Here is a 56732-nt window from a genome sequence, read left to right on the forward strand (position 1 = left end):
ATTTTCAGTTGGTTCTCATGCGCAACATCATTCTCGCTTCCGCTCTGACCCTGCTCGCCGCGCCTGCGGTCGGGCAGACTTATGTGGTCCATTCCTTTGATTCGCGTTTCGGTGTCGGCTATTCAAGTGACCCGAATTCCAGCCAATCGTCGCTGCAGCCGCTCTATCAGGGGCGCTACAATGCCAGCTTCCGCCATACGTCGGATACCGGCGTGATGTTCCGCTTCGATCTGGGCGTGACGGTGGGCAATCTGCCCGACCGGCCGCTCAATGACCGCGACAATCACGGCGAAGCGCTGCCCGTTTCCCAGAACTGACCGTTCCAGACCCGTTCATCTGAGACGCGACGGGACGCAGAGCGATTTACATCCCCGGCCCGCTGTGGCTTCCTCGCGGCACGCCGCAGATGGATGCTCCGGAGGTCCCATGTCGCTGAAAGATATCAATGATCGTCTGAAAGCCGCCGAGGCCCGCGCGGGCCGCGCGCCGGGATCGGTCACGCTGATCGCCGTGTCGAAGGTGCAGCCGGTCGAGCGCGTGCGGGACGTTCTGGCGCAGGGACAGCGCATCTTCGGCGAGAACCGCGTGCAAGAGGCACAGGGCCGCTGGCCGTCGCTGATGCAGACGCATGACGATATCTCGCTGCACCTGATCGGTCCCCTGCAAAGCAACAAGACCCGTGCGGCGATGGAAATGTTCGATGCGATCCATTCGGTCGACCGGCTGAAGCTGGCCGAGACGATTGCGCGGATCGCCGACGAGATCGGCAGTTGCCCGGACCTGTTCGTGCAGGTCAATACCGGCGCCGAGTCGCAGAAGGCTGGTGTGCTGCCCGACGATACCGATACGCTGGTTACGCAGATCCGCGATCTGTCGCTGCCGCTGGAAGGGCTGATGTGCATCCCGCCCGTCGATCAGGACCCGGCCGCGCATTTCGAGCTGTTGCAGGCGCTGGCGGCGCGCAATGGCCTTGAGGGGCTGTCGATGGGCATGTCGGACGATTTCGAAACCGCGATCGCGCATGGCGCCACGCATGTGCGCGTGGGTTCGGCGATTTTCGGCGAGCGGGTTTACCAGGGCTGAGGCACGTTCGCCGGGGAAGGGGGGCTGTCTGCCCCCCTCGGCCTGCGGCCTCACCCCCCCGAGGATATTTATGGATCAAAGATGCCGGATGCGGGCGGGACAACGATTTCCGTGCCGATCTTCACGCGCGCGGCGATCCACAAAAGGTCTTCGCGCGCGAAAGCGAGGCAGCCGGCGGTCGGATAACCGGGGCGGCGCCATGTATGGACGAAGATCGCCGAGCCCTTGCCGGGACGGGCCTTGGGGTAGTTCCAGTCGGTGACGAGGATCAGGTCATACATCGGGTCAGCGCGGCGCAGGCGTTCATGGCTGGCCTTGAGCGGCGCGCGCACCGGGTGGTTATAGGCCGGATGCGCGGGGTCGTCGCACCACAGATCGCGCGGGCCGATGGGGTCGGCCCAGCGGGGCAGGGCGCGGGCTGGCAGCCGGTCGGGGCGGTAGAGCAGGCCGAGGATCCGGTGGCGGCCTGACGGTGTGGCCCCGTCGCCTTCGCGCTTGGCGTCGCGGATCCCGCCGCGACCGATCACACAGGGAAAGCGGCGTCCGGCGAACAGAACCCCCGTGGGCGTGAGGTGAAGGGCGTCGTATCTGACGCCCTTCACAGCAGGTGGCCCGATTTCGCCGCCTTGGTTGCGAGATAGGCGGCGTTTTCGTCCGTCAGACCCACTTTCAGGGGCACGCGCTCGACCACGTCGATCCCGCCGGTTTCCAGCATCGACACCTTGCGCGGATTGTTGGTCAGCAGCCGGACCTGCGAAAAGCCCAGCTTGCGCAGAAGTTCGGCGCCGAGGCGGAAATCGCGCTCGTCATCTTCGAATCCCAGCCGGTGATTGGCCTCGACCGTGTCGAAGCCCTGATCTTGCAGCGAATAGGCGCGCATCTTGTTGGCAAGCCCGATGCCGCGCCCCTCCTGATTGAGATACAGCAGCACGCCCGCTCCCTGCGCCTGCATCGCGGCCAGCGCGGCGTGCAGCTGCGGGCCGCAATCGCATTTGAGCGAGCCCAGTACGTCGCCCGTAAAGCAGGCGGAATGCAGCCGCGCAAGGACCGGCGCGTCGCGCAGGGGTTTGCCGACCTCGACTGCGTAATGCTCGGTCCCGCCGTCCTGTGGTCGGAAGACATGGAGCCGCCCCACGCCCGCGAGCCGCATCGGCAGCCGCGCGGCGATGACCGGGTCGAGCCGGGTTTCGGGCGCCTGCGTTTCGGCGATGGTCAGCTGCGTCAGGCCTTCGGGTGGTTCTGCGCCGGTCACGATCAGCGCGGCGGGCAGAAGCTGGGCGGATTTGACCAGCCGGATCGCCGCGCGGTGCAGATCGGCGGTGCCGTCGCGCTGGGATTGCATCGGCCCCTTCATCGGGTGGGTCAGGTCGTCGGCAGGATCGGCAAGGGCCTCGACCCAGCGGGCATCGACATCGGCGGGGACGATGATGCGGGCCAGATCGCCGTCATAGGCGCGGGCCTTCAGCGTGGCGGCGCGATGCTCGGTCAGGGCGACCACCGGCTGGCCGAGCCTGCGCAGCGCGTCGAGCCGGGCATCGTCAAGCGTTTCGGCGGCGACGATCAGCGCGGTCTGCGGGCCGTCCGACAGCATCACGGGCAAACCCACGCGCAGGTCGGCGCGCGCGCGGTTGAGGCGTTCGAGAGGGCCGGGTGACAGCGACATGATCCGCCTTCGACTGAAACAATTCACCCGTGGATGTAAGACACCGGCGGGGAAATTGAAACATAAGCCGGGCATCCGACACGAGCGCGTGAGAAATACCGCCGTCGCTTGAACGAACCGCGCCGCTACAACACCTTATGGGTAACAGACCGCGAGCCCGAGGACGGACCCATGGCCAAACTGAACAAGATTCTGCTTGTCGACGATGACGAAGACCTGCGCGAGGCGCTTGCCGAACAACTGGTCGATACCGAGGAATTCGATACCTTCGAAGCCGGTGACGGCGCTTCGGGGATGGAGCGCGTGCGCGACGAGCAGTTCGATCTGGTGATCCTTGATGTAGGGCTGCCCGACACCGATGGCCGCGAGCTGTGCAAGCGGATGCGCAAGGCTGGGGTGAAATGCCCGGTAATCATGCTCACGGGGCAGGATTCGGATGCCGACATGATCCTTGGGCTCGATTCGGGCGCGAATGATTATGTCACCAAGCCGTTCAAGTTTCCCGTGCTTCTGGCCCGGATCCGCGCGCAGCTGCGCCAGCATGAGCAATCCGAGAATGCGGTGTTCCAGCTGGGTGACTACCAGTTCAAACCCGCGCAGAAGATGCTGGTCGATGAAAAGGACCGCAAGATCCGCCTGACCGAGAAGGAAACCAATATCCTCAAGTTCCTGTACCGCGCGCCCGACGGGCTTGCCCCGCGCGAGGTGCTGCTGCACGAGGTCTGGGGATACAATGCGGGCGTTACGACCCACACGCTTGAGACGCATATCTACCGGCTGCGTCAAAAGATTGAATCCGACCCGTCGAATGCGCGGCTTCTGGTGACCGAGCCGGGCGGATATCGGCTGGTTCCCTGAGGCCCGATTCAGGCGGGCAGCGGTTTACCCTAAGGTAACGTCCCGCTGTCATTGTGGCTTCATGGGTTTTCTCATCCCCTGCGTGTCGGGGTCATGACACGCTCCTCCCTGTTGGACTGGTCCGGGCTTCGGCCCGGACCTTTTTTTCTTGGCGCGGGCACGCGTCCGCACGGGGCGACGGCGGGCCGGTTGACCGGCCTTCCCCGGAAAAATGACCTCAAAGGGTTGACCCGGCAATTTCCGTGACTTGATCTATCTTAATGTGGCGCGTTCGCCGCAGAGGTAACGAGTCAATTCTCCCTGTTGGACTCGGGCCCCGCCGCAGCTGCGCGGGGCCTTTTTTTCACCCCGTTCGTGGCCTGTCGCCCGGCGGGCGAACCCGTAGGATTCGGGTTTTGCCCCGGCGGGCGAGCGTGTAGACCCACAGGGTGCAAAGAAACGGGCGCGAGGCGCCCGCGCGACAGTTCGGGCGCGAAAGGAAATCCCATGCCGTTCACCCTTGCCACCTGGAACATCAATTCCGTCCGCCTGCGCAGCCCGCTGGTGCAGAAATTCCTGACCGAGGAAGCGCCCGACGTGCTGTGCCTGCAGGAATGCAAAAGCCCGGTCGACAAGATCCCGCTCGCCGATTTCGAGGCTCTGGGCTACGGCCACATGGTTGCGCGTGGGCAAAAAGGGTACAACGGCGTGGCCATCCTGTCGCGTCTGCCGCTCGAAGATGCGGGGCATATCGACTGGTGCCAGAAGGGCGATGCGCGCCATGTCGCGGCCCGGCTGGAAAACGGCGTGACGATCCACAATTGTTATGTTCCCGCCGGTGGCGACGTTCCCGACCGCAGCGTCAACGACAAGTTCGGTCACAAGCTGGATTTCGTGGCCGAGATGCGCGACGTGTTCCGTGATTCGCTGCCCGAGAAGTCGATCCTCGTGGGGGATCTGAACATCGCCCCGCGCGAGGATGACGTGTGGAGCCACAAGCAGCTTCTGAAGGTGGTCAGCCACACGCCCGTCGAGATCGAAGCGTTTGAAGAGGCCCGCGCGGCGGGCAAATGGGTCGATATCACCCGGCAGGACATCCCCGAGGGGCAGGTCTATTCGTGGTGGTCCTATCGCTCGCCCGACTGGGACGCGGCGGATAAGGGGCGCAGGCTGGATCATATCTGGGCCAGCGGCGATATCGGCGCGGCGGGCCATTCCTCGCGCATTCTGCGCCATGTGCGGGGCTGGGAAAAACCGTCGGACCACGCGCCGGTGCTGGCCACGTTCGACATCTGATTGTCGGGGCCGCCCCTGCCGGGCGGCCCCGCTTCGTCAGTGCTTGATCAGCATCTTGCGCGGCAGGTCGCAGAAGACCTCGGGCGCGGCATCGGTGATGGCGATGGATTCGGTGGTCTCGTAACCCCAGGTATCCATCCACAGGCCGGTCATGAAGTGAAAAGTCATGCCCGGCTCCAGCTCGGTCATGTCGCCGCGGCGCAGCGACATCGTGCGCTCGCCCCAGTCGGGCGGATAGCTCAGCCCGATGGAATAGCCGCAGCGATTGTCCTTGATGATGTCGCGCTTTTCCAGCGACTTGAAGAACGCGTCGGCGATGTGGTGGCAGGTATTGCCCGCCCGCGCGGCGTCCAGTCCGGCCTCCATCCCCTCGATCACCGCTTTTTCGGCTTCCAGAATCTCCTGCGGCGGCTTGCCCAGAAAGATCGTCCGCGACAGTGGGACGTGATAGCGCTGATAGCACCCGGCGATTTCGAAGAACGTGCCTTCGTTCTCTTTCATCGGCAGGTCGTCCCATGTCAGGTGCGGCGCGGCGGCATCGGGGCCTGACGGCAGCAGCGGCACGATGGCGGGGTAATCGCCGCCATGCCCGTACCATTCGTCATAGCGCAGCCCCGCATCGTAGATTTCGGCCACCAGATCGCATTTGCGGATCCCGACCTCGATCTTGTCGGCGATGCGGTGGTGCATCCGCTCGACGATCCGCGCGGCCTGCCGCATGTATTCCAGCTCTTTCTCGGACTTCACCGCGCGTTCCCAGTTGATGAAGCCGGTCGCGTCCTTGAACTTCGCGTTGGGCAGGCCGTTCTGCAGCCGCTCATAGGCGCGGGCCGAGAACCAGTAATTGTCCATCTCGACGCCGATCGTGCCCTTGTCCCAGCTCTTTTCGATCAGCTGTTCGCACAGATATTCCATCGGGTGGCATTCGGTCGACTGCACGTAATGGTCGGGATAGCCGATGACGTTGTCGCGCTGGATCCAGACGGTGCGGTAGGCGCCCTGCGCGTCCTGCTGGCGGCCGAACCAGATCGGCTCGCCCACCGGGCCGACGATGACGCATTGATGGACATAGAAGGACCAGCCCCCATAGCCTGACACCCAGGACATGTTCGATGGATCGCTCAGGATCAGCATGTCGAAGCCCTGGGCTTCCATCTTCAGGCGCAGCTTCGACAGCCGCTGATTGTACTCTTCGGTGGTATAGCGCTCGGGCGTGCGTTGCAGCTTGTTCATAGGGGGCTTTCGCTGGACAGGCGTTGAAGGGCCGTCGGACTTGCCGATACCGCCACCCTGTCGCTCAGAACCTGACCTAGCAAGCCTTGGATCGGAAAAAACTGTCATGAACGCGCTCGCGCCCGTTCCGGTCGTCTATTGGACACGCGATTGACAATCGCGCCCCGGCCCGGATCATGGCGGGATGGATACGCGCCTCGACGACAGGGACATCGCCATACTGGCCATTCTCAGCCGCGAAGGCCGAATCGCCAAGACCGAGCTTGCGGCGCGGGTGAACTTGTCGCCGACGCCGGCCTGGGACCGGATGAAGCGGCTGGAGCAGGCCGGGCTTATCCGGGGCTACCGGGCGGATGTCGATCTCGAACGGCTGGGACCGCATGTGCAGGTATTCGTCACGCTCGAGCTCGACAGCCACAAGGCCGAGAATTTCCAGCATTTCGAGCGTGTCGTCGCCCGGATCGAGGCGATCACCGGCTGCTGGGCGATAGGCGGTGGCTATGATTACCTGATGCAGGTGGTCACGACCGACGTGGCCGCGTTTCAGGACCTGATGGACGGGCTGCTGGAAAGCCGCGCGGGCGTGCGGCGGTATTACAGCTACATCGTCACCAAGCCGGTCAAGAATGTCCCGCCCGCGCTGGCCTTGCTGGGTGGTTGACGCGCAGGTCAGGTGATCTTTCGGGGTCCCGCGCCGGGAACAGAGGAATCCTCTGCCCGGGCCGCGCGGAACAGGCAGAGTCTCTGGCGCCCGCGCGCGACGATGGCCCCGACAAAGGAGCCCCCATGACCCAGATGCGCCCCACCCCGACCCCCTGGATTTCCGACACTGCCCTGCTGTGTACCGAAGGCGACTTCCCCGGACAGGGGCGGCTGGCCGTGCGCGACCCCGCGACCGGCGATCTGGTCGCGCAGGTCGCGATGTCCGACGCCACTGGCGCGCGCGCGGCGGTCGATGCCGCCGATGCCGCCTTCCCGCTCTGGGCCGGGATGCTGCCGCAGGACCGCGCGCGGCTATTGCATGGGTGGCACGACCGGATCATCGCCGCGAAAGAGGATCTCGCGCGGATCATGGTGGCCGAGCAGGGCAAGCCGATCTCCGAGGCGCGCGGCGAAATCGATTACGCCGCCAGCTTCGTGCAGTTCTATGCCGAGGAAGCGCTGCGCCCGAATATCGAGGGCGTCACCAGCCATCTGCCCGATGCCGAGATGGAGCTGTGGCGCGAACCCGTGGGCGTGGCCGCGCTGATCACGCCGTGGAACTTCCCCTCGGCGATGATCACCCGAAAGGCCGCCGCCGCTCTGGCTGCGGGCTGCACCGTGGTCATCCATCCGTCGGCCGAGACGCCGCTGTCGGCGCTGGCGCTGGCGGAACTGGCGCGCCAGGCGGGCCTGCCCGATGGCGTCATGAGCACCGTGGTGGGCGACGCGCCCGCGATCGTCGGGGAATGGACGGCGGATCAGCGGGTGCGCGCGCTGTCCTTCACCGGCTCGACCGAGGTCGGGCGCCTGCTGTATCGCCAATCCGCCGATACCGTGAAGCGGCTGGTGCTGGAACTGGGCGGGCACGCGCCGTTCATCGTCTTTCCCAGCGCCGATCTCGACCGGGCTGTGGCCGAGGCGGTGAAGGCCAAGTTCGCCACCTCGGGGCAGGATTGCCTTGGCGCGAACCGTTTCTACGTCCACCGCGATGTCTATGACGCCTTCTGCACCCGCTTCACCGCCGCGGTTGAGGCGCTGAGCATGGGGCGGGGCATGGACGACCCCGATATCGGCCCGCTCATCAACGAGAAAGCCATCGCCAAGCAGATCGAGCAGGTCGAAGACGCGCTGTCGAAGGGCGCGCGGCTGCTGACCGGCGGCAAGGTGGCTGCGGACAAGGGGCCGCTGTTTTTCGCGCCCACCGTTCTGGCCGATGTCCCCGACAGCGCCCTTATCATGAGCCAGGAGAATTTCGGCCCCGTCGCCCCTGTCACCCCTTTCGATACCGAGGAAGAGGTCACTGCGCGCGCCAATGACACCGAATACGGGCTGGTCGCCTATGTTCACAGTCAGGACCCGCGCCGGATCTACCGCATGACCCGCGCGCTGCAATTCGGCATGGTGGCGGTCAACCGCACCAAGGTCACCGGCGCGCCCATTCCCTTCGGCGGCGTCAAGCAGTCCGGGCTGGGGCGCGAAGGCGCGCGGCAGGGGCTCGAAGCCTTCACAGATATCAAATATGTCTGCCGCGACTGGGGCTGAAACCGGGGCTGACGATTTTCTGCGGGCCGGCGCTCTTGCAGGCCGGGCCGCAGACCCCACATGAAGACGATGCGCCAACAGTTTGACCCCGTCCTGACCCTGCTGCGCCTGCTGCTTGTGGTCAGCGGGGTTGTGGCCTTGGGGCCTGCGACGGGCGTGATGCAGCCGCCTCAGGTGCAGGCGGGCGAAGCCTCGGCGCAGGCGCAGACACGAGGCGCGACGGGCCTCGCTGTCGCCCGGGCTTATGCGCCCGAAGCCGCCGATCCCGCGACCGATCTGGCCGGGCTGCTGCCCGATCCGCTGAGTATCGCGCGCCCGCAAAGCCATGCACGCCTTGTCCTTCCCCCGCAGGGCGCCGTGTCGCGTCCGGTCGCGTGGCTGCGTCCGCAGGCCCGCGCGCCGCCCCTCGCGTGATCCGTCACCGCCGCGCAACGCTGCACGGCATGAACCGATCACCAGCGCCGTGTTCGCTGCCCGAGGGCCGCATGGCGTCTGACACGCGAGTGACTGCAATGACCTCTCCCCTGATGAAGAAGATCGTTTTCGCCCTGATGATGGCCACCATGGCCGCAGGGACGCTGGCGCAGGCCTTTACCGGCTGATACCGGCGCGCTGACGAAAAAACGGGCAGAAAGGGCGCGGCTCTTTCTGCCCTTTTCCGTTCTGGCCTCGTGCTGACCCTATCCGGGGCTCGCCGTGGTTGGCAGCCGTCACGAATCCGTGTATGCCGCAGGGCAGCGAACACGGATCCGGGTGCAAGCCCCGGATGGCTATTCCGGCCGCCGATCCGCCGGACAACCTGACCGACTAAGACCAGGAAAACGGCGGGGACCGCCCCGCCGGGACGGGAAACGACTGACATGATGACCCTCGACCAGTATCGCAGGGAGTGGTTCGGCAATATGCGTGCCGATCTTCTCTCGGGCCTTGTGGTGGCGCTTGCGCTGATCCCCGAAGCCATCGCCTTTTCACTCATCGCCGGTGTCGACCCCAAGGTCGGCCTTTACGCCAGCTTCTCGATTGCCGTTCTGGTGGCGATCACCGGCGGGCGGCCCGGCATGATCTCGGCCGCGACCGCCGCGACCGCCGTTCTGATGGTCACGCTGGTGCGCGATCACGGGCTGGAATACCTGCTGGCCGCGACCGTGCTGGCGGGGGTGATCCAGATCGCCATGGGCCTGTTGAAACTGGGCTTCGTGATGCGCTGGGTGTCGAAATCGGTGATGACCGGCTTCGTCAACGCGCTGGCGATCCTGATTTTCATGGCGCAATTGCCCGAGCTCGACCCGCGCGACGTCACATGGGTGACCTATGTGCTGGTCGCGGCCTCGCTGGCGATCATCTATCTGTTCCCGCGCATCACCAAGGCGATCCCCTCGCCGCTGGTCACCATCATCGTGCTGACCGCGCTGACGATGGCATTCGGCTGGGACGTGCGGACCGTGGCCGATATGGGCGAGCTGCCCGATGCGCTGCCCATCTTCCTGCTGCCCGATGTGCCGCTCAATCTCGAGACGCTGATGATCATCCTGCCCTATTCGCTGGCTGTCGCCGTGGTGGGGATTCTGGAAAGCCTGATGACGCAGCAGCTGGTCGATGACCTGACCGACACCAAGACCGACCGCAATCAGGAATGCATCGGTCAGGGCGTCGCGAATTTCTGCACCGGCTTCATCGGCGGCATGGCGGGCTGCGCGATGATCGGCCAGTCGATGATCAACGTGAAATCCGGTGGGCGCGGGCGGCTGTCGTGTTTCACGGCGGGCGTCGTGCTGCTGATCCTTGTCGTGTTCCTTGGCGAATGGGTGGGGCAGATCCCGATGCCAGCCTTGGTGGCGATCATGATCATGGTGTCGATCGGCACCTTTTCGTGGTCCTCGATCGGGACGCTCAGAACGCATCCGCGCTCGTCGTCGGTGGTGATGCTGGCGACGGTCGTTGCCGTGGTCTGGACCCATAACCTTGCCATTGGCGTGCTGGTGGGTGTGCTTCTGTCGGGCATCTTCTTTGCCGCGAAGATCGCGCAGCTGTTCCGCGTCACCTCGACCATCTCGCCCGACGGGCGCGAGCGGACCTATCGGGTCGAGGGCCAGATGTTCTATGGTTCGGTCGAAGATTTCATGGCCGCTTTCGACTTCAAGGAAGCGCTGGAGCGTGTCGTGATCGACGTGTCGGCGGCGCATATCTGGGATATTTCCAGCGTTCAGGCGCTCGACATGGCGGTGCTCAAATTCCGCCGTGACGGGGCCGAGGTCGAGATCGTTGGCATGAACGAAGCGTCCGAGACTATGGTCGACAAACTGGCGATTCATGACAAACCCGGCGCGATGGACACTCTGAGCGCGCATTGAGAGAGGGAAAGACCATGGAAAAGATTATCGCCCTCGTCGATGGCTCGATCTATTCGGCCAGCGTCTGCGAACATGCCGCATGGATCGCGCAGCGCACCGGCGCGCCGGTTGAGCTGGTTCATGTGCTGGGGCGCCGCGAGGCCGCCGACAAGCACGATCTGTCCGGCGCCATCGCGCTGGGCGCTCGCACGCAGCTTATGCAAGAGCTGGCCGAGCTTGACGCGCAGCGCGCCAAGCTGGTGGGCCACCGGGGCCGCGCGATTCTCGACGATGCGCGCGCGCTGGTGGAAAAGGCGGGCGCGACCGATGTCACCACCCGCCTGCGTCACGGGGATCTGGTCGATGCCGTGGCCGAGACCGAGGCCGAAGCCCGCGTGATCCTGATTGGCAAGCGCGGCGAGGCTGCGGATTTCGCGAAGGGGCATCTGGGGTCCAATCTGGAACGGATCGTGCGCGCCTCGCATAAACCCGTTTTCGTGGCCTCGCGCGCGTTCAGGCCGATCGAGAAGGTTCTGGTGGCCTATGACGGCGGCTCATCGGCGATGAAGGCGGTGGACCATATCGCCCGCTCGTCGCTGTTCCCGCGGCTGCAGGTTCATCTGGTGACCGTGGGTTCGCACAGCGCCGAACTGGCGGGCGGGCTTGAGGATGCGAAGGCGATGCTGCGCAGCGCCGGGATCGAAGCCACGACCGCAATCGTTCCCGGTCAGCCCGAAAAGGCGCTGGGCGAGATGGTCGAGCGGGACGGGTTCGACATGCTGGTCATGGGCGCTTACGGCCATTCGCGCATCCGCAGCCTGATCATCGGCTCGACCACCACCGAAATGGTGCGGTCGTGCAAGGTGCCGGTCGTCTTGATGCGTTAATCGGGCGTGCTCTCGGATGCGCCGTTCACCGGCGCATCCCCGCTCAGCTCGGACGCTTCGAAATCTGTGCAGACCACCAGAATCCGCACATCCTCGGCGCCGGCCGAGGCATAAAGATGCCCGCGCGAGCTGTCGAAATACGCGCTGTCGCCCTGACGCAGGACGACGGGCGCCTTGCCCTCGGCATAGACCGTGACGGCACCATCCAGCACCATCAGGAATTCCTGCCCCGGATGGCGGACGAAATCGTCGAAATCCATCAGGTCATGGGCTTTCAGCGTGCCCAGCATCGGCATCATCGCCTTGTTGCGCAATTCGGGAAACAGCATCTCGTAGACGTAGTTGCGCGTTTCCTGCCGCTTGAACGTCCCTTTCGGTGCCACCGCGAAGCTGCCCGGCTGAAACGCCGCGCCCTCGGCGCTGAGCAATTCGGCCATGTCGATGCCCAGACCCTTAGCCAATTGCCGCATCCGGTCATAGGTCAGCGAGATCAGCCCGCGCTCGGCTTTCGAGATCGTGCTCACCGCCAGCCCCGAACGTTCGGCCAGATCGCTTAAGGTCCAGCCGCGATCCCGGCGCAGGTCAAGCAGCCTGCGCCCGAACTCGGCGCGCTGGGCGTCGGGCATGTCGGCGGCGGTTTTCCGGGGCGCGGCATCGTTGGGGCTCATGCCCTGACCATACGCGGATCGGGGGAGCGAGCAAACGAATTTTCGTATTGGAAAAAATGTCTTTCGTATTGGAAAAACCGTGTTAGCGTGACGGAAACGTGATCAAGGGCGAAGATGAGACCGATGGAAAAACGCGGGATCGTTGTGATCGGCGCCGGGATTGCCGGGGCTTCCGTTGCGGCAGAACTGGCAGGGTCCGGGCAGGACGTGCTGCTGCTCGAGCGGGAGATGGCGCCGGGTTATCACACCACCGGGCGGTCGGCGGCTCTCTATGCGCCCAGCTATGGCCCCAAGGTCATCCGTGCGCTGACGCGGGCGTCGCGCGCGGCATTTCAGGCGCCGCCCACCGCCGAGCGTCCGCATCCGTTGCTGAAGCCGCGCGGCGTGTTGTTCCTTGCCCGCCCCGATCAGGCCGACAGCTTCGATGCGATGGCTGCGGAAATGGACCTTACCCGCCTGACGCCTGCTCAAGCGCTCAAGCGTCTCCCGCTTCTGCGCTCCGAGGCGCTGCACGGCGCGCTTGAGGACGAGCAGGCCGCCGATATCGATGTCGATGCGCTGCACCGCCAGTATCTGCGCCAGCTTACCGCGATGGGGGGCGAGATGCGCCTGCGGGCCGAGGTGACGGGCCTGTCGCGCGACGGCGCGGGCTGGCGCATCGAAACGCCCCTGGGGGCGATCGCAGCGGATATCGTGGTCAATGCCTCGGGCGCCTGGGCCGATGACCTGGCGCGCGCGGCGGGCGTCGCGCCCGTGGGGCTGGTGCCCAAGCGGCGCACGGCGATCCTTGTCAGCCCGCCTGTGGGGGCCGAGGTCGATGGCTGGCCGATGGCGGTCGATATCGACGAGCAGTTCTACCTGCGCCCGGATGCCGGGAAGCTGCTGCTCTCGCCCGCCGACGAAACCCCGTCCGCCCCCTGCGACGCACAGCCCGATGAATGGGATGTCGCCGTCTGCGTCGATCGCATCCAGACCGCGTTCGACCTCCCGGTGCGGCGGATCGAGCACAAATGGGCGGGGCTGCGCAGCTTCGTCGCCGACAAGGCGCCGGTCGTGGGCTATGCCGCCGATGCGCCCGGTTTCTTCTGGCTGGCAGGGCAGGGGGGCTATGGCATCCAGTCGGCGCCCGCGCTGGCCCGCGCCGCCGCCGCGTTGGTTCTGGGGCAGCCTATCCCGCCCGATATCGCCGCCGAGGGTGTCACCGCAGACGCGCTCGCCCCCCGTCGCGAGGCTTTGGTCGCATGATCTGGGCTGCTCCCGTTCTCGGTGCCGTGCTGCTTGCCTCGGGGCTGGCGATTGCCTATGTCATCGGCGCCTCGGCGGTGGTGGCCTTCTTCGCCACCGGGCAAGAGCGCTATCTCGCCATCCTGCCGCAGCAGATATTCTCGAAAATCGACGTCTTCGCGCTGATGGCGATGCCGCTGTTCATTCTGGCGGGCGAGATCATGAACCGGGGCGGCGTCACGCGGGTTCTGATCCGGCTGGCCATGGCGCTGGTGGGGCGTCTGCCGGGCGGGCTGGGCCATGTGAACGTGATGACCTCGGTGTTCTTCGCGGGCATTTCGGGCTCGGCCGTGGCCGACAGCGCGGCGGTGTCGAACACGCTGGTTCCGGCCATGCGCGAGCAGGGCTACACGCTGACCTATGCAGGCGCGATCACGGCGGCTTCGTCGATCATCGGCCCGATCGTGCCGCCGTCGATCGTGATGATCTTCTACGGCGCGCTGATGAATACCTCGGTCACCGCGCTGTTTATCGCGGGGATCGTGCCGGGGTTGTTGCTGGCCGTCGCGCTGATGCTCACCAACAGCTATTTCGCGTGGCGCGATGGCCATCCGCGCGCGGCCAAGGGCGAGTTGCCGGCATTTTTCCCGACCTTTCTGAACGCTTTGCCCGCGCTGTGTATCCCCGGCATCATTCTGGGCGGTATCGTGTTCGGCCTGATGACCCCGACCGAAGCCGCCGCCGTCGCCGTGGTTGCCGCCGCGCTGGCAGGCATGGCGTACGAGCGCATGACCATCGCGGCGCTGCTCGAAGCGCTCAAGCGCACGGCCATGCTGTCGGGTTCGATCTTCATGCTGATCTCGGCGGTGTCGGCGCTGGGCTATCTGGGCGCGCTTGAACGTCTGCCCGAGGCCATCGCCGACATGGTCACCGGCGCGGGGCTTGGCCCGGTCGAGTATATGCTGCTGCTGAACGTGGTTTTCCTTGTCGCGGGGATGGTTCTCGACACGCCCGTAGCGCTGGCGCTTCTGGTGCCGCTGCTGGCGCCCGTCGCGCTGGAACAGGGCGCGGACCCGGTCCATCTGGGCATCGTCTTGTGCTTCAACCTGACGCTGGGTCTGCTGACCCCGCCGCTGGGGGGCTGCCTGATCATCGTCAGCACCGTGACCGGCATCAATTACTGGCGTCTTGCGCGCGCGGTCTTCCCGTTTCTCGTGGTCGAGATCGCCGTTCTGGGCGTGCTGATCTGGCTGCCCGAGGTGACGCTGTGGCTGCCAAGGATGCTGGGCTTCATCGGGACTTAGGCCCTTAGCCTGCTTTTCAACCAACCAGACAACGACAACATGGAGGAAACACAATGAAAAAGCTGCTGATTACCGCATCGATCCTCGCGGCGCTCGCCGCCGGGGGCGCGCAGGCGCAGGTGAAGGTCTCGCTCGACAGTCCCGCCGATCTCGACGGCTCGGGCACCTATGTCTGGGCGCATGCCTTCTCGACCTATCTCAACGAGCACGGCATCGAGGCCGAGGAATACCAGCGCGGCGCGCTGGGCGGCGATGACGAGGTCTTCGATCAGGTCACGCAAGGTCTTGTCGAGGTCGCGATGGCGCCGCTCGGCATCACTTCGTCGCTCGACACGCTGATCAACGGTCTGCGTCTGCCCTATTTCTTCAGCGGCATGGAGCAGATCGACCACGCGCTTTACGAAAACGGCATGCTCGCGCAGATCAACGAGCCGCTTCTGTCGCATGGCGTGCGCGTCGCGGGCGTCGTGACAGTCGGTCCGGCGGCGGGGATCTTCAACACCCGTCACCCCATCGCCTCGATGGAGGATATGTCGGACCTGCGGATGCGGGCGCTCGACGAGGCGCAGATCGAGCTGTTCCAGGCCTGGGGCACCACCGGCACCATCGTCAGCTGGGCCGAAGTGCCGAACGCGCTGCAGACGGGGGTTGCCGACGGCTATCTGAACCCGGCCTTCGTGCCGCTGCTCTTCGGTCACACCGAGTTCCTGCGTCACTTCACTCCTGCTGACATCCTCGTGTCGCTGCGCGGCGCCATCATGTCCGAAGACTGGTATTCGGGCCTGTCGGACGAAGACCGCGCGACGGTTGATGCCGCGATCGAGGCCGCGAATGCCGCGAACCGCGAATGGCTTGGCACGCAGGGCGGCGTGCTCGACCAGCTGCGCGAAGCGGGGGTCGAGATCACCGAGCTGACCCCCGAGGCGCGGGCCGAGTTCCAAGAGGCCTCGGCGGTGACCTATGGCCGGATCGTCAACGATGAAGAGCTTGCCACCTGGCAGGCCGCCATCGAGTAACGGAGACGCGCGCGATGATCCGCAGCTTTGCCCAAGCGCTTGCCCGAGGCCTCGAACGGGTCTCGGGGGCGCTGAACGTCCTGGCCATCGTCGGCGCGGTGCTCGCGGTGCTGGTCATGGTCTATGCGGCAGGCTGGCAGGTCATCGCGCGCTACGTCCTGTCCAGCCCGCCGATCTGGACCGAAGAACTGTCCCGCCGGGCGATGGTCTGGGCCGGGATGCTGGGCGCATCGGTCGCGTTTCGCGCCGGGGCCGACCCGGTGCTGTTCCCCAACATGGTGGCGATGCGCGGCAAGCTGGGCGGGCTTCTGGCGACATTGCGGGCGCTGGGCGTGGTGATCTTTGCCACGCCGATCCTGTGGTATTGCTTCTTTGGCCCCAACATGAACATCGCGCGCGGCTTTCTGGGCCGCTCGATGTCGCGCACCGCCGAGATGATCCCGGTTTCGATGATCTGGTTCACGGCGGCGGTGCCGATCGCCTTTATCCTGATCCTGATCCATGTCGCCGCATCGCTGTCGATGCAGGCCACCGGCCAGGCGCCCGCGCGGGCACCGGCCGAACCCGGGACACCCGATTCCCCGTTGCCCGAACCGCTTGGAAAGACCCCATGAAGACCTTCATTGCCTGTCTGGCCACCGAAACCAACAGCTTCTCGCCGCTGCCCACTAGTTATGCCAGCTTCGACGAGGGGATGATCCATCACGGCACGGCGACGTCCAGCAAGCCGCTCTACTGGACCGGCGCGATGAGCCTGTGGCGTAAAGAGGCCGAAGCGCGCGGTTGGGACGTGGCCGAAAGCCTTGCCGCCTTTGCCCAGCCCTCGGGGCCGACGCTGCGCAAGGTCTACGAGCAGTTCCGCGACGAGATCGTCACCGACCTGAAAGCCGCGATGCCGGTCGATATCGTGCTGCTGCAGCTGCACGGTGCGATGATCGCCGATGGCTATACCGATTGCGAAGGCGATCTGATCGAGCATATCCGCGCCGTCGCCCCGCAGGCGAAGATCGGTGCGCTTCTGGACCCGCATTGCCATCTGACCGAGGTGATGCTGACCAAGGCCGATGCGCTGATCTGCTTCAAGGAATATCCCCATATCGACATCCTCGAACGTGGCGCCGAGCTGTTCGCGCTGATCGCCGACGCGGCCGAGGGCAAGACCAACCCGGTGATGCGCGATTACGACTGCCGCATCGTCATGGCGATGCCGACGCCCGAAGGCCCGATGCGCGATTTCGTCGACGCAATGACCGCGCGCGAATCCGAGGCGGGCGTTCTGTCTCTGTCGCTGGCGCATGGCTTCCCTTGGGGCGATCACGAACGTACCGGCGCGCGGGCGCTGGCCATCACCGACGGCGACCCGGCGCTGGCCGAAAAGATCGCCCGCGAGATCGGTGAAAAGCTCTGGGCCGAGAAAGAAGCGATCTTTCAGAAGGTCCTGACCATCGACGAGGCGCTCGATCTGGCGGCCGGGCACAATCAGGGCCCCATCGTGCTGGCCGATATGTCGGACAATGCCGGGGGCGGCGCGCCGGGGGACGCCACCTTCGTGCTGCGCGCGATGCTGGATCGGGGCCTGACCTCGATCGTTTCGGGGCTGTACTGGGACCCGCAGCTTGTGCGCCTGTGTCAGGACGCGGGCGAGGGCGCGACGCTGCCGGTGCGGCTGGGCGGCAAGGTGGGGCCGATGTCGGGCGATCCGCTGGACCTGACCGTGACCATCAAGCGCATCGTTCCGGGGCTGGCGCAGACCTTCGGCACGCTGCCGGTCGAGCTGGGCACGAGCGTCTGGCTGACCATCGACACGGGCACCAACGATCCGTCCGAGAACATCGACATCGTGGTGAACGACATTCGCACCCAGACCTTCCACCCCGATGCCTTCACCCAGATCGGCATCGACGTAGAGGCCAAGCGCCATGTCGTGGTGAAATCCTCGAACCATTACCGCGCGGGCTTCGCGCCGCTCGCCTCCGTGATCATCCCGATCGCCTCGCCGGGGGCGATCACCCCCGATTTCACGGCCATTCCCTACAAGATCCGGTCTCTCGATTACTGGCCGCGCGTGGAGAACCCCTTCGCATGAGTAACAGTTTGATGGCCGCGCGCGACGCGTTCCTGTCGCGCTTTCCCGAACAGCGCATCGAGATCGATGGCCGTTCGTGGGGTCTGATCGATACCGGGATTCCGGGCGGCGAGACCGCCATGACGGACGGACCGTGCTTCCTTTTCCTGCCCGGCACGCTGGGCCGCGCCGACGTATTCTTCCGCCAGATCGAGGCGATGGCGCCGCATATGCGCGTGATCGCCGTGAGCTATCCGGAAAGCGGTGGCGTGGTGGAATGGGCAGCAGACCTGACCGAGTTGATGGAACGGCTGCGCGTGGGACAGACGGCGGTGCTGGGTTCGTCGCTGGGCGGCTATCTGGCGCAGTATTTCGCGGCGGAACGGCCCGATCTGGTGACCCATCTTTTCGCCGCCAATACCCTGCATTCCGTCGAGGGTATCGATCAGCGCCCGCCCTATTCCAGTGATCTGTGGAACGCCCCGATCGCCGAGCTGCGCGCCGGATTCGCGGCGGGGATGAACGCGTGGCGCGCGGCGCATCCCGAACATGCCGAGATGGTCGATTTCCTGCTGGCCGAGGCCGATGGCCGTATCCCCGAGCCGGAAATGCGCGCCCGTCTCGACGCGATCAAGACCGGGCCGGTGCTACCGCCACTGAGCAACACCCACGACACCGCCACCGTGATCGAGGCCAGCGATGACCCGCTGATCCCGCCGCCGATGCGCGCAGCCGTGCGGGAGCGCAACGCGCCCGCGCCGGCCTTCCGGTTCCTGTGGGGCGGGCATTTCCCCTACCTGCTGCGCCCGGATCTTTATACCAGCCTGCTGCTCGCGCGGCTGGGGGTGGCAACGCTGTCGCCCGACTGGACCAAAAGCGAAGACGGGACCTTTCAGGCATGAGACTCCTATCGAATGCTGATGTCGCGGACCTGCTGCCCATGGCTGAGGCCATCGCCGTGATCGATACCACGATGCGCACCGTGTCGCGCGGCGATGCGGAACTGCCGCTGCGCCATGTCGTGCCGGTGGGCGGCAAGAACATGATGGGCGTGATGTCCGGCGCTTTGGGCGATCCGGCCTGCTACGGCGTCAAGCTGGTCAGCCTGTTTCCGGGCAATCCCGCCAAGGGCCTGTCGGGCCATCGCGGCGCGGTCGTGCTGTTTGACTCGGAGGATGGCGGCGCCGTGGCGATGATGGATGCGGGTCTTCTGACCGCGATCCGCACCGCCGCTGCCTCAGGCGTCGCCACCCGCGCTCTGGCCCGTCCGGAGGCGACGCGGCTGACGATCATCGGCACCGGCGAGCAGGCCGAGCATCACCTCGCCGCGATGCTGGCGGTGCGCGATATCGACACCGTGCATGTCGTCGGGCGCCGGGCCGAAAAGGCCGCCGCCTTCGTGGAACACGCGCGCAGCCAGTATCCCGGCGCGGCGTTTTCCCATGGCACCGATGCGCAGGCGGGCGTCCGGGGCGCGGATATCGTCTGCACCGTCACCAACGCGGCCACGCCGGTGCTGATGGGCGACTGGCTCGAACCGGGGCAGCATCTGAACATCGTCGGCGCCTCGATGCCCGGCAAGCGCGAGATTGACGACGCGGTTCTGCGGCGCTCTGAGCTGTTCTTCGATTACCGCCCCTCGCTTCTGGCGCAGGCCGAGGAGATCATCTCGGGCCTGAAAGCGGGCACGATCACCGAGGCGGACCTGAAATCCGAGATCGGCGCCGTGCTGGCTGGTGGGCCGGGGCGTCCGGATGCGCAGTCGATCACGCTCTATCGTTCGCTGGGCATCGTGGCGCAGGATCTTGCCGCCGCCACCCACGTCCTTGCCCGGGCCGAGGCCGAGGATCGCGGAACGGCCGTCGATTTCTGACCGCCGTTCCGACCTGTAGCGGGCCGGTGCTGTCAGTTCACCAGCGCGCTTAGCAGGCCCATCAGCGCCATCACTTGCAGTGTCTGGCTGTCGACCAGCACAAGCTGGCCGTTGATGACGCGGTATTCCTGCCCCGGCGGGGCGGGGGCGATGCCATAGCCGCTGCGATAATCCCAGTAACGCGCGTCGCTGGCATCGGTACCGATCTGAATATTGGTGACGTTGATGGTCACGTCGCCGTCCGAGCGGTCGTGCGAATGGCCGCGCAGGTGGCGCCCGCCATGGCGAATGTCGTTCGGCCCGTGACCGGGATTGACCCGCCCGCGGCAAGAAGGACCGTTGCAATGCTGCGCCCCGTTCCCGCGCGCATGGGCCGGGGGATCGGCAAAGGCCATCGGCGTGACGGCAAGGGTCGAAACGGCGGCGATGCCAGCGATCAAGAAACGTTTCATCGGGTTGTCCTTTCTCGTCGCGGCGCGGCCTTGGCCTGCGCCGGGTTCGGCGAAAGAACGCGGTAGAGTGGTCTTGGGGTTCCGAAGCTCGGCTTTCGGTCGGGGATTGGTGCTGGTCTGTCCGTCACCCAATGTGCGGGCGGGACAGGTAAAGCACTGTAATGCAGTGACTTTCAGAGGTCCGGCGTCGCCGCGCTGTCTCGGCAGATCTTCGCGCAGCCCTTACGGGGCGCCGCGCTTACCACGGCTCGGGCTGGTGGGAATACGCGATGTAGAGCGGGTGCTTGGGGTGCCCCGCCTTGCTGAGACCCAGATGGAACAGCGGCTTGCCGGTGGCGCGCAACAGCGCCTCGACCTGCGGGCCGCGCGCCAGATGCGCGCCATGCGTGCCCCAGGCGCAGACGATGGTATCGGCCCAGTCCGCGCTTTCCACGATCGCCGCGTCATTGGCGGGACCCACCGGGTCGGGCTGCGCGCGCATCACCTTCGGATCGGTGGCGCGATAGGCGAAGATATTGCACACCCGGAACGCCCCGAAACCCAGCGCCCGCGCGCGCCGCTCGCAGCGCTCGACGGTGGGGTCGTTCTGCACCTCGGTCGCGGTCGACGGGTTGAGCATCACGAAAAGCACGCGCCGCCCCTCGGGCTCCCAGATGCGGGTCAGCATGTAGCGGTACGACTCGCACGACGAATAAAGCGCGGTCGAGGGCGCATCGCCCTTGGTATGGCTGCGGGTGATCATGCGGGCGTGATAGCTTGGCGCGCTGGCAAGGGGAAGCCATAGGCGCGGCAGGCAGGCAAAGCGCTGGACGCCGTATGCACCGCGTGGCAGCTTTTGGCGCAGAAAGCGGACCCGGTTGCGGCCGCGACAGGGAGCGATTTCATGACGATACGGATTTTGCTGGCTTTCCTTGCCGCCCTCGCCGGCGCACCGCTGAGTGCCCAGAGCGTTCCGCAACCGCGCGGCGACACAGCCGATGCAACCGTCCACCTGCTGCCGATGACCGCCCCCGGCGGTGTGGCGCTGAACGTGAGGCTGGGCGCGGACTCGCCGCGCGCGCCGCAGGACCTGATCCGCATCGCCCGTCCGGGTGCTCCGGTCGCCGACGATTCGGGCGGCGCCACCTTCGTCCCGGTCGAGGGCGCGGCGATCATCGGCGCCCCGTCCGAGCCCGGCGCGTGGGAGTTGCGCTATATCGGGCGCGGCAGCGACGGGGCAGAGCGCATTCTCGGCAGCACCACGCTCACCGTGGTCGGTCCCGATTACAAGTAACGGCGCGGGGCTTGGCCTCGGGTCCGGGCGGGGCTAGGGTCGCAGCCCGCATTCGACCGAAAGGCCCGCTCCGTGACCCAGCCCGCAACCGCGCGCATCCCCCGTCTTATCGCCACCGAGATCGGCGCCCGCCCCGATCAGGTCATCGCCGCCGTGACCCTGCTGGACGAAGGCGCGACCGTGCCCTTCGTGGCGCGTTACCGCAAAGAGGCGACCGGGGGCCTCGACGATTCGCAGCTGCGCACGCTGTCCGAGCGGTTGTCTTATCTGCGCGAGATGGAAGCGCGCCGGGCGACGATTCTCGACAGCATCTCCTCGCAGGGCAAGCTGACCGACGAGCTGAGCGCGAAGATCAACGCGGCCGAGACCAAAGCGGTGCTCGAAGACCTGTACCTGCCCTACAAGCCCAAGCGCCGCACCAAGGCGATGATCGCGCGCGAAAACGGTCTGGAACCGCTGGCTGATGCGATTCTGGACGACCGCGCGGCGGATCCCGAGGCGCTGGCGCAACCCTATCTGTCCGAGGCGGTGGCGGATACCAAGGCCGCGCTCGACGGCGCGCGCGAGATCATCGCCGAGCGTCTGACTGAAGATGCCGCGCTCAAGGCCCAGCTTCGCGCGCATATGGCCGCCGTGGCGCGGCTGACGGCGCAGGTGCTGCCCGGCAAGGAATCCGAGGGTGCGAAATTCTCGGATTATTTCGAGCATTCCGAGGCCCTTTCGGGCGTGCCCAGCCACCGCGCGCTGGCGATGCTGCGCGGACGCAACGAGGGGATCCTTGCGCTGGATCTCGCAGTCGAGCCCGAGGCCGCGCCGGGCCAGTCCACCGCCGAGCGCATGGTTGCGCGCGCGCTCAATATCGGAACTGCGGGCAAGGGGGATGCGTGGCTCGACAAGGTCGCGGGCTGGGTCTGGCGCATCAAGCTGAAGCTCAGCCTGACCATCGACCTGATGACCGACCTGCGCGAAGCCGCCGAAGCCGAGGCGATCCGCGTTTTCGCCCGCAATCTCAAGGACCTGCTGCTGGCTGCGCCGGCGGGCGCCAAGGCGACGATGGGGCTGGATCCGGGCATTCGGACCGGGGTGAAGGTCGCCGTGGTGGATGCAACAGGCAAGGTGGTCGAAACCGCGACCGTCTATCCGTTCCAGCCGCGCATGGATGTGCAGGGGACGCTGGCCACGCTGGGCGCGCTGGTGCGCAAGCATGGCGTGGGGCTGATCGCCATCGGCAACGGCACGGCCAGCCGGGAAACCGATGCGCTGGTGGCCGATCTGCTGTCGAAACTGCCCAGCCCGCGCCCGGTCAAGGTGGTGGTCAGCGAAGCGGGTGCCTCGGTCTATTCGGCGTCGGAACTGGCAGCGCGGGAATTTCCCGATCTGGACGTGTCTCTCAGGGGCGCGGTGTCAATTGCGCGGCGTTTGCAGGACCCGCTGGCCGAGCTGGTCAAGATCGAACCCAAGGCGATCGGCGTCGGCCAGTACCAGCACGACGTGAACCAGAACGCGCTGGGCAAGGCGCTGGATGGCGTGGTCGAGGATGCCGTGAACGCGGTCGGTGTGGAACTGAACACCGCCTCGGCGCCGCTGCTGGCGCGGGTGTCGGGGCTCAGCGCGGGGTTGGCGGAATCGGTGGTCGCGCATCGCGACGCGAACGGCCCGTTTGCCAGCCGCAAGGAGCTGCTGAAGGTCGCGCGGCTTGGTCCCAAGGCGTTCGAACAGGCGGCGGGTTTCCTGCGCATTCAGGGCGGGAAAGAGCCGCTCGACGCCTCGTCCGTCCACCCCGAGGCCTATGCGCTGGCGCGCCGGATCGTTTCGGCGGCGGGCCAGGATGTCGCCACGCTGATGAAGGAACCGGCACCGCTCAAGCGTCTGTCGCCCGAGGATTTTACCGACGACACCTTTGGTCTGCCTACCGTGCGCGACATCATGGCCGAGCTGGAAAAACCCGGCCGCGACCCGCGCCCCGAATTCAAGACCGCGACCTTCGCCGAGGGCGTGAACGAGATCCGCGACCTGAAACCGGGGATGCGGCTTGAGGGCACGGTGACCAACGTGGCCGCGTTCGGCGCGTTCGTCGATGTGGGCGTGCATCAGGACGGGCTGGTCCATGTCAGCCAGCTGGCCGACCGGTTCGTCAAGGATCCGCACGAAGTGGTCAAGGCGGGCGATGTCGTCACCGTCCGCGTGGTCGAGGTCGACGTGGCACGCAAGCGCATCGGGCTGACAATGCGCAAGGACAATGCCGATACCCGCCCCGATCGCGGCCCCCGCGATCAGCAGCGCGACCAACAGCGCGGGCCGAAAGGCGGCGGCAAGGGGCCGCGCGGCGGCAGCGCCGGGCCCGCCAAGCGGGACGAGGCGCAGGGCGCGTTCGGCGCCGCGCTGATGGACGCGCTGAAGAAGCGCTGAGCGCAGCGGCGCTCCGGGGCGCTTGAGAAAACGTGCGGGCAGGGGTAACGAATCCGCCACAGGTGAAAACCGTTGTGGATTCGTGACTTGCCCGGCGTCCCCCCATAGGTCTTGATCGTTCAGATAGCCTGGGGGGGCCTTGTTATGACCGAATCGACGGCCGCACGCGCGGCCGATGCCGACGCGCGTGGCGCGGCACAGCGGCGGATCTGGGGTTGGTGGTGGTTCGACTGGGCCAGCCAGCCCTATAACACGCTGCTGATCACCTTCATCTTCGGCCCCTATGTGGTGGGCGTGGTGGGCGACGGCTCGCGCGCGCAGACGATCTGGGGCTACGGGATCGGCTTTGCCGGGATCCTGCTGGCCCTGCTGGCGCCGCTTCTGGGCGCGGTCGCGGACCGCTCGGGCAAGCGGATGGTCTTCATCTGGTTCTTTTCACTGTGCTACGTGATCGGCGCGTGGGGGCTTTGGTTCTCGGCGCCTGCGGATTTCAATATCTGGTACGTGATGCTGATGTTCTGTCTCGGGCTGATCGGGATGGAATTCGCGACGATCTTCACCAATGCGATGCTGCCCGACCTCGCTCCGCGTGAGGAACTGGGCAAGGTCTCGGGTTCGGGCTGGGCATGGGGCTATGTGGGCGGTCTGGTGTCGCTGATCCTGATGCTGACGCTGCTGGCCGAAGGATCGAACGGCACCACGCTGATCGGTATCGAACCCATTCTCGGTCTCGATCCGGCGACGCGCGAAGGCACGCGCTCGGTCGGGCCGCTGACGGCGATCTGGTATGTGGTGTTCATGATCCCGTTCTTCTGGTGGGTGCGCGAGCCGCGCAAACCCGACGCGGTCGGCATCGGCGCCGCAATTCGCGGTGCCTGGCCGGAACTGAAAGCGACTCTGGCGGGTTTGCCTTCGAACCGCAGCCTTTTTGCCTTTCTCGGATCTTCGATGTTCTATCGCGACGCGCTGAACGGCGTTTACACCTTCGGCGGGATCTATGCTGCCGGCGTGCTGGGATGGAGCGTCGTGCAGGTGGGCATCTTCGGCATCCTTGCCGCCGCGACGGGCGCGCTGTTCGCGTGGCTGGGCGGCAAGGCCGACAGCCGCTTCGGCCCCAAACCCGTCATCGTCTTCAACGTCATGGCGCTGGCCCTGACCGCTTTGGCGATTGTCTTCGTCTCGCGTCAATCGGTCTTCGGCGTGGCCGTGTCGCCCGAATCCGGGCTGCCTGACATCGCCTTTTACGTCATCGGCGCCGTTGTCGGTGCGGCGGGGGGCGCGATGCAGGCGGCCTCGCGCACGATGATGGTGCGTCAGGGCGAGACCGAGAAGATGACCGAAGGCTTCGGCCTGTATGCGCTGTCAGGCAAGGCGACCGCGTTCCTTGCGCCGCTGTCCATCGGTGTCGCCACCGACCTTTCGGGCAGCCAGCAGATCGGCATCCTGCCGGTGACGGTGCTGTTCATGCTGGGGCTTGTCTTGCTTGTTTTCGTTCATCCCGATGGGTCCAGCCGCAAAGAGGTGCTTGCATGAAACGTCTGTCGCTTCTGCTCGGGGCCCTTGGCCTTGGCGCCTGCGTAAGCAGCAGCGCCATCGATCCGGCCATCGCCCAGCAGCTCGCCAACCAGCTGTTCGGCGCGGCGACACGGGGCACAAGCGAACCGGCCGAGGTCTATGGGTCATATGCGCGGGGCTGCGGCGACGGGTTCGTGCAACTGCCCGAGACCGGGCCGACATGGCAGGCGATGCGCTTGTCGCGCAACCGTAACTGGGGCCATCCCGAAATGATCTCGTTCATTCAGGATCTCAGCCGTCAGGCGGTGCAGATCGGCTGGAACGGGCTCTATGTTGGCGATATCAGCCAGCCGCGCGGCGGGCCCATGACCTCGGGCCATGCCAGTCACCAGATGGGGCTGGATGCTGATATCTGGATGCTGCCGCCGGGCCGACTGGATCTCAGCCGCACCGAGCGCGAAAACCTTTCCTCGGTCAGCGTCCGCACCGCCGATCAGCGCGGGCTGACCAGTCACTGGACGCCGCAACACGCGCAGGTTCTGCGCGCGGCAGCGTCCGATCCGCGCGTCGACCGGATCTTCGTCGCCGCCGCCGTCAAGATCGAGATGTGCCGCACAGCGACTCCGGCTGATACCGCGTGGCTGCAACGCATTCGCCCGATTCAGGGGCATAATTATCATTTCCATGTCCGGCTGCGCTGCCCAGCCGGGTCTCCGTCATGCGAAACGCAAAGCCCGACCGTGGCCGAGCTGTCGAATGACGGCAATGGGTGCGACGACACCCTTATGTGGTGGGTCACCGATTACCTGAACCCGCCGCGCCAAACCGAGCGCCCTGCCGAACCTGTCGAGCCGACGCCAAGGCGCCGCCATCCGCGGGAATTCGTCATGGCCGACCTGCCCCGCCAATGTTCGGAAGTTGTAACCAGATGATCGCTGCCCGCTCTCTCATCGCTGCCCTCGTGGGGGTCGCCCTTGGCGGCACCGTCCTGCCCGCCGGTGCCCAGACCTCGTATTCGCAACGCGCGCGCTCGCAGACCGAGCCCGCGCATACCCAGTCGCATCCCGACACCTATTACGCCGGGGTGGTCCAGCATCAGCCGGCCAGCATTCCCGCCGCTCAGGTCGTGGCGCGTTACCGGATTCCGCTGATGTCGGGGGGCATCAACGATTTCTCGGGTATCGCGACCAGCGACGGCACCAATATCTACATGGTCTCGGACCATGGCTTCATCGTCGCCGCGCGCCTGCAGCGCGGCTACGGGCAAAGCATCGACGGGATGCAGATCCGTCAGGTTGCGCTGCTGCGCGGCGAGGACGGGCGCCCGCTGACGGGATCGCTGCGCGATTCCGAGGGGCTGAGCATCGGCCGCGATGGCTCGTTCTATGTCTCGTTCGAGCAACATAACCGCGTGCTGCGCTATCCCTCGCTGGGAGCGCCCGCGCAATCGACCGGACTGCACCACGATTTCGAGCGCCTGCGCGCGGGAAGCGGACTGCAATCGGTCGCGGTCGATCCTTCGGGGCGGCTTTACTCGATCCCCAAGCGTGCGGCGCGCGCGACCTATGGCTTCCCTTCGTACATGTATGCGAGCGGCGCATGGACTGGCGCTTTCCGCATCCCCTCGGACGGGAATTTCTATCCGGTCGGCGCCGATTTCGGACCCGATGGCGCGCTCTATATCCTTGAGCAGGAAACCGGCGGTCGCGGCTATCGCAGTCAGGTCCGGCGTTTCCGCGTCAACGGGCAGGCGATTTCCGAAGGCCAGTGGGTCATGCGCTCGGAATTCAACCAGTTCGGGAACCTCGAAGGCCTTGCGGTGTTTCGTGACTGGAACGGGCGTATCCGTCTGCTGATGGTCTCGGACGACGATCTGCAGCGCGGGCCGTCGGAACTGATTGACGTGGCCGTCAACCGCTGAGCGCGCGGCGTATTGGATTGCAACCGGGCCGATCCGTTCCCATCTTGAGGGCTACCGATCGCAAGGGGCAAAGACGTGACTGACACCAAGGGTGCCGTCGAACCGGCCGTCCCGGTTCTGTGGCTGCTGGGCAAGACAGGGGCGGGCAAGACGTCGCTCGTGCGCGCGCTGACCGGCGCGGGCGAGGTCGGTAACGGCTTTGCGCCGGGCACGACGGGCGCGGCGGTCCACGACTTTCCCGCCGACGCACCTGCCGTGCGCTTTCTAGACACCCGCGGGCTGGGCGAGGCCGGGCACGATTCTGCCGACGATATCGCCACCGCGCAGGGCATGGCGCAGGCGATCCTTGCCGTGGTGCGGCTCGACGACCCTGTGCAGGCGCCCGTGGCCGAGATCCTGCGCCGCACCAAGCTTCCCGTGCTTCTGGTCCATACCGGCGCCGATCTGGTCCCCGATCCGCAGGCGCAATTGCGCGCGCGCGCCCATCTGACCGAGATGGTGGGCCGCGAATTCCCCTCGGTCACGCTGGCGATGCCGCGCGAGGGGCTGGTGACGGGGGTCGAGGACCTGCTCGACGCGCTCGACAGTTTCCTGCCCCGTGCCGCCGCCGCCTTGCGCCGGGCCGACGAAGCGCGCGCTTTCCAGCGCATGCGCAAGACCGTCCTGCGCTATGCCGCGCTGGCAGGGGCCACCGATGTGGTGCCGGTTGCGGGCCTCGCCACCGTGCCAGCGACGCAGGCCGCCATGCTCCGGGCGCTGGCCAAGGCGCATGAGGTGGACCTGACGCCCACGCGGATGGGGCTGCTGGCTTCGGCGCTGGGGGTGGGATCGCTGGCGCGGATGGGCGCGGCCCTGCTGGCGCGGCAGGGGGCCAAGCTGCTGCCGATCGCGGGCCAGACCGTGGGCGCCGCCGCTGCTGCGGGCGCGAGTTTCGCCACCACCTATGCGTTGGGTCGCGCTGCCTCGGCATGGCTTTACGGTGTGGCGCATGGCGCAGAACCCGACAGCGCGACGTTGCGCGCCCTCTATGACAAGGCGCTGAAAGGCGCGCGCAATGACGCTGGGTGAACGGCTTCGGCACACCCTGCTTCGGTGGGACAAGCTGGGTCTGGCCGCGATCCTTGCGCTGCCGCTGACGCTCTCGATGCTGCTGGGCTTTGTGTACCTGCACGAACACGGCTATCTGCTGTGGTTCGCGCTGGGCACGGCGCTGTTCTACGCGGGGTTCCGGGGCGCGGTTTTCGTCGCGCGCTGGCGCACCCGTGCGGCAGGCGAGCGGGTCCCGCGCGAGGTCGAAGGCCCCGAACCCGACCCGGAATGGTCCGAGGCCGAGAAAGCCGCCTTCGCCCGCGCCCGCGCCCGCATCGACCGCCGCCTGTCCGAGCCGATCCCCTGGGCCACGCTGCCCGCCGAGGCCCTGAGCGTGGTCGAAGAGGTCGCCACCGATCTTTCCGACGGCCGCCGTTCGGCGCTGGATTTCACCCTGCCCGAGGCCTTGATGCTGGTCGATCAGGTCGCGCTTCGCTACCGCGCCTTCCTGCTTGAACACGTCCCCTATTCCGACAAGTTGTCGGTGCGCACGATGCACTGGTTGTGGCGCAAGCAGGACGCCGCGCTCAGCGCGTGGGAAACCGGCTTTCTGGCCTGGCGCGGCGTCCGGTTGGTGATGAACCCCGCCGTGGGTCTGCTGCGCGAGGCCGAGCGCGTGCTGGCCATCGGGCTGCAGGACCGTCTGACCGACAAGTTCCGCCGCGACGCGCAGGCGATCTTGCTGGAAGAAAGCGCGCAGGCGGCGATCGACCTGTATAGCGGGCGGCTGAAGGTCAGCGAACAGGATCTGACGCGGCTGGGCGCACGGGTGACGGTGCCCGATGCCAAACCCGAAGGCGCGGTGCAGATCGTCATCGTCGGCCAGACCTCGGCCGGGAAATCGACGCTGCTCAACGCCTTTCTGGACGAAGACAGCGCCGAGACCGACGCGGCGCCCACCACCGATGCGGCATCGGGGCACATGACGGAAAGCGGCGTGCGGATGATCGACACGCCGGGGCTCGACGGCACCGACCGCATGGCGCGGGCCATCGCAGCGCAGATGGTCGCGGCCGATCTGGTGATCTGGGTTCACCGCGCCAACCGTCCGGGCCGCGCCGCCGATGTGGCGCTGCAAAAGGCCTTCGACGCTGCCATGACGCGGGACCCGGCCCGCCGCCGCCCGCCGGTGATCCATGTCGCCAACGCGGCGGACCTGCTGCTGCCGGGCTGGCCGCGCCCCGAACATACACTGACGGACGAGGACCGCGCGACGCTCGACGCCGCAGCGCAGGCCATCGCGCAGGCAATGGGGCCCGAGGTCGATGCCCGCGCGGTGATCCCGATCCGGGCCGAGGCGCCCGACTGGAATATCGACCGGCTCGAAGCGGCCATCGACGCGGTCCTGCCCGAAGCCCGCATGACCCGCCGCAACCGGCTGCGGCTGGAAGGCGCGGCGGGCGAGGGGCTGCGCGGCAACCTGACCCGCGCGCGGCGTGGCGCGGGCGCTCTGGTGCGCGCGCTGGGAAGCCGCTGGGGTCGCTGAGCGCGCGAACCCGGCCCGGCGAAAACCGCCGCCCGACTTTGCGGTCGATCAAGTGACACCCGCGCGATCTCGGCTAAGCTGCCGACATGGATCCTGCCGCCCCCGTCTTTCGCACCGAGGCCGTCACCCGCGTGTACCGCACGGGCACGGTCGAGGTTCAAGCGCTGCGCGGCGTCGACCTGTCGCTGACCGAGGGCGAGATGGTGGTGATGCTGGGCGCCTCGGGATCGGGGAAATCCACCCTGCTCAACATTCTCGGCGGTCTGGACCAGCCGACATCGGGGCGCGTGTTCTTCCGCGATCAGGAACTGACGCGGGTCTCGGATCGTGCGCTGACCGCGTTCCGGCGCGACCATGTGGGCTTTGTCTTTCAGTTCTACAACCTCGTGCCCAGCCTGACCGCGCGCGAAAACGTGGCGCTGGTGACCGAGATCGCGCGCAACCCGATGACCCCCGAAGAGGCGCTCGACCGGGTCGGGCTGGCCAAGCGGGCGGATCACTTTCCCGCCGAATTGTCGGGCGGCGAGCAACAGCGCGTGGCCATCGCCCGCGCCATTGCCAAGCGGCCCGACGTGCTGCTGTGCGACGAACCTACCGGCGCGCTCGACAGCGTCACCGGTGTGCAGGTGCTCGAAGCGCTGAACGCGGTGAATACCGAGCTGGGCACCGCCACCGTCATGGTCACGCATAACGCCTCGATCCGGCAGATCGCGCACCGGGTCGTGCGCATGAGCGACGGCGCGATTCAGTCCGACGAGCGCAATCCGCACAGGCTGGCCCCGCACGAGGTGTCGTGGTGAGCATGCTGACCCGAAAGATGATGCGCGACCTGCGCCGGATCTGGGCGCAGGCGCTGGCCATCGCGCTGGTTCTGGCCTGCGGCATCATGATGATGGTCGGCATGCAGGCGACGCAATCGACGCTCGAGGCGACGCGGGCGGCGTTCTACGATCGTCAGCGCTTTGCCGATATTTTCGCCCAGATGACCCGCGCGCCCCGCGATATTGTTGCGCAGGCCCAGCGCATCGACGGCGTCGCGCTGGCCGAGGGACGCATCAGCTTCATGGCGGTGCTCGATATCGACGGGCTCGACCAGCCCGCAAGCGGGCGCGTCGTCTCGCTGCCCGACGATGGCGGCCATCTGAACCTGCCCGTGGTCCGGCGTGGGCGGCTGCCCGATCCGCTGCGCGCCGACGAGGTCGCGGTGAACGAAGCCTTCGGTGAGGCCAACGCCCTGCTGCCCGGCGCGCGCTTCCGCGCCGTGCTGAACGGCAGGCTGCGCAGCCTGACCGTCACCGGCTGGCTCGCCTCGCCCGAATTCACCTATACCATCGCGCCGGGGGCGATGATGCCCGATGACCGGCGCTTCGGTATCGTCTGGATGGGGCAGGAGGCGGCCGAGGCGGCGATGCGCATGGGCGGCGCAGTCAACGAGATCGCGCTCAGGCTGGCACGCGGGGGCGACGAACGGGCGGTGATCGACGCGCTCGACGCGCTGCTCGACCCCTATGGCGGCACCGGGGCTTACGGGCGTGATCGGCAGGTCTCGCACGCGTTTCTCGACGGCGAAATGCAGCAACTGGGTGTGCTCGCGCGGTTCTTGCCGCCGGTTTTCCTGCTGGTTGCGGCGTTTCTGGTCAGCATGGTGCTGGGCCGCCTAATCAAGATGGAGCGTCGACAGATCGGGCTTCTGAAGGCGCTGGGCTATCCCACCCGCACCATCGGCTGGCACTACCTGACGCTGGCGCTGCTGATCGGCAGCGGCGGGGCGGTCCTTGGTGTGGCGCTGGGTCAGTGGATGGGATCGGGCATGATCGCCACCTATCGCGAGTATTTCCGCTTTCCCGTCTTCCTGCGCGATACCGCCACCGGGGTGATGGCGCTGGCAGCGCTTCTGGGCCTCGCCACGGCGCTTCTGGGCGGCTGGAACGCGGTGCGGGCCTCGGTCACGCTGCCCCCGGCCGAGGCGATGCAGCCCCCCGCGCCGCCCAGCTTTTCGCGCGGGTGGCTGGACCGGGCGGTCAGCGCGATGCGCCTGCGTCAGACCTCGATGATGATCCTGCGCTCGATCCTGCGCTGGCCCGGGCGCGCGGCGATCACGCTGTTCGGCGTCATGGCCTCGGTCGCGCTGCTGGTCGCGAGCTATTTTTCCTTCGATGCCATCGACATCATGGCCGATACCGTCTTCACCCAGTCCAACCGCCAGCAAGTGACGCTGGTTCTGGCCCAGTCTCAGCCAGAGCGCGCGGTGCTCGACGCGCTTTCGCTGCCGGGCGTGCGGCAGGCCGAAGGCGCCTATGCCATGCCCGTGCGGCTGGTTCGCGGACATCGCGCGCGGCTGACCGCGGTGTCGGCGCATTTCCCAGACGAACGGCTGGCGCGGCTCATTGATGACGAGGGCCGCGTCGTCGCGTTGCCGCCCGAGGGCCTCGTCCTGCCCGACCGGCTGGCCGAGGCGCTGGACGCGCGGGTCGGAGACACGATTCGGGTCGAGATGCTGGGCGCCCCGCGCGAAGTGCTGGACCTGCCGCTGGCGGCGATCATCGCGCAGGGGATGGGGCAAGAGGCCCATATCCGCGCCGAGGCGCTGTTCGCCGCCATGCGTGTTGCGCCGCAGGTCAACCGCATTCACCTGATGGCCGATCCCGACGACCTGTCGGCGCTCAATGCGGCGATCAAGCAGGTGCCCGCCGTCGCCGGTCTGACCGACTGGTCCGAGGTGCGGCGCCAGTTCTCGGAAACGCTGGAACAGAACATGGCCACGATGCTGACGATCCAGACGCTGGTCGGGCTGATGACCGCGCTGGGCGTGGTCTATAACGCCGCCCGCATTCAGGTGGCCGAGCGCAGCCATGAACTGGCCTCGCTCCGGGTGCTGGGTTTCACCCGCTGGGAAGTGGGCTTCGTGCTGGTGGGCGAAATGATGCTGCTCACGCTGATCGCGATTCCGATCGGCTGGGTCGCGGGCTATGCGCTGGCCGGGGCGTTGGTGCAGGCAATGTCGACGGATCTGATTTCACTGCCCTTCGTGGTCTCGCGGCGCACCTATGCGCTGGCGGCGCTGGCGGTGTTCGCGGCGGCACTGGCGGCGGTGCTGCTGGTACGGCGCAGGCTCGACCGGGTCGAGCTGGCAAGCGCGCTGAAGGCGCGGGAATAAGGGAGCACGGGCATGAGCGTGATACGCAAGACAGGACTGGCTCTGGGCGCGCTGGCGCTGGCGGCGGCTCTCGGCTGGGCGCTGTGGCCGCAGCCTCAGGCCGTGGATCTGGCGCAGGTGACGCGTGGCGATCTGCAGGTTTCGGTCGCGGCGGAAGGGGTGACGCGGGTGCGCGAGCCCTATTCCGTCACCGCGCCCATCGCCGGTATCGTCGAGCGCTCGCCCGTCGCCGTCGGCGATGAGGTCACCCGCGGCGAAACCATCATCGCCGTGATCCGACCGGCCGAACCCGCGCTGATGGATTCGCGCGCCCGCGCACAGGCCGAAGCGGCGGTGCGCGAGGCCGAAGCGGCGCTGGCGCTCGCCGAGACCAACCTGCGCCGCGCGCTGACCGGGCTGAGCCACGCCCAAAGCGAGCTGCAGCGCGGCCGCGCGCTGGCCGCGTCGGGCACGATCAGCCAGCGCGCGCTCGAAGATGTCGAGGCCGCTTTCACAGAAGCGTCGCAGGCGCTCGCCGCCGCGCGCTCTGAGCGCGATCTGCGCGCGGCGACGCTGGGCCGAGCGCAGGCGCAGCTGATGGAACCCTCGGGCGATGACGGCGTGACCAATGCCGTGCCGCTCTTCGCGCCGATCTCGGGTCAGGTGCTCGACGTTACGGACCCGTCCTCGCGTCTGGTGCAGGCGGGCGCACCGCTGCTGTCGCTCGGGGATCTGCGCGATCTCGATATCGAAATCGACCTGCTCTCGGCCGATGCGGTTCAAGTCTCCGAAGGCGCCCCCGCGCGGGTCGAGCGCTGGGGCGGTGCGGGCACGCTCGACGCGGTCGTGCGCCGGATCGAACCCGCCGCCTTCACGCGCGTTTCGGCGCTTGGTATCGAGGAACAGCGCGTGCGCCTGCGGCTCGATTTCGTCACCCCGCCCGAAGAACGACCGGGTCTGGGCGACCGCTACAGGGTCTTCGTGCATGTCGTGACATGGCAGGGACGCGACCTGCTGCTGGTCCCGCAGGCCGCCTTGTTCCGGCAGGGCGAAGGCTGGGCCCTGTTTCGCGTGATCAACGGTCGCGCCGCGCTGACGCCGGTCGGTATCGGCCGGCAATCGAACGGGATGGCTGAGGTCACGCAAGGTCTGACCGAAGGCGATACCGTGATCCTGTACCCGGCCTCGTCCCTTGAGGACGCCGCCGCCATCGTCGCGCGCGATGGCTGAGCAGAAAGGGGGCTGTCTGCCCCCTCTTGGCCTGCGGCCAATTCACCCCCGAGGATATTTCCGGATCAAAGATGCATGGTTGAGGAAGGCTTAAGGCCCATCTTTAATCTCTAAATATCCCGGGGGGCGAGGGGGCAGAGCCCCCCCTGCGCGGCCGGGGTCAGAGGACGAAGTCGAACTGGCGGTCCAACGGCAATTCCCGGGCGCGGGTGCCGGTCAGGGCGAAGATCGCATTGGCGAGGGCCGGGGCCGCCGGGGGCGTGCCGGGTTCGCCGATGCCGCCCAGATGCGGGTTGGTTTCCAGCACCTGAACTTCGATCCGGGGCGCGCCCGAGATCCGCAGCCCGTCGGTATCGGGGAAGTTCCACTGATCGACCATGCCGTCCGAGACGGTGATCTGCCCGTGCAAAGCCGCCGAGAGGCCGAAGATCAGCCCGCCTTCCATCTGCGCGCGCAGGTTCTGCGGGTCCAGCGCGATGCCCGGGTCGCAGGCGATCCAGGCGCGGGCGACGCGGATCGCGCCGTCCTGATCCTCGACCTCGATCACCTGCGCGACCGGCGTACCGAAGGACCACACCATCGCCACGCCCAGCGCGCGACCCTCGGCGCGGGCATTGTCCCAGTTCGACATCGCGCGCACCGCCTCCAGCACGCCCGCCGCGACGGCGCTTTCCGGGCGCACCAGGTCAAGCCGGAAGTCCATCGGGTCGCGACCGGCGGCATGGGCCATCTCGTCGATGAAGCTCTCATGGATGAAGCCGTTATGGCTGGCCCCGACCGAGCGCCAGAAGCTGACGGGGAAGTCCATATCGGCCGTATAGCCGCGCACGCGGTAGCTGGGGATCGCGTAGGGCTGGTCGAACAGCCCCTCGACCAGCGCGCGATCGGGGCCGGCCACCGGCAGGCCGAAGAGGCGCGGCGCGACCTGTGCGGTCATGCCCTGCCCGGCGATCTGCGCGTCGAACTGTCTGGCTGTGCCGTCGGACACCACGCCGCGCAGCCGGGCGATAACGCCGGGGCGGTAGAAGTCATGCGTCATGTCCTCTTCGCGCGACCATGTCACCTGCACGGGCACACCGGGCATCTGCCGCGCCACCCGCGCGGCCAGTTCCGAGTAATCCGATTCACCCCGCCGACCGAAGGCGCCGCCCATCGCGGTGGTGTGAACGGTGACCTGCTCGGGCTCGATCCCGGCGCCGCGCGCGGCGGTGCGTTGTTGGACCAGCGGCGACTGGTTGGGCGACCAGAGGGTGAGCCTGCCATCCTCGAACAGTGCCGTCGCGTTCATCGGCTCAAGCGGCGCATGGGCGAGATAGGGCAGGCGGTACTCGGCGGTGATTTCGTCACCGTCCTGCGTTTCCGGACCCTCGTCGCGCATGGTCGAATTGGGGCTGTCCTCGAAGGCGGCTTCGATCTGGGCGAAGATGGCCTCGGTCGTGTCGGGATAGGGCGCTGGGCCCCAGTCGCAATCGACCGCCTGCGCGCCCTGCATCGCCGCCCAGCTGTTGCGCGCGACGACCGCGATGCCGCCATCGATATCGAGTACTTGCTCGACCCCCGGGATGGCCAGCGCCGGGGCCGGGTCGAAGCCACGCAGGGCACCGCCCAGCCGCGGGTTCATCCGCAGGCTGGCGAATTTCATCCCCGGCAGGCGCGTGTCGATGCCGTAGGCCTGCGTGCCGGTGATCTTTGCCTGCATGTCGCGGCGGGGCTGATCGGTGCCCAGAAGCCGCCATCGCGCGCGCGGGCGCGGCTCGACCTGCGGCGGCTCGATGCGGGCGGCGGCCTCGGCCAGCTCGGCATAAGGCAGGCTTGTGCCATCGGGGGCTATGACGGCGCCCGCTTCGGTCGTCAGGCGGGCGACATCCACGCCCAGACGGTCTGCGGCGGCCCGTTTCAGCGTCTCGCGCGCAGAAGCCCCGGCAAGACGCATCTTCTCGAACCCGTCCTTGACCGAGGTCGAGCCGCCGGTGATCTGCGTGCCCAGCAGCTTGCCGCCGGCATTGCCGACGACCTCGCCCACGGTGCGCATCCACGATGATTTGTTGTATTCCGCGCCCGGCATCGCCGCTTCCAGCATCGCCGCGTTGTAATAGGCGGCCGAGGCCGGGCCATGGGCGACGCGCACGCTCTGCCAGTCGACATCGAGTTCCTCGGCGATCAGCATCGCCAGCGTCGATTGCGCGCCCTGTCCCATATCGGCACGGCCGCTGATCGCGGTCACGCCGTCCTGATCGATGACCAGAAACGCGTTCAGTGCCGACCCTTGATCGGGGTCAAGCGGGTTGGGAATCGGCTGACGGACCTTGTAGATCCCGAAGGCCACGCCCCCGGCAATGGCGGCCGAGGCCACGAGGAAGCTGCGGCGGGTGATGGTTCCAAGGCGGCTCACAGCACGTCCTCCCGCAAGTCGGCGGCGGCGTCGTGGATTGCCGCGCGGATCCGGCTATAGGTGCCGCAGCGGCACAGGTTGCCGGACATCGCAAGATCGATATCGGCGTCGCTGGGATCGGGGTTTTGCGACAACAGATCGGCGGCCTGCATGATCTGGCCCGACTGGCAATAGCCGCATTGCGCGACCTGATTGCGCAGCCATGCCGCCTGCAGCGCGTGCATGGCATCGGGCGTGCCCAGCCCCTCGATCGTGGTGACATCGCCCCAGACATCGCCCAGCGCCACCTGACAGCTGCGCATCGCTTCGCCGTCGATATGCACGGTGCAGGCCCCGCACGAGCCGACGCCGCAGCCGAACTTGGTGCCGGTCATGCCCAGCTCGTCGCGCAGAACCCACAGCAGGGGCGTGTCTTCCGGCGCGTCGATCCGGTGATCGGTGCCGTTGATGGTCAGTGTCGTCGCCATGGATGCTCCCCCTCGCGTCGAATCATGTTGCTGACACTTTGGTCGAAAAATGTCATTGTGTAAATTGACAATCTGAACAGAAAATGTCATCGCTTCCAGACCCGTCCGGAACCCGTTCGAGCAGGCCGCGCTTGTGAGCACAGAAATCTTGGCAATTGATGAATCCGACCCCCGCCGCGTGGCCATCCTGATGGCCGCGACCGAGGTCTTTGCGCGCTACGGTTTCAAGCGCACCTCGATGGAGGATATTGCCAAGGCGGCGGGCCTGTCGCGCACCGCGCTGTATCAGTCCTATCGCAACAAGCAGGATATCTTCCGCTCCTTGGTCGCGTGGTATTTCGGGCAGGCCGCCGACCGCGTTGCCAAGGCCTTGCAGCCGGGCCTGCCGCCCGAACAGGCGCTGGGCGCCGCCTTTGTCGCCAAGCTGGGCCCCGAGATGAAGCTGATGCTCGACAGCCCGCATGGCGAGGAACTGATGGATGGCGGGCTGGATGCGGCGGCCGATCTTGTGGCCGAGGGCGAGCGGCAGGTCGCGGGCTTGCTCGAGCAATGGCTGCTCGACGAGGCGGCGGCGGGGCGCATCGTGCTGCCCGACAGTGACGCTGCGGCTTTGGCCGGGACGATGGTGTCGGCGCTGCACGGGCTGAAGACGACGCCGGGGATCGGTTACGATCCGCTCTGTGCGTCGATGGGGCGGCTGGCCGCGCTGTTCGGGCGCGGCCTGAGGCCCTGAGCTTTCCCTGAACCTTCGGTCTTCAGAGGATCGACACCCGCGTGCCGAGGGTGACGCGGGAATAGAGGTCGATGATTTCCTGATTGATCATCCGGTAGCCGGACGATGTGGGCGTGCCCGTGGTCGAGAGCGGCGTGCCGTGGATGCGGATGCCGCGATCGGTGGCGCTCGCCATCGAGCGCAGCGCCAGCGAGCGCGCGCCCAGCGGGTAGCTGGGACCGGACGGGACAGACGTGGCGTCCGCGGCCATGCTGGTGCCGCTGCCGCCCGCAGCGGCAAGGGTCGCGGGGGCCGTGGGCATCCCGGCAGGCGCGCCAAGCGGCGAGCCGGCGACGGCAGGTTGGCTCAGCGGCCATTCTTCCATCTCGAAAATCTCGGTCTCGCCATGATAACCCAGCGCGTCGCGGCCCACGGCGATGGAATAGCGCAGCGCATAGGGTCCGCGCAGCGTCAGGTAGAGCGCGCCTTCGTCGGGGTCGATGACGATCCGCCCGGCATCGAGTTCGGGGTCGTAATCGACCAGACGGCGACGTTGCGCCACCGGCAGTTCCTCGGGCAGCACGCCGGGAATGGTGCGTCCGCCATCGAACACCGTGCCGTAATCGACCGGCTGCAGTTCGGGCGGCTCGTCCGACATGACGCAGCCCGCAACGGGAACAAGGGCTAGACCGGCCAGAAGGGCACGGCGGGACAGTTCGGGCATGGTGGGCTCGCTGGTTGTTTGGCAGACGCGAAGACGGGGCGGCCGAACCCGGATGACGGACCCGTGCAGCGGGTGCCGGCGCCGGGATACGGTGCGGAAAACACGGCCCGTTGATGCCATATCCGGCGAAAGAACGCCATACTTGCCTGTGTTACAGGGCGATCAGAGGTCGGTGAGCGGCCTTGTCGCGAAGCCCGGCGCGCAGCCCGCCCGCCTGAAACCGGCGCGCCGGATAGGCAGCGGATTGCGCCGGGTTGGATTGCGCCGGTGTGCTGCGTCTCAGCCGGTGGCCTTGGCTGCGCGGGCGGGTTTGCGGACCGGACGCCCGGCATAGGTCTTGTCGCCCACCTTCACCACGACCAGCCCCGATGCGGTGGCGCGCACGAAGGTGCCCTGAATGCTCAGATGATGGCCGATCATGATGGTTTTGAACATGGTGCGCCCCTTCGCTGCTGACAGATTTTTGCCACATTTCACCGGCGGTGCGCCAGAAAAAAGACACAATTCAGCAGGGATTTCAGCGGGTTGCGCGCGCTTTTGTTCTGATTTTGGAAACGAATTCGGCGGAATGCGCAAATTGTTCCGGCAATAACTACAGCCAGTCGCGCAGGATCGGCACAAGCGGCACGTCCGCGGCGGGCATCGGGTAGTCGCGCAGGTCTCTGGCGCGCACCCAGGCCAGCGTTTGCCCTTCGCGCGGCGTGACGATTCCCTCCCAGCGGCGGCAGGCGAAGAGCGGCATCAGCAGGTGGAAATCGTCGTAGCTGTGGCTGGCGAAGGTCAGGGGCGCCAGACAGCTCTGCCAGGTCTCGATGCCAAGTTCCTCGTGCAATTCGCGAATCAGCGCGGCCTCGGGCGTTTCGCCCGGCTCGACCTTGCCGCCGGGAAATTCCCACAGGCCCGCCATCGACTTGCCCTCGGGCCGCTGAGCAAGAAGGACGCGGCCATCGGCATCGATGAGGGCGACGGCAGAGACGAGAAGGGTTTTCATGCGCGGATCTTTCGGACCGGACTGTCGGATGGAGAGACCCGGGGGGCTGTCTGCCCCCCGGACCCCCCGAGGATACTTATCGAACAAAGATGGGGCGTTTACGCGGTCTTAACCAAGGTCACGACCGGTAATCGGCATTGATGTCGATATAGCGGTGGGTCAGGTCGCAGGTCCAGACCGTCGCCTTGCCGCTGCCCATGCCCAGATCGACGCCGATCGCGAGATCCTCGTTCTTCATATAGGCGGCGCCGTTTTCTTCGCGGTATTCGGGATCGACAAGCCCGTTGCGCGCCACCGTGATGTCGCCGAAGGTGATCGCCAGCGTGTCCCGGTCGGCGCGGGCGCCGGATTTGCCCACCGCCATGACGATGCGGCCCCAGTTCGGGTCTTCGCCCGCGATCGCGGTCTTGACCAGCGGCGAATTGGCGATGGAGAGCGCGCAGCGCTTGGCATCTGCATCGTCGGCGGCACCGGAGACAGTGATGCCCACGAATTTCGTCGCGCCTTCGCCGTCGCGCACGACCTGATGGGCAAGATCGAGCATGACCTCGCCCAGCGCGCGTTCAAACGCCTTGGCATCGGTCGAGCGCATGTCGCCCAGAGCCGGGCCCTGACCGGTCGCGGCCACCAGCAGCGTGTCCGAGGTCGAGGTGTCGCTGTCGACGGTGATGCTGTTGAAGCTGCTGTCGGTCAGGCGGCTGACGAGGCTTTGCAACTGTTTCTGGCCGATCTTCACGTCGGTGAAGATGTAGACCAGCATCGTCGCCATATCGGGGGCGATCATGCCCGAGCCTTTGGCGATGCCGGCGATGTGCGCTGTCTGGCCGTCGATCTGGATCTCGGCCATGGCGCCCTTGGGGTAGGTGTCGGTGGTCATGATCGCGCGCGCGGCGTCGGGCAGCGTGGTGGGCGACAGGCCCGCGACCAGCCCGTCGAGCGCGGCTTCGATCCGTTCATGCGGCAGCGGTTCGCCGATCACCCCGGTGGACGAGGTGAAGACGCGGGTTTCCGGAAGCTCCAGCTTCGCGGCCACGGCGGCCGAGAGCGCGTTGACCGAGTCCCAGCCGCGCGCACCGGTGAAGGCGTTGGAATTACCCGAATTCACCAAAATCGCGGCGCCGGTCGCATCGTCGCCCTTGCCCAGCTTCGCCTGACAATCGAGCACCGCGGCCGAGCGGGTGGCCGAGCGGGTGAAGGTGCCCGCGATCACCGTACCGGGGGCAAGGCGTGCCAGCATCACATCGGTGCGGTTCTTGTAGCGCACGCCTGCCTGCGCGGTCGCCAGTTCGAGCCCGGCGATTTCGGGCAGGGTCGGGAAGCCATTCTTGGGGGCCAGCGGCGAGACGACCGAGGTCTTGGGCTTGGCCGCGAGCGGCGCGATGGCCAGCCGCGTCTTCAGCGCCTTGGCGCGGGCTTTCCATTTCTTTGCCTTCAGCTTGTCGGATTTCTGCTTGTCCGATTTGCCGGCTTTCTTGGTCTTCTTGGCCATAGGCCCTGTCTCCCTGAAAACGCAAAGGCCCGCACCCCGGAAGGGCGCGGGCCGGTTCGGCGCCGAGAATACGGTGCCGGGGATTACTCGTCCAGCAGGCTCACGTCGCTGAGCGCTTCGGGATCGACGTCTTCGATGTCGATCTCGACCTCGGTGCCTTCGCGCAGACCCTCGATATAGACGCGGGTCGCTTCGCGCTGGATCTCCTGGCTCAGTTCCATCTGCACTTCTTCCTGTGCGGGAACCTCGGCGGTGCGGGTCTCGAACAGTTTGATCACGTGCCAGCCGAAGCGGGTCTGGATCGGCTCGGACACCTGACCGGGCTCAAGCGCTTCGACCGCGGCCTGAAAGTCGGGGATCATCATGCCGGGCGCGAACCAGCCCAGATCGCCGCCCTGCTGGGCCGAGCCGTCGATCGAGAATTCCGCAGCGACAGCGCCGAATTCCTGGCCTTCGTCCAACGCGGCCACGACCTGATCGCGCTCTTCTTCGCTGCGCACGAGGATATGCGCGGCGTGATACTCGGTCACCGGCTCGCCTTCGGCGTATTCGGCGGCGAAGGTTTCATAGGCCGCGTCGAGGCTTTCTTCGGTCACCGCTTCGGTCGCGACGTCCTGCAGCACGGCGGCGGCGATGAAGTTGCGGGTTTCGTTTTCCAGCAGGATGCGCTGGCGGCTGCTGAGCGTATCGGCATTGGCCTGCGAGACCAGTTCCTGCTCGACAAGCTGCTCGACGATTGCCGGGAACAGCGTCTCGTTGGGCACCTGGGCGAATTGCTCGGGAAGCTGCGCGCGCAGCGCGATGGCGTGGCCCAGCGTGATCTCGGTATCGCCGACGCGGGCGAGCACGGTCGACGCGTCCTGCGCCGCCACGGGGAGGGCGAAGGCGGTAAAGATCGCGGTCGCCGTGGCAAATCGAGCGTTTTTGAACATGCAGAGCTCCTGAATCGCGTCCCTTCGGGTCGCTGTGATTGACACCAACATGACCGGCCCCTACATGCCAAGACGGTATAATTTAAGGGCTGGTCAGCCGCGCCCTGTTTAGGAAAGCAGCCGCCGACCGGCAACCCCGCCGGCGTTAACGGCCAGTCACACAAAGGCGAGCGGGAGAAATCATGTTGGGCCTCGGAACTGTCAGCCGGAAGATTTTCGGCACCGCGAACGATCGCAAGGTCAAGACCGTGCGACCGCTGGTGGCCAAGATCAACGCGCTGGAAGACGAGATTGCAGCGCTCGACGATGACGCCCTGGTGGCCAAGACCGCCGAGTTGAAAGAGCGCTATCAGAAGGGCGAGAGCCTCGATTCCCTCTTGCCGGAAGCCTTTGCCAATTGCCGCGAAGCCGCGAAACGGGCCTTGGGCCTGCGGGCGTTCGACGTGCAGCTTATCGGCGGTATCTTCCTGCATCAGGGCAATATCGCCGAGATGAAGACGGGCGAGGGCAAGACGCTGGTCGCGACCTTCCCGGCTTATCTGAACGCGCTGTCGGGCGATGGCGTGCATGTCGTCACCGTGAACGATTACCTCGCCCGCCGCGACGCGGGCTGGATGAGCAAGGTGTTCACCAAGCTGGGCATGACGACGGGCGTCGTCGTCCCCCATCAGCCCGACGAGGAAAAGCGCACGGCCTATCAGGCCGACATCACCTATGCCACGAACAACGAGCTGGGCTTCGATTACCTGCGCGACAACATGAAGACCTCGCTGGATCAGATGATGCAGCGTGGGCATAACTTCGCCATCGTGGACGAGGTCGACAGTATCCTGATCGACGAAGCGCGCACGCCGCTCATCATCTCGGGTCCGATGGCGGATCGCGGCAATCTGTATGTCCGTGTCGATGCGCTGATCCCGTCGCTGCTGGACGAGGATTTCACGCTGGACGAGAAAGCCCGCACCATCACCTATTCCGATGAGGGCAACGAGCATATCGAGCAGCTTCTGCGCGAGGCCGAGATCCTGCCCGAGGGGCAGTCGCTCTATGATCCGGAATCGACGACCATCGTGCACCACGTCAATCAGGCGCTGCGCGCGCACAAGATGCTGCACAAGGATCAGCATTACATTGTGCGCGACGGCAAGATCGTCCTGATCGACGAATTTACCGGCCGCATGATGCTGGGCCGTCAGTTGTCCGAGGGGCTGCATCAGGCCGTTGAAGCCAAGGAAGGTCTGCAGATCCAGCCGGAAACGGTGACGATGGCCTCGATCACCTTCCAGAACTACTTCCGCATGTACAAGAAGCTGGGCGGCATGACCGGCACGGCCTCGACCGAGGCGGAAGAATTCAAGGAAATCTACAATCTCGGCGTGGTCGAAATCCCGACCAACCGTCCGATCGCCCGTCTGGACGAGCACGATCAGGTCTACCGCACCGCGCGTGAGAAATTCGAAGGCATCCTCGAAGAGATCAAGCAGGCCAATGCCAAGGGCCAGCCGGTTCTTGTCGGCACCACCTCGATCGAGAAATCCGAGGAACTGGCGCAGATGCTGACCAAGGCCGGCATCCCGCACAACGTCCTCAACGCCCGCCAGCACGAGCGCGAGGCGCATATCGTCGCCGAAGCCGGTCGCGTGGGCGCGGTGACCATCGCCACCAACATGGCCGGTCGCGGTACCGACATCCAGCTGGGCGGCAATATCGAGATGCAGGTGCAGGACGCGCTCGAAGCCGATCCGAACGCCGATCCCGTGGCCCTTCGTGAGCGGATCGAAGCCTCGGTCGCGGATGAGAAGCAGAAGGTTCTCGATGCGGGCGGGCTTTACGTGCTGGCCACCGAGCGCCATGAAAGCCGCCGGATCGACAACCAGCTGCGCGGTCGCTCGGGCCGTCAGGGCGACCCCGGGCGTTCGGTATTCTTCCTGTCGCTGGAAGACGACCTGATGCGCATCTTCGGCTCGGAGCGGCTGGAAAAGGTACTCAGCACGCTGGGCATGAAAGAAGGCGAGTCGATCGTCCACCCGTGGGTGAACAAGTCGCTGGAAAAAGCACAGGGCAAGGTCGAGGCGCGCAACTTCGATATCCGCAAGACGCTGCTGAAATTCGACAACGTCATGAACGACCAGCGCCGGGTGATATTTGAACAGCGGCTCGAGATTCTCGAAGCCGACGAGCTTGAGGAAACCACCACCGACATGCGCCGCGCCGTCATCGACGAGACGGTGGCCGAGTTCATGCCCAAGGGCAGCTATGCCGATCAGTGGGATACCGAAGGCCTTGCCGCGTCGATCAAGGACCGCCTGAATCTGGACCTGCCGGTCGCGGAATGGGCGGCCGAGGACGGCGTCGATCAGGAAGTCATGCGCGAACGCATCATCGAAGCGTCCGACAAGCTGATGGCCGACAAAGAGGCTGCCTTCTCGTCCGAAACGATGCGGATGATCGAAAAGCAGCTTTTGCTCAATGTGATCGACAGCAAGTGGCGCGAGCATATCGTCACGCTGGACCACCTGCGCTCGGCGGTGAACTTCCGCGGGCTGGCGCAGCGCGATCCGCTTAACGAGTACAAGTCCGAAGCCTTCGTCCTGTTCGAGCACATGCTGGCGGCTTTGCGCGAGGACGTGACGCGGCAACTGTCGCGCATCCGCCCCCTCAGCGCCGAGGAGCAGGCGCAGATGCAGCAGCAGATGGCGCTGCAAAACGCCGCCGCGCGCGACGACGGCAAGCTGGACACGCCGATGGAGCTGCCGCGCATCGGCGGCAACGCGCCCGCTCCGGCGCCTGCGATGGCCTCGGCGATGGCCGAAGCCGCGCCCGCCGGAACCCCGCGCGACGGGTTCGACGAGAACGATCAGGCGACCTGGGGCAATCCGGGCCGCAACGATCCGTGCCCCTGCGGGTCGGGCAAGAAGTTCAAGCATTGCCACGGCGCGCTCGGCTGATCCGGGACGCCCACACGAACACTGAATGCGGGGCCTGCGGGCCCCGTTTTCATGCGTGGTTTCATGCGCGGCGTTCGGTCGGCAATTGCGCGCAAAGCGAAGGACTTGCCGTGAAAGCACCAATCGGGCGCCCAAAAGCTGCCCGGTTTCAAAGGGATTTTGGACTCAACCAAAGATGAGTCGGAGTCCGTCATGAAACGCGTGCGAATCGTCGCTTTAGCTGCCGTCACGCTCGGGGCCGCGGTGATTGCCGGCACCAAGTTTCAGCAGGCACAGCAGCAACAGGGGCCGGAAGCGGCCGCAGAACTGAACCGTGCCTCGGTCGTGCCGGTCGATGGTGACATGGCCGAACAGACCGGCGGCGACGCGCGTCCGCAAACCGGCACCGCCGCGCCCTCGCTGATCGGTGACGGTTATACCACCGCCCCGGCAGTCACCGCGACCGCCCCGCAATCCCTTCCGCAAGAGCCGAGCGTGCAGATTGCCCGGGCGGACGATGCCGTCGCGCGGGAAAGCGGCGCGGTGCCGCCTCCGGCGACGACACCGCTGACCGATGCCCTGAATGCGCAGCAGGCCCCCCTGCCGGGCGCTCAGCCGTCCGTGGAGGGGCAAGAGCCCCTCGCGCAGACCACCGAGACCGCGCCGCTTGATCCCGAGCTGGAGGCGCAGCTCGCCGCCTGTGCGGTGTGGCTGGTCGTGACCCCCTCGGCCGGTGCGATGCTGGAAACCAGCGTCTACGCGCCCTGTGACGGCGGTGCGCATGTGATCTTTTCGCATTCCGGGCTGAGCTTCGATGCCACCCTTGGCGCCGATGGCCAGTACCTTGCGCAGATCCCGGCGCTGACCGAAGAGGCGAGCGTGAGCATCGCGTTCCAAGACGGCCGGGTCGAGCATGATCGCACCACCGTCACGGATCTGGCCAATGTCGAACGCGTGGTTCTGCAATGGCGCCAGCCTGCCGAACTGCAACTCAACGCGTATGAATTCGGTGCGTCTTATGGCAGCGCGGGCCATGTCCATGCCGGTGCGCCGCGCACGGCGGGCGTCTCGGATCAGGGCTTTGTGACGGTTCTGGGCGATCCGCAGATCCCCGAAGGTCAGCTTGCGCAGGTCTACAGCTATCCGCGCGGGGTCTCGCCGCAGACCGGCACCGTGGCGATCGAGATCGAGGTCCCGGTGACCGAGGCCAGCTGCGGGCGCGAAGTGACCGCGCGCACGATCGAGGTGCATGGCACCCGGTCGGCGCAGATCCGCAACATGCAGCTCGACATGCCCGATTGCGACGGCGCGGGCGGGTTCGTGGTTCTGCCCGGCGTCCTGCCCGACCTGCAGATCGCGCAGACCGATCAGGCATCGAACTGATCGGACCGACAAGTTCGGGGCGTGAAACCGCCTGTCAATCGAAAGCCCGGCCCGCATCGCGCGCCGGGTTTTCGCGTTCCGGTCGGGCGTGATCTATAGCAAGCCATTGGCGCGAAAGCTGTATTCCTGCGATTTGCCGATGATCAGATGATCGTGCAGCACCACCGACAAGGCGGATGCCGCTTCCTCGACCCGGCGGGTCAGGGCGATGTCCTGTTCGCTGGGCGTGGAATCCCCGGTCGGATGATTGTGCACCAGAATGAGCGCCGAGGCATCGAGATCCAGCGCCCGCTTGAGCACCTCGCGCGGGTAGAGGGGCACATGATCCACCGTGCCCCGCGCCAGTTCTTCATCGGCGATCAGGCAGTTCTTGCGGTCGAGATACAGCACCCGGGCATGTTCGACGCTGCGATGGGCCATCACCGTGTGGCAATAATCCAACAGTGCCGACCAGGACGAAATGACCGGCCTGTTCAGCACCTTGGCGCGCGCCAGCCGCCCGGCCACCGCCTGCGTGACCTTCAGCGCGACCAGCACGGATTCACCCACGCCTTCGATCTTCGAGAGTTGCGCGCTGGGGGCCGTCACGACCCCCGCGAGATCGCCGAACCGTTCTATCAGCGCATGGGCCAGCGGTTTGACATCGCCGCGGGGCAGGGCGCCAAACAGCAGCAGTTCCAGCAACTCGTAATCGGGAACCGCCTTTGCGCCACCATCGAGGAACCGCGCGCGCAATCGTTTTCTGTGGTCTTTCAGATACGAGGGCACCGGGCCCAGCGTCACCGTCTGTGCGGTGTCGAAAAGGGGAAGCGGTGGCTCGGAAAGAGCCGGGTCGCTGTCAGCGGGACTGGTTTCAACGGAACGAGGCATACCAAAAGCTGCGCCGATTCCCGTTGACAATTGGTTAAAGCGATCGCGCATGAAAACGGCGCCCGAAAGGGGGCGCCGTAATCGTTTCACCGGGGGCATCGGATAAAGGCGTCAGCCCTTCATGCCGTCCCAGAAGGTCTTGACCTTGCCGAAGAAACTGCGGCCCTCGGGGTGGTTGTCCTGCGACAGCCCTTCGAATTCGCGCAGCAGTTCTTTCTGCCGGCTGGTCAGGTTGACCGGCGTTTCGACACCCAGCTCAATCATCATGTCGCCATTGCCGCCACCCCGAAGCGCGGGCATGCCCTTGCCGCGCAGGCGCATCTGCTTGCCCGATTGCGCGCCCGCAGGCACTTTCACGCGCGAGCGGCCGCCGTCGATGGTGGGCACTTCGACCTCGCCGCCAAGCGCGGCGGTGGTGAAGCTGACGGGCACGCGGCAATGCAGGTCCAGGCCGTCGCGCTGGAAGATCGAATGCTCGCGCACGTCGATGAAGATATAGAGATCGCCCGCAGGACCGCCCCGCAGACCGGCCTCGCCTTCACCCGACAAGCGGATGCGCGTCCCGGTTTCCACCCCGGCGGGGATGTTGACCGAAAGCTGGCGCTCTTTCTCGACGCGCCCGGCGCCCTTGCAGCTGGTGCAGGGATTCTTGACGATCTGACCCAGCCCGCCGCAGGTGGGGCAGGTGCGCTCGACGGTGAAGAACCCTTGTTGCGCGCGGACCTTGCCCATGCCCGAACAGGTCGGGCAGGTGACGGGTTCCGCGCCGCCTTCGGCGCCAGAACCGCCGCAGGAATCGCAGGCCGCAAGCGTGGGCACGCGGATGGATTTCTGCACGCCGTTATAGGCCTCTTCCAGCGTCACGCGCAGATTGTAGCGCAGGTCGCTGCCCCGGCTGGCGCGCTGGCGGGCATTGCCGCCGCCGCGTCCGCCCATGAAGTCGCCGAACAGGTCTTCGAACACGTCCGAGAACGACGCCCCGAAATCACCGCCGCCGCGCGGACCGCCACGGGCGCCCGCGCTGGCCCCCATCCCGCCTTCAAAGGCTGCATGACCGAAGCGGTCATAGGCCGCCTTTTTGTCGGCGTCCTTGAGCACGTCATAGGCCTCGTTCACTTCCTTGAACTGGGCCTCGGCATCGGGATTGTCGGCGTTGCGGTCGGGGTGAAGCGCTTTGGCCTTGGTCCGGTACGCTTTCTTCAACTCTTCGGCCGAGGCGCCGCGTGCGACGCCCAGTACCTCGTAATAATCGCGTTTGGCCATTCGTGGACCTCGCTGTCAAAGGCAAGGCCCCGGCACGGGTTCTTCCGGCCGGGGCCCCGCGATGGGTTCACGTGTCAGCTACGACGCTTGTTGTCGTCGAGATCCTCGAAATCGGCATCGACGATGTCGTCATCCACCGAGCGCGGCTCGTCTTCCGAAGAGGCTTCTTCGCCCTCGGACTGCTCTTGCTGCGCCTTGTAGATGGCTTCGCCCAGCTTCATCGAGGCGTCGCGCACATTGTTGATGCCCGACTTGATCTTCTCGGCATCGTCGCCGTCCAGCGTGTCGCGCAGCGCCGCGATGGCCAGTTCGATCGCTTCGACCGTGGTCGGATCCACCTTGTCCTTGTACTCGGCCAGCGACTTCTCGGTCGAGTGGATCAGGCTTTCGCCCTGGTTCTTGGCTTCGACCAGATCCTTGCGGGCTTTGTCGGCGTCGGCATTCGCCTCGGCGTCCTTGACCATCTGCTCGATATCCGAATCCGACAGACCGCCCGAAGCCTGGATCGTGATCCGCTGCTCCTTGTTGGTGGCCTTGTCGCGGGCCGAAACGTTGACGATGCCGTTGGCGTCGATGTCGAAGGTCACTTCGATCTGCGGCATGCCGCGCGGCGCCGGCGGGATCCCTTCCAGATTGAACTGGCCGAGGATCTTGTTGTCCGCCGCCATTTCACGCTCACCCTGGAACACGCGGATGGTCACCGCGTTCTGATTGTCCTCGGCGGTCGAGAAGACCTGCGATTTCTTCGTCGGGATCGTCGTGTTGCGGTCGATCAGGCGGGTGAACACGCCACCCAGCGTCTCGATACCCAGCGACAGCGGCGTCACGTCGAGCAGCACGACGTCCTTCACGTCACCCTGCAGAACGCCGGCCTGAATGGCCGCGCCCATTGCCACGACTTCGTCGGGGTTCACGCCCTTGTGGGGCTCTTTGCCGAAGAACTTCGTCACTTCGTCGAACACGCGCGGCATACGGGTCATCCCGCCGACCAGCACGACCTCGTCGATATCGCCTTTCGACAGACCGGCGTCTTTCAGCGCCTGCTGACAGGGCTTCATCGACTTGGCGATCAGGTCGCCGACCAGCGATTCCAGCTTCGAACGGGTCAGCTTCATCACCATGTGAAGCGGCTGTCCGGTGTTCTTGTCCATCGAGATGAACGGCTGGTTGATCTCGGTCTGCTGGCTGGACGACAGCTCGATCTTGGCCTTTTCCGAGGCTTCCTTCAGACGCTGAAGGGCCATCTTGTCGAGGCTCAGGTCGACGCCGTGCTCTTTCTTGAACTCGTCAACGAGGTAGTTGACGATGCGCATGTCGAAGTCTTCACCACCCAGGAACGTGTCGCCGTTCGTGGATTTCACCTCGAACAGGCCGTCATCGATTTCCAGAATGGTGATGTCGAAGGTACCGCCGCCAAGGTCATACACGGCAATCGTCTTCGATTCCTTGCGGTCCAGACCATAGGCCAGCGCGGCTGCGGTCGGCTCGTTGATGATGCGCAGCACTTCCAGACCGGCGATCTTGCCGGCGTCCTTGGTGGCCTGACGCTGGGCGTCGTTGAAATAGGCGGGCACGGTGATGACCGCCTGCGTGACGCTTTCACCCAGATACGACTCGGCGGTTTCCTTCATCTTCTGCAGGATGAAGGCCGAGATCTGGCTGGGCGAATAGTTCTCGCCGCGCACTTCGACCCAGGCGTCGCCATTGCCGCCGTCGACGATGTTATAGGGGACAAGGTTCTTGTCCTTGACCACCTCGGCATCACCCACGCGGCGCCCGATCAGGCGCTTGACGGCGTAGACGGTGTTGGTGGGGTTGGTGACGGCCTGCCGCTTGGCGGGCTGGCCGACGAGGCGTTCGTTTTCGGTGAAACCGACGATCGACGGCGTGGTGCGCGCGCCTTCCGAGTTCTCGATCACGCGGGCGGCCGAGCCGTCCATGATCGCGACACAGCTATTCGTCGTCCCGAGGTCGATCCCGATGACTTTGGCCATGATGAAGTCCTCTTTCCTTCGGCGATGTTTTGGGGTGGCGATCCCATCAGGCTTCGTCACCCCGATCCCAGAACCGGGCCCCACAGGGGTCATTCCCGGCTTCGAGGGCTATATAGGGAGGGGGCTTGAGCGCTGCAAGCGCCCGCACCGTGCCAATTTCACAAGTCTTTCACGTCCTAACCCGTGAATTGTGCGATCACGGCGGGCAGCGTCAGCACGCTCAGCGCGGTCGAGATCAGGATCGCCGCCGAGACCCGCGTTACGCAGACATCGTAGTGCTGGGCAAGGATATAGACATTGCCCGCCACCGGCAGCGCGGCGGCGCAGATCAGCACGCCCGCGGCGAAGGGATCGACGCCGAACAGGAACAGCGCGGCGCCGCCCACGGCCAGCGGATGCAGCACCAGCTTGGCCCCGCTCAGCCAGCCCGCGACGGTCAGCCGTTCGGCCCGGCTCTGGGTCAGGCTGGCGCCGATGGCGAACAGCGCGCCGGGGGTCGCGGCGGCGCCCAGCAGCGTCAGCGTGGCGGTCGCGGGGTCAGGCAGGGGCCAGCCTGTGGCGGACCACAAAAGCCCCAGCGCCATCGACACGACCATCGGATTGCGCAACAGCCCCATGCCGATCACCCGCGGCAGGTCGGGCGACAGCCGCCCCTGTCGGGCCAGCGTGATGATGATGGTGAGCAGGCTGGAAAACACGATCAGGTCGATCGACAGCACCAGCAGGACGGTCCCCGCCGCCCGGTCGCCGAGGATCAGCACCAGCATCGGCACGCCCAGAAAGCCGGTATTGCCGATGATCGCGGTATGGGCCTCCATCACCGCTTCGGTCAGCGGGCGCAGCCGGATGAAGGCGACACCCAGCGCGATCAGATAGACAAAGGCGCAGCCCCACAGATACGCCGCCGCCGCGCGGGGTTCGAAGATGTCGCTCAGCGACATGCTGGCGGAAAAGCCGAACAGCATTGCCGACAGCGCGAAGTAAAACACGAATTTCGTCAGCCAGGCCGTGGCCTCAGGCGGGAAAAAGCCCGTCTTGCCCGCGCCGTAGCCCAGGCCGATCACGGCGAAAAACGGAAGGGTCTGGGCGAAGACGGTCAGCATGGGGCGTGTCGGACAGGAAACGGCCCGCCTCGTAAGGGGCGGGCCGCGAGAGGGTCAGTAAAGCACACTTGGCAACCATGTCACCAGTCCGGGGAAGACGAACAAGGTCACGATCGCCACGATCTGCAGCAGCACAAAGGGGATCGCCCCGCGATAGATCGTGCCGGTCGAGATCGTCCCCGGTGCCACGCCGCGCAGGTAGAACAGCGCGAAGCCGAATGGCGGGGTCAGGAAGCTCGTCTGCAGGTTCACGCCCACCATCACGCCCAGCCAGATCGGATCGACGCCCAGCACCAGCAGGGTCGGTGCGGTGATCGGCAGGACGATGAAGATGATCTCGAACGTGTCCAGAATGAAGCCGAGAACGAACATCACCACCATGACGGCGATCATCGCGCCGATGGCGCCGCCGGGGATGCCGGTCAGGAATTCATGCACCAGATCGTCGCCACCCATCTGCCGGAACACCACCGAAAAGACCGATGCGCCGAACAGGATGATGAACACCATGGCGGTGATCTTGGCGGTGCTGCGCACTGTGTCGACGATGATCGAAACCCGCAGACGCCCGCGCAGGGCGGCCAGCAGCGTCGCGCCGACGGCCCCGACCGAGGCGGCCTCGGTCGGGGTGGCGATGCCGCCCAGGATCGAGCCCAGCACAGCGATGATCAGCATCAGCGGCGGCACCAGCGCAACGAAGATCTCGCGCGGCAGGCCCTTGCGCTCTTCGGGCGACATCGGCATCGCCGGGCAGCTTTCGGGATCGGTCCAGGCCTTGAACAGGATGAAGCCGATATAGACGCAGACCAGAAGCATGCCGGGGATGAAGGCACCCGCGAACAGGTCGCCTACCGAGACCGCGCTGGGGGCGAAGTTGCCAAGGCTCATTTGCGCCTGCGCGTGCATCCCGGCGATCATGTCGCCCATGAAGATCAGCACGGTCGACGGCGGGATGATCTGTCCCAGCGTGCCCGAGGCGCAGATCGTGCCGGTGGCGAGCTTGGGGTCGTATCCCGCGCGCAGCATGGCCGGCAGCGAGATTAGGCCCATCGTCACTACGGTCGCGCCCACGACCCCGGTCGAGGCCGCCAGCAGCGCGCCGACCACGACGACCGAGATGCCCAGCCCGCCGCGCATCGAGCCGAACAGCTTGCCCATCGTGGACAGCAGCTGCTCGGCGATGTTCGAGCGTTCGAGCATGACGCCCATGAAGATGAACAGCGGCACCGCGACCAGAACTTCGTTGGTCATGTAGCCGGTGTAACGCCCGGCCAGCGCGCTGAGGTTCGACATGTCGAACACGCCCAGCCAGAGGCCGATCAGCGCGAACAGGATCGACGTCCCCGCCAGCGTGAAGGCCACCGGGAAGCCCAGCATGAGAAAGCCGATAACGCCCAGGAACATCAGCCCCGAGAGGATCTCACCGATGAGAACAAGGTCCATATGCGATCACTCCGGCGCGGCTTCGTAGCGGTAAGGTTCGGGCACGAGATCCTCACGCCCACGGATGACCAGAATCGAGCGGATCAGCATCGACACGCCCTGCAGGGCCAGCGTCACGGCAAAGACCAGAATGAACCCCTTGACCAGAAACAGCCCCGACGCCCCGCCGGGATTGGCCGAGCCCTCTTGCAGCCGCCACGAGCGGGCGACGAAGACGAAGCAATAGGTCCACACGACCCAGGCAAAGGGCAGAAGAAACAGGATCACCCCGATCAGGTCGAGCCACGCTTTGCGCAGCTTCGAGGCCGGGCGATAGAAGATGTCGACCCGCACGTGATCGTTGGTGTACAGCGCGTAACCGGCGACGGCGGTGAACATCACGCCGTTCAGCCAGGGGTACAGATCCTGCATCCACAGGCGGGTGGTCGAGAACAGGTATCGTTCGACCACGACCCAGAAGCAGACCAGAACGATGGCGAGCGCAAGCCACGAAAAGACGTTGCCGATCAGCCGGTTCACGCCGTTGATGGCGCGCATGATGGCGGAAAGACCGTTCAAGGGGACCTCCTGGATCCGAACGCTGACATGCAGGCCCCGGGCGTCGCATCCGACGCGGACGTCCGGGGCCCGGTTTGTGAAAAGCCCCGCGCCGGGGCGTGCCTGGCGCGGGGCAATCGGGCCGTCGGATTACAGGTCCGACGTATCGAAGAAGCGCTGGCGAGCCGCGGTGAACACCTGATCGGTGCCCTCGGTGCGGGTGCGCATCAGCTTCAGCGCGTCGACGAAGCTGCGCGCGGTACGCGCGGTCAGGTCGTCGTCCGAAGCCAGCAGGTCCTGGATCATTTCCTTCGACGCGTTGGCACCGGCTTCCACGATATCGTCGGGGAAGGACGGGTGCGCGGTGACGCCGTGCTCGTTGACGATGGTCGCCAGCGCGCGCGGATCGTTCGCGACGAAGTCCGAATAGACGTTCTCGTACTCGGCCTGACAGGCTGCGGTGATGATCGCCTGAGTGCTTTCGGGCAGCTCCATGAACTTCGCCTTGTCGACGGCCAGCTCGGTGGCAAGGCCCGGCTCGACGAAGGACGAGGTGTAGTAGTGCTTGCACACCTGGTAGAAGCCCAGCGCGAGGTCGTTATACGGGCCCACGAATTCGGCCGCGTCCAGCGTGCCCGATTGCAGCGCCTGGAAGATCTCGCCGCCGGCCATGTTGGTGACCGATGCGCCGAGACGCTGCCAGACCTGACCGCCCAGACCCGGGGTGCGGAAGCGCAGGCCCTGCAGGTCGTCGAGGCTGGTCAGTTCTTCGCGGAACCAGCCGCCGGTCTGGGTGCCGGTGTTGCCCGACAGGAAGCCGATGACGCCGAACTGGTCATAGACCTCGTCCCACATCTCCTGACCGCCGAGGTGACGCATCCACGCCGAGTGCTCGGCCGCGGTCAGGCCGAAGGGCACGCCGGTGAAGAACGACAGCGCGACCGACTTGTTCTGCCAGTAATAGGCAGCGCCGTGGCTCATCTCGGCCGTGCCGTCGATGACCGCGTCGAGCGATTGCAGCGGCGGCACCATTTCACCGGCCGAGAACACTTCGACGGTCAGCTGGCCATCGGTCGCGGCGGTGATGCGGTCGGCCAGACGCTGGGCGCCGACACCGAGACCGGGGAAGTTGCGCGGCCAGGTGGTGACCATGCGCCAGGTTGTGCGGCCCTGCGCGACCGCGGGGGCCGCGAGCGTGGTGGCAGCGGCAGCCGCGCCGCCGACAGTCGACGCGCGCAGGAAAGAACGACGATCCATTTAGTCCTCCCATTGAGTTCGTTTGGTCTGAATTTTTGACCAAATCGTCCGTATGTCACGGCTCATGCACCGTGAGCCCCCGGATTGTCAATGTTAGCGAACAAAGTCCGGGTCGTCGGCATCCTATCCGAGCCGGTAAATCCGTCCAGTGGATTGTCCGAACCTTCCGCAGCGTCAAGCCGCGCGGCGACGACGCGAACCCAGCACCAGATTGGCGAAATTGGCCGAGAAAATGATCGCCGCACCAAGGAAGACGAAGGGATCCAGCGGCTCGGCGTAAAGCGCGAAGCCGACCAGCGCGATGATCGGCAGCCGGGCGAATTCCATCGGCGCGACCAGTGTTGCGGGCGCGTGGCGCAACGCCGAGGTCAGCGAGAAATGCGCCGACAGCCCGGTCAGCGCGATCACCACCAGCCACGGCGACAAAGCGAGGCTGGGCCATGTGAAACCCGCGAACAGCGCCAGCACCAGCCCCATGAAGGTCTGGCTGAGCGTCATCCAGAACAGCACCGTGAGTACGCGGTCGAATTGCATGATCTTGCGGGTGAAAATCAGGTTCATCGCGAAGCCCATCGCGCACAACACGCCCGCCGCATGGCCGGAATTGAGCGGTTGCACGCCCGGCTGCGCCACCACCAGCACACCGATGAAACCGGCCAGCGTCACCATTAGCTTCAGCCCGGTCAGCCGTTCGCCCAGAAACAGCGGGGCCAGCAGCACGACCCAGATCGGGCTGGTGAATTCCAGCGCGATCAGTTGCGACAGCGGGATCATCGTCAGGCCGAAGAACCACATGTTCTGGCCGAAGAAGTGGAACACGTTGCGCACAAGGTGCAGCTTCCAGTGCCCCGTCCGCGCCAGCGCCAGATTGCCGGTGCCGGCCCGGATCACGATGACGATGATCACGAAACCCAGAAGCGAGCGCCAGAACATCAGTTCGAACGTGTTCAGCTCGACCTGAACCGCGCGTCCCGAAATCGCCATCATGACGAAAGACAGGATCGCCCCGCACATCCACAGCGCCGCTTTCAGCGGCTGTTGTTGCGGCTCGGGACGCGGGTGGGGTCCGTCCTGTACGGTTGTCATGATCTTCCTCCGGGCGGTGCTGGCCGCTGGGGAATGGATAGGCGCAGGCGGCAGGCTGGGCAAGCCCGGTTCGCACGTTAAGTATCGCCCTCCGACCGCCGGTGCGGCCATTCGCGCAGGTGCATTTCTGGCGATTCCCTGATAGAAAGACTCGGAATACTTCGGAGACTCGCATGAACCGCCGTCAGTTCCTCGCTACGTCCAGCCTTGCCGCGATCGGCACGGCAACTCTCGGTGCCGGGATGATGGGCCTCGCGCGCAAGGCCAAGGCCGAGCAGATGGCGATGACCATCCAGTCCGCCCGTTACCCGATCGAAGAGACCGTGACCGAGGGCATGATCAGCCTGTCGCCCGACGGCCCGCCGCCGGTTCTGCGGCTGCGGCGCGGGGTGGAATTCGTGGCCGACGTCACCAACGAGGCCGAAGATTACACCGCGATGCACTGGCACGGGATGCGCATCCGCAACGACATGGACGGCGTGCCCTATCTCACGCAGGTGCCGATGGGGCAGGGCGACAGCTATCGCTACGCCTTCACGCCGATGGATGCGGGAACGTTCTGGTATCACCCGCATTGCAACACGATGGACCAGATGGCGCGCGGCCTGACGGGCGTGCTGATCGTCGAAGATGACGAAGATCCCGGTTTCGATCTGGATCTGCCGGTCAATCTGCGCGACTGGCGGCTGGGCGACGATAGCCAGTTTATCGATCTTTACACTGCGCGCGGCGCGGCGCGGGCGGGGACCTTCGGCACGGTCATGACCGCCAACTGGGCGCAGGATCCGGTCTATGATGCGCCGGCGGGCGGGCTGGTCCGGCTGCGGCTGGCCGCGACCGACACGACACGCGTCTACCGTCTGCATATGCCCGGGGCCGAGGGGCGGGTGATCGCCCTCGACGGGCATCCGGTGATCGACCCGGTCGA

At 66.2% G+C, this 56732-nt stretch carries 51 protein-coding genes and 1 other annotated feature (1 of these 52 only partly in view); of the genes, 30 read left to right on the forward strand and 21 right to left on the reverse strand.

Features of this window, described 5'->3' with window-relative positions; translation table 11 throughout:
- Positions 1–17: 17 nt before the first annotated feature.
- Both JI664_RS16415 and JI664_RS16420 read left to right on the forward strand, forming a co-directional pair.
- A complete protein-coding gene (locus JI664_RS16415; protein ID WP_207014847.1) occupies positions 18–317 on the forward strand; it encodes a hypothetical protein in 300 nt (99 codons plus the stop codon).
- Between the two features lie 109 nt (positions 318–426).
- Positions 427–1083, forward strand: a complete 657-nt coding sequence (locus JI664_RS16420; protein ID WP_207014848.1) for a YggS family pyridoxal phosphate-dependent enzyme — start codon at positions 427–429, stop codon at positions 1081–1083.
- A gap of 68 nt (positions 1084–1151) precedes the next feature.
- Here the strand turns inward: JI664_RS16420 and JI664_RS16425 are convergent, their stop codons facing one another.
- The gene (locus tag JI664_RS16425; protein ID WP_207014849.1) at positions 1152–1685 is read right to left on the reverse strand and encodes a L,D-transpeptidase family protein; all 534 of its coding nucleotides are present in this window, start codon (positions 1683–1685) and stop codon (positions 1152–1154) included.
- Positions 1682–2746, reverse strand: a complete 1065-nt coding sequence (gene ribA / locus JI664_RS16430; RefSeq protein WP_207014850.1) for a GTP cyclohydrolase II — start codon at positions 2744–2746, stop codon at positions 1682–1684. The genes JI664_RS16425 and ribA overlap by 4 nt, the downstream gene beginning before the upstream one ends.
- 171 nt (positions 2747–2917) lie before the next feature.
- Here ribA and JI664_RS16435 point away from each other — a divergent pair, with 171 nt between their 5' ends.
- Positions 2918–3604, forward strand: a complete 687-nt coding sequence (locus JI664_RS16435) for a response regulator transcription factor (protein WP_109532635.1) — start codon at positions 2918–2920, stop codon at positions 3602–3604.
- 486 nt (positions 3605–4090) lie between these two features.
- Positions 4091–4879 (forward strand): exodeoxyribonuclease III, encoded by a 789-nt coding sequence (locus JI664_RS16440; protein WP_207014851.1) that lies wholly within the window; start codon positions 4091–4093, stop codon positions 4877–4879.
- A gap of 36 nt (positions 4880–4915) precedes the next feature.
- Here JI664_RS16440 and doeA read toward each other — a convergent pair whose 3' ends face one another.
- The gene (doeA, locus tag JI664_RS16445; protein WP_207014852.1) at positions 4916–6112 is read right to left on the reverse strand and encodes an ectoine hydrolase DoeA; all 1197 of its coding nucleotides are present in this window, start codon (positions 6110–6112) and stop codon (positions 4916–4918) included.
- Between the two features lie 184 nt (positions 6113–6296).
- On the opposite strand from doeA, the gene JI664_RS16450 reads away from it, so the two are divergent.
- The 5 genes from JI664_RS16450 (at position 6297) to JI664_RS16470 (ending at position 11573) form a co-directional block, all read left to right on the forward strand.
- Positions 6297–6773, forward strand: coding sequence for an Lrp/AsnC family transcriptional regulator (locus JI664_RS16450; RefSeq protein WP_207014853.1), 477 nt, complete (start codon positions 6297–6299; stop codon positions 6771–6773).
- A 125-nt stretch (positions 6774–6898) separates the two neighbouring features.
- Positions 6899–8356: an NAD-dependent succinate-semialdehyde dehydrogenase gene (locus JI664_RS16455; RefSeq protein WP_207014854.1), complete on the forward strand. Its 1458-nt coding sequence runs from the start codon at positions 6899–6901 to the stop codon at positions 8354–8356.
- Between the two features lie 60 nt (positions 8357–8416).
- Positions 8417–8770 (forward strand): hypothetical protein, encoded by a 354-nt coding sequence (locus JI664_RS16460; RefSeq protein ID WP_207014855.1) that lies wholly within the window; start codon positions 8417–8419, stop codon positions 8768–8770.
- A gap of 328 nt (positions 8771–9098) precedes the next feature.
- Positions 9099–9156 (forward strand) — a sequence feature (sul1 is cis-regulatory element that is thought to sense ions involved in sulfur or methionine metabolism; They are found in Alphaproteobacteria).
- A gap of 60 nt (positions 9157–9216) precedes the next feature.
- Positions 9217–10707, forward strand: a complete 1491-nt coding sequence (locus JI664_RS16465; RefSeq protein ID WP_207014856.1) for a SulP family inorganic anion transporter — start codon at positions 9217–9219, stop codon at positions 10705–10707.
- A 14-nt stretch (positions 10708–10721) separates the two neighbouring features.
- Complete coding sequence (locus JI664_RS16470) at positions 10722–11573, forward strand: universal stress protein (RefSeq protein ID WP_207014857.1); 852 nt, start codon at positions 10722–10724, stop codon at positions 11571–11573.
- Here JI664_RS16470 and JI664_RS16475 read toward each other — a convergent pair.
- Complete coding sequence (locus tag JI664_RS16475; RefSeq protein ID WP_207014858.1) at positions 11570–12241, reverse strand: helix-turn-helix domain-containing protein; 672 nt, start codon at positions 12239–12241, stop codon at positions 11570–11572. The genes JI664_RS16470 and JI664_RS16475 overlap by 4 nt on opposite strands.
- Before the next feature lie 123 nt (positions 12242–12364).
- Between JI664_RS16475 and JI664_RS16480 the strand changes: the two genes are divergently transcribed.
- The 7 genes from JI664_RS16480 to JI664_RS16510 are packed head-to-tail and all read left to right on the forward strand — an operon-like array spanning position 12365 to position 19723.
- A complete protein-coding gene (locus tag JI664_RS16480) occupies positions 12365–13486 on the forward strand; it encodes an NAD(P)/FAD-dependent oxidoreductase (protein ID WP_286174139.1) in 1122 nt (373 codons plus the stop codon).
- Complete coding sequence (locus JI664_RS16485; RefSeq protein ID WP_207014860.1) at positions 13483–14769, forward strand: TRAP transporter large permease; 1287 nt, start codon at positions 13483–13485, stop codon at positions 14767–14769. The genes JI664_RS16480 and JI664_RS16485 overlap by 4 nt, the downstream gene beginning before the upstream one ends.
- Positions 14770–14822: 53 nt before the next feature.
- On the forward strand, positions 14823–15785 hold the full coding sequence (locus JI664_RS16490; protein WP_207014861.1) for a TRAP transporter substrate-binding protein: 963 nt from the start codon (positions 14823–14825) through the stop codon (positions 15783–15785).
- 14 nt (positions 15786–15799) lie between these two features.
- A complete protein-coding gene (locus tag JI664_RS16495; protein ID WP_207014862.1) occupies positions 15800–16399 on the forward strand; it encodes a TRAP transporter small permease in 600 nt (199 codons plus the stop codon).
- Entirely contained in the window at positions 16396–17871 is a 1476-nt protein-coding gene (locus tag JI664_RS16500; protein WP_207014863.1) for a M81 family metallopeptidase, read from the forward strand. Before JI664_RS16495 ends, JI664_RS16500 begins: the two co-directional genes overlap by 4 nt.
- Complete coding sequence (locus JI664_RS16505) at positions 17868–18752, forward strand: alpha/beta fold hydrolase (RefSeq protein WP_207014864.1); 885 nt, start codon at positions 17868–17870, stop codon at positions 18750–18752. The genes JI664_RS16500 and JI664_RS16505 overlap by 4 nt, the downstream gene beginning before the upstream one ends.
- Positions 18749–19723 (forward strand): ornithine cyclodeaminase family protein, encoded by a 975-nt coding sequence (locus tag JI664_RS16510; RefSeq protein WP_207014865.1) that lies wholly within the window; start codon positions 18749–18751, stop codon positions 19721–19723. The genes JI664_RS16505 and JI664_RS16510 overlap by 4 nt, the downstream gene beginning before the upstream one ends.
- 32 nt (positions 19724–19755) lie before the next feature.
- On the opposite strand, the gene JI664_RS16515 is transcribed toward JI664_RS16510, so the two are convergent.
- Together JI664_RS16515 and JI664_RS16520 are read right to left on the reverse strand one after the other, a co-directional pair.
- Positions 19756–20175, reverse strand: a complete 420-nt coding sequence (locus tag JI664_RS16515) for a hypothetical protein (RefSeq protein ID WP_207014866.1) — start codon at positions 20173–20175, stop codon at positions 19756–19758.
- 238 nt (positions 20176–20413) lie between these two features.
- Complete coding sequence (locus JI664_RS16520) at positions 20414–20917, reverse strand: DUF1643 domain-containing protein (RefSeq protein WP_207014867.1); 504 nt, start codon at positions 20915–20917, stop codon at positions 20414–20416.
- A 141-nt stretch (positions 20918–21058) separates the two neighbouring features.
- Here JI664_RS16520 and JI664_RS16525 point away from each other — a divergent pair, with 141 nt between their 5' ends.
- The 10 genes from JI664_RS16525 (at position 21059) to JI664_RS16570 (ending at position 34234) form a co-directional block, all read left to right on the forward strand.
- On the forward strand, positions 21059–21448 hold the full coding sequence (locus tag JI664_RS16525; protein ID WP_207014868.1) for a hypothetical protein: 390 nt from the start codon (positions 21059–21061) through the stop codon (positions 21446–21448).
- 72 nt (positions 21449–21520) lie between these two features.
- Positions 21521–23857: a Tex family protein gene (locus JI664_RS16530; protein WP_207014869.1), complete on the forward strand. Its 2337-nt coding sequence runs from the start codon at positions 21521–21523 to the stop codon at positions 23855–23857.
- 144 nt (positions 23858–24001) lie between these two features.
- Entirely contained in the window at positions 24002–25390 is a 1389-nt protein-coding gene (locus tag JI664_RS16535; RefSeq protein WP_207014870.1) for an MFS transporter, read from the forward strand.
- Complete coding sequence (gene mepA / locus JI664_RS16540) at positions 25387–26304, forward strand: penicillin-insensitive murein endopeptidase (protein WP_207014871.1); 918 nt, start codon at positions 25387–25389, stop codon at positions 26302–26304. The genes JI664_RS16535 and mepA overlap by 4 nt, the downstream gene beginning before the upstream one ends.
- Positions 26301–27293 (forward strand): esterase-like activity of phytase family protein, encoded by a 993-nt coding sequence (locus tag JI664_RS16545; RefSeq protein ID WP_207014872.1) that lies wholly within the window; start codon positions 26301–26303, stop codon positions 27291–27293. The genes mepA and JI664_RS16545 overlap by 4 nt, the downstream gene beginning before the upstream one ends.
- A gap of 75 nt (positions 27294–27368) precedes the next feature.
- Positions 27369–28361, forward strand: a complete 993-nt coding sequence (locus JI664_RS16550) for a GTPase (protein WP_207014873.1) — start codon at positions 27369–27371, stop codon at positions 28359–28361.
- The gene (locus tag JI664_RS16555; RefSeq protein ID WP_207014874.1) at positions 28348–29868 is read left to right on the forward strand and encodes a GTPase; all 1521 of its coding nucleotides are present in this window, start codon (positions 28348–28350) and stop codon (positions 29866–29868) included. The genes JI664_RS16550 and JI664_RS16555 overlap by 14 nt, the downstream gene beginning before the upstream one ends.
- A gap of 86 nt (positions 29869–29954) precedes the next feature.
- Entirely contained in the window at positions 29955–30668 is a 714-nt protein-coding gene (locus JI664_RS16560) for an ABC transporter ATP-binding protein (RefSeq protein ID WP_207014875.1), read from the forward strand.
- Positions 30669–30670: 2 nt separating this feature from the next.
- Complete coding sequence (locus JI664_RS16565) at positions 30671–33025, forward strand: ABC transporter permease (protein ID WP_211201730.1); 2355 nt, start codon at positions 30671–30673, stop codon at positions 33023–33025.
- A 12-nt stretch (positions 33026–33037) separates the two neighbouring features.
- Positions 33038–34234 carry an efflux RND transporter periplasmic adaptor subunit gene (locus tag JI664_RS16570; RefSeq protein ID WP_207014877.1) on the forward strand — a complete coding sequence of 399 codons (1197 nt, stop codon included), beginning with the start codon at positions 33038–33040 and terminating at the stop codon, positions 34232–34234.
- Between the two features lie 160 nt (positions 34235–34394).
- Here the strand turns inward: JI664_RS16570 and JI664_RS16575 are convergent, their stop codons facing one another.
- Together JI664_RS16575 and JI664_RS16580 are read right to left on the reverse strand one after the other, a co-directional pair.
- On the reverse strand, positions 34395–36626 hold the full coding sequence (locus JI664_RS16575) for a xanthine dehydrogenase family protein molybdopterin-binding subunit (RefSeq protein WP_207014878.1): 2232 nt from the start codon (positions 36624–36626) through the stop codon (positions 34395–34397).
- Positions 36623–37093, reverse strand: a complete 471-nt coding sequence (locus JI664_RS16580) for a (2Fe-2S)-binding protein (RefSeq protein ID WP_207014879.1) — start codon at positions 37091–37093, stop codon at positions 36623–36625. Before JI664_RS16580 ends, JI664_RS16575 begins: the two co-directional genes overlap by 4 nt.
- A gap of 133 nt (positions 37094–37226) precedes the next feature.
- Between JI664_RS16580 and JI664_RS16585 the strand changes: the two genes are divergently transcribed.
- A complete protein-coding gene (locus tag JI664_RS16585; protein WP_207014880.1) occupies positions 37227–37826 on the forward strand; it encodes a TetR/AcrR family transcriptional regulator in 600 nt (199 codons plus the stop codon).
- A 22-nt stretch (positions 37827–37848) separates the two neighbouring features.
- Here the strand turns inward: JI664_RS16585 and JI664_RS16590 are convergent, their stop codons facing one another.
- The 5 genes from JI664_RS16590 to JI664_RS16610 all read right to left on the reverse strand — a co-directional run bounded on the left by JI664_RS16590 (position 37849) and on the right by JI664_RS16610 (position 41941).
- Positions 37849–38529: a L,D-transpeptidase gene (locus tag JI664_RS16590; RefSeq protein ID WP_207014881.1), complete on the reverse strand. Its 681-nt coding sequence runs from the start codon at positions 38527–38529 to the stop codon at positions 37849–37851.
- A gap of 279 nt (positions 38530–38808) precedes the next feature.
- Entirely contained in the window at positions 38809–38964 is a 156-nt protein-coding gene (locus JI664_RS16595; protein WP_207014882.1) for a hypothetical protein, read from the reverse strand.
- A gap of 157 nt (positions 38965–39121) precedes the next feature.
- Entirely contained in the window at positions 39122–39520 is a 399-nt protein-coding gene (locus JI664_RS16600) for a (deoxy)nucleoside triphosphate pyrophosphohydrolase (RefSeq protein ID WP_207014883.1), read from the reverse strand.
- Between the two features lie 118 nt (positions 39521–39638).
- On the reverse strand, positions 39639–41009 hold the full coding sequence (argJ, locus tag JI664_RS16605; protein ID WP_207014884.1) for a bifunctional glutamate N-acetyltransferase/amino-acid acetyltransferase ArgJ: 1371 nt from the start codon (positions 41007–41009) through the stop codon (positions 39639–39641).
- A gap of 83 nt (positions 41010–41092) precedes the next feature.
- Complete coding sequence (locus JI664_RS16610; RefSeq protein ID WP_207014885.1) at positions 41093–41941, reverse strand: peptidylprolyl isomerase; 849 nt, start codon at positions 41939–41941, stop codon at positions 41093–41095.
- Between the two features lie 182 nt (positions 41942–42123).
- Between JI664_RS16610 and secA the strand changes: the two genes are divergently transcribed.
- Positions 42124–44889, forward strand: coding sequence for a preprotein translocase subunit SecA (secA, locus tag JI664_RS16615; RefSeq protein WP_207014886.1), 2766 nt, complete (start codon positions 42124–42126; stop codon positions 44887–44889).
- 192 nt (positions 44890–45081) lie between these two features.
- Positions 45082–46251, forward strand: a complete 1170-nt coding sequence (locus JI664_RS16620; RefSeq protein WP_207014887.1) for a hypothetical protein — start codon at positions 45082–45084, stop codon at positions 46249–46251.
- Positions 46252–46344: 93 nt separating this feature from the next.
- Here the strand turns inward: JI664_RS16620 and radC are convergent, their stop codons facing one another.
- The 8 genes from radC to JI664_RS16660 all read right to left on the reverse strand — a co-directional run bounded on the left by radC (position 46345) and on the right by JI664_RS16660 (position 55804).
- On the reverse strand, positions 46345–47121 hold the full coding sequence (gene radC / locus JI664_RS16625) for a RadC family protein (protein WP_207014888.1): 777 nt from the start codon (positions 47119–47121) through the stop codon (positions 46345–46347).
- Between the two features lie 111 nt (positions 47122–47232).
- Positions 47233–48384, reverse strand: coding sequence for a molecular chaperone DnaJ (gene dnaJ, locus JI664_RS16630; protein WP_207014889.1), 1152 nt, complete (start codon positions 48382–48384; stop codon positions 47233–47235).
- A gap of 74 nt (positions 48385–48458) precedes the next feature.
- Positions 48459–50378, reverse strand: coding sequence for a molecular chaperone DnaK (gene dnaK, locus JI664_RS16635; protein WP_207014890.1), 1920 nt, complete (start codon positions 50376–50378; stop codon positions 48459–48461).
- 176 nt (positions 50379–50554) lie between these two features.
- Positions 50555–51481, reverse strand: a complete 927-nt coding sequence (locus JI664_RS16640; RefSeq protein ID WP_207014891.1) for an AEC family transporter — start codon at positions 51479–51481, stop codon at positions 50555–50557.
- Positions 51482–51535: 54 nt separating this feature from the next.
- On the reverse strand, positions 51536–52924 hold the full coding sequence (locus tag JI664_RS16645; RefSeq protein ID WP_207014892.1) for a TRAP transporter large permease: 1389 nt from the start codon (positions 52922–52924) through the stop codon (positions 51536–51538).
- A 6-nt stretch (positions 52925–52930) separates the two neighbouring features.
- Positions 52931–53482 carry a TRAP transporter small permease subunit gene (locus tag JI664_RS16650; RefSeq protein ID WP_207014893.1) on the reverse strand — a complete coding sequence of 184 codons (552 nt, stop codon included), beginning with the start codon at positions 53480–53482 and terminating at the stop codon, positions 52931–52933.
- Between the two features lie 129 nt (positions 53483–53611).
- Positions 53612–54718 (reverse strand): TRAP transporter substrate-binding protein, encoded by a 1107-nt coding sequence (locus JI664_RS16655; protein ID WP_207014894.1) that lies wholly within the window; start codon positions 54716–54718, stop codon positions 53612–53614.
- 174 nt (positions 54719–54892) lie between these two features.
- The gene (locus JI664_RS16660) at positions 54893–55804 is read right to left on the reverse strand and encodes a DMT family transporter (RefSeq protein WP_207014895.1); all 912 of its coding nucleotides are present in this window, start codon (positions 55802–55804) and stop codon (positions 54893–54895) included.
- Between the two features lie 173 nt (positions 55805–55977).
- Here JI664_RS16660 and JI664_RS16665 point away from each other — a divergent pair, with 173 nt between their 5' ends.
- Positions 55978–56732, forward strand: the 5' portion of a protein-coding gene (locus JI664_RS16665; protein ID WP_207014896.1) for a multicopper oxidase family protein. 637 nt of this gene lie beyond the right edge of the window; 755 of the gene's 1392 nt are visible here — the first part of the coding sequence; it begins with the start codon at positions 55978–55980; its stop codon lies off the right edge, out of view.

The sequence above is a fragment of the Rhodobacter sp. NTK016B genome (assembly GCF_017303295.1).
In the GTDB taxonomy this organism is placed as follows: Bacteria; Pseudomonadota; Alphaproteobacteria; order Rhodobacterales; family Rhodobacteraceae; genus Pararhodobacter.

What these genes read in the sequence shown, in the direction of transcription:
- JI664_RS16560 (WP_207014875.1), top strand. Translation starts at nt 29,955, where the DNA reads ATGGATCCTGCCGCCCCCGTCTTTCGCACCGAGGCCGTCACCCGCGTG.
- JI664_RS16655 (WP_207014894.1), bottom strand. Translation starts at nt 54,718, where the DNA reads ATGGATCGTCGTTCTTTCCTGCGCGCGTCGACTGTCGGCGGCGCGGCT.
- JI664_RS16620 (WP_207014887.1), top strand. Translation starts at nt 45,082, where the DNA reads ATGAAACGCGTGCGAATCGTCGCTTTAGCTGCCGTCACGCTCGGGGCC.
- JI664_RS16660 (WP_207014895.1), bottom strand. Translation starts at nt 55,804, where the DNA reads ATGACAACCGTACAGGACGGACCCCACCCGCGTCCCGAGCCGCAACAA.
- JI664_RS16460 (WP_207014855.1), top strand. Translation starts at nt 8,417, where the DNA reads ATGAAGACGATGCGCCAACAGTTTGACCCCGTCCTGACCCTGCTGCGC.
- JI664_RS16450 (WP_207014853.1), top strand. Translation starts at nt 6,297, where the DNA reads ATGGATACGCGCCTCGACGACAGGGACATCGCCATACTGGCCATTCTC.
- JI664_RS16580 (WP_207014879.1), bottom strand. Translation starts at nt 37,093, where the DNA reads ATGGCGACGACACTGACCATCAACGGCACCGATCACCGGATCGACGCG.
- JI664_RS16510 (WP_207014865.1), top strand. Translation starts at nt 18,749, where the DNA reads ATGAGACTCCTATCGAATGCTGATGTCGCGGACCTGCTGCCCATGGCT.
- secA (WP_207014886.1), top strand. Translation starts at nt 42,124, where the DNA reads ATGTTGGGCCTCGGAACTGTCAGCCGGAAGATTTTCGGCACCGCGAAC.
- JI664_RS16640 (WP_207014891.1), bottom strand. Translation starts at nt 51,481, where the DNA reads ATGCTGACCGTCTTCGCCCAGACCCTTCCGTTTTTCGCCGTGATCGGC.
- JI664_RS16595 (WP_207014882.1), bottom strand. Translation starts at nt 38,964, where the DNA reads ATGTTCAAAACCATCATGATCGGCCATCATCTGAGCATTCAGGGCACC.
- JI664_RS16495 (WP_207014862.1), top strand. Translation starts at nt 15,800, where the DNA reads ATGATCCGCAGCTTTGCCCAAGCGCTTGCCCGAGGCCTCGAACGGGTC.
- JI664_RS16485 (WP_207014860.1), top strand. Translation starts at nt 13,483, where the DNA reads ATGATCTGGGCTGCTCCCGTTCTCGGTGCCGTGCTGCTTGCCTCGGGG.
- JI664_RS16480 (WP_286174139.1), top strand. Translation starts at nt 12,365, where the DNA reads ATGGAAAAACGCGGGATCGTTGTGATCGGCGCCGGGATTGCCGGGGCT.
- JI664_RS16515 (WP_207014866.1), bottom strand. Translation starts at nt 20,175, where the DNA reads ATGAAACGTTTCTTGATCGCTGGCATCGCCGCCGTTTCGACCCTTGCC.
- JI664_RS16475 (WP_207014858.1), bottom strand. Translation starts at nt 12,241, where the DNA reads ATGAGCCCCAACGATGCCGCGCCCCGGAAAACCGCCGCCGACATGCCC.
- JI664_RS16535 (WP_207014870.1), top strand. Translation starts at nt 24,002, where the DNA reads ATGACCGAATCGACGGCCGCACGCGCGGCCGATGCCGACGCGCGTGGC.
- JI664_RS16600 (WP_207014883.1), bottom strand. Translation starts at nt 39,520, where the DNA reads ATGAAAACCCTTCTCGTCTCTGCCGTCGCCCTCATCGATGCCGATGGC.
- JI664_RS16565 (WP_211201730.1), top strand. Translation starts at nt 30,671, where the DNA reads ATGCTGACCCGAAAGATGATGCGCGACCTGCGCCGGATCTGGGCGCAG.
- JI664_RS16465 (WP_207014856.1), top strand. Translation starts at nt 9,217, where the DNA reads ATGATGACCCTCGACCAGTATCGCAGGGAGTGGTTCGGCAATATGCGT.
- mepA (WP_207014871.1), top strand. Translation starts at nt 25,387, where the DNA reads ATGAAACGTCTGTCGCTTCTGCTCGGGGCCCTTGGCCTTGGCGCCTGC.
- JI664_RS16645 (WP_207014892.1), bottom strand. Translation starts at nt 52,924, where the DNA reads ATGGACCTTGTTCTCATCGGTGAGATCCTCTCGGGGCTGATGTTCCTG.
- JI664_RS16590 (WP_207014881.1), bottom strand. Translation starts at nt 38,529, where the DNA reads ATGCCCGAACTGTCCCGCCGTGCCCTTCTGGCCGGTCTAGCCCTTGTT.
- JI664_RS16545 (WP_207014872.1), top strand. Translation starts at nt 26,301, where the DNA reads ATGATCGCTGCCCGCTCTCTCATCGCTGCCCTCGTGGGGGTCGCCCTT.
- dnaK (WP_207014890.1), bottom strand. Translation starts at nt 50,378, where the DNA reads ATGGCCAAAGTCATCGGGATCGACCTCGGGACGACGAATAGCTGTGTC.
- dnaJ (WP_207014889.1), bottom strand. Translation starts at nt 48,384, where the DNA reads ATGGCCAAACGCGATTATTACGAGGTACTGGGCGTCGCACGCGGCGCC.
- JI664_RS16490 (WP_207014861.1), top strand. Translation starts at nt 14,823, where the DNA reads ATGAAAAAGCTGCTGATTACCGCATCGATCCTCGCGGCGCTCGCCGCC.
- JI664_RS16555 (WP_207014874.1), top strand. Translation starts at nt 28,348, where the DNA reads ATGACGCTGGGTGAACGGCTTCGGCACACCCTGCTTCGGTGGGACAAG.
- radC (WP_207014888.1), bottom strand. Translation starts at nt 47,121, where the DNA reads ATGCCTCGTTCCGTTGAAACCAGTCCCGCTGACAGCGACCCGGCTCTT.
- JI664_RS16440 (WP_207014851.1), top strand. Translation starts at nt 4,091, where the DNA reads ATGCCGTTCACCCTTGCCACCTGGAACATCAATTCCGTCCGCCTGCGC.
- ribA (WP_207014850.1), bottom strand. Translation starts at nt 2,746, where the DNA reads ATGTCGCTGTCACCCGGCCCTCTCGAACGCCTCAACCGCGCGCGCGCC.
- JI664_RS16610 (WP_207014885.1), bottom strand. Translation starts at nt 41,941, where the DNA reads ATGTTCAAAAACGCTCGATTTGCCACGGCGACCGCGATCTTTACCGCC.
- argJ (WP_207014884.1), bottom strand. Translation starts at nt 41,009, where the DNA reads ATGGCCAAGAAGACCAAGAAAGCCGGCAAATCGGACAAGCAGAAATCC.
- JI664_RS16470 (WP_207014857.1), top strand. Translation starts at nt 10,722, where the DNA reads ATGGAAAAGATTATCGCCCTCGTCGATGGCTCGATCTATTCGGCCAGC.
- JI664_RS16525 (WP_207014868.1), top strand. Translation starts at nt 21,059, where the DNA reads ATGACGATACGGATTTTGCTGGCTTTCCTTGCCGCCCTCGCCGGCGCA.
- JI664_RS16435 (WP_109532635.1), top strand. Translation starts at nt 2,918, where the DNA reads ATGGCCAAACTGAACAAGATTCTGCTTGTCGACGATGACGAAGACCTG.
- JI664_RS16415 (WP_207014847.1), top strand. Translation starts at nt 18, where the DNA reads ATGCGCAACATCATTCTCGCTTCCGCTCTGACCCTGCTCGCCGCGCCT.
- JI664_RS16505 (WP_207014864.1), top strand. Translation starts at nt 17,868, where the DNA reads ATGAGTAACAGTTTGATGGCCGCGCGCGACGCGTTCCTGTCGCGCTTT.
- JI664_RS16500 (WP_207014863.1), top strand. Translation starts at nt 16,396, where the DNA reads ATGAAGACCTTCATTGCCTGTCTGGCCACCGAAACCAACAGCTTCTCG.
- JI664_RS16420 (WP_207014848.1), top strand. Translation starts at nt 427, where the DNA reads ATGTCGCTGAAAGATATCAATGATCGTCTGAAAGCCGCCGAGGCCCGC.
- JI664_RS16570 (WP_207014877.1), top strand. Translation starts at nt 33,038, where the DNA reads ATGAGCGTGATACGCAAGACAGGACTGGCTCTGGGCGCGCTGGCGCTG.
- JI664_RS16520 (WP_207014867.1), bottom strand. Translation starts at nt 20,917, where the DNA reads ATGATCACCCGCAGCCATACCAAGGGCGATGCGCCCTCGACCGCGCTT.
- JI664_RS16455 (WP_207014854.1), top strand. Translation starts at nt 6,899, where the DNA reads ATGACCCAGATGCGCCCCACCCCGACCCCCTGGATTTCCGACACTGCC.
- doeA (WP_207014852.1), bottom strand. Translation starts at nt 6,112, where the DNA reads ATGAACAAGCTGCAACGCACGCCCGAGCGCTATACCACCGAAGAGTAC.